Origin of the sequence: Corynebacterium sp. MSK310 (genome assembly GCF_030227355.1) — a bacterium.
GTDB lineage: Bacteria > Actinomycetota > Actinomycetes > Mycobacteriales > Mycobacteriaceae > Corynebacterium > Corynebacterium rhinophilum.
In genome coordinates, this window is the sequence record NZ_JASPFZ010000007.1 from 57,672 (window position 1) to 114,633 (window position 56,962).

The following is a 56,962-nucleotide window of genomic DNA, read 5'->3' on the forward strand; positions in this document are numbered from 1 at the left end:
TACCTTCTTGCCTTCAGTAGCAAGGGCTGCGGCCAAGTTGGCGGCGGAGGTGGTTTTACCTACGCCGCCCTTCTGGTTAGCAATGGTGATAAGGCGCGGATTAGTCATGCCGTCTACTTTAGTTCACGCGCGGGACACGGATAATCGTGGTTCCGTGAACGGTCGTGACCTCGGCCTTTCCGCCGCCGGCCTTCTTAATATCTGCGGCATCGCGCTCCAACTCTTCGTGTACAGAAGAACCTTTCAGCGCAATCATTTCCCCGCCTTTGCGCACTAGGGGAAGCGACCACTTTGCCAGTTTTCCCAGGGGAGCTACTGCGCGGGAGGTCACGACGTCCGCGCCGGCCACTGCCTTTTTAATGGGACCTTCTTCGGCGCGCCCGCGCAGCACGGTGACATTATCTAACCCCAGCTTTTCGGTTACCTCGTTGAGGTAGTTATAGCGCTTCAAAAGCGGCTCAATGAGCGTGATGTGCAGGTCTGGGCGAGCGATGGCCAGCGGAATGCCGGGCAATCCGGCGCCAGAGCCGACATCGATAACCGTGGCGCCTTCCGGAATGACTTGTTCAATAACTGCGCAGTTTAAGATGTGGCGCTCCCATAGGCGCGGTACCTCGCGCGGGCCGATAAAACCACGAGTGGACCCGTCTGTAGCGAGCGAATCGTGGTATTCCTGCGCAAGCGGCAGGCGAGAGCCAAATACTGCAGACGGGTCCATCTCGGACACTATGAGAATCTCCTCAGTAGCTGTTTAGTTGTCGTTCTTCCGCTGTTTCTTCGTGCGGTTGTCTTTCTTACGAGCGCCAGGCTTTGGAGCGGTAGTGCGCTTAGCCTCAATCTTAGCGGCCTCTTCCTCTTCTTCTTCGCGGTCCATCTTGCCGTAGATGATGCGGGTCTGGAAGAAGGTCCACACGGTGTTGGACAGCATGTAGAACAGCAAACCGATGGGCCAGATGAAGCCGGAGAAGATCAGCATTGCGGGCATGACCCACAGCATCATCTTGGACATCATGGCCATCTGCTGCTGCATCATTTCTGCATTCTGACCCTGCGGAGCCGAGGTCTTGCCCTGGGCGCGGCGCTTTTCTTGGCGGTTCAGGCTCATGCGCGCGTTAAAGTGCATCAGCACCACAATGACGGCAATCATCGGCACAATGATGAACGCCGCCTGGGTGGTAGTGGTAACGCCTTCCACCAGGGGCGAGTTCAGGCGCAGGTTCGTAACCAGCGGAACGCCAAAGATCTTGGCATCCAAGAACTGCTGGACGAGCTCCGGTTTAAAGATGTAGTTCGCGGTATTGGCGTTGGCCTCAATGGACATCGGTTCGCCGCTGGGGTGTCCAATGCCGCCGGCTACAGCAACCGTGCGGTCGAACGAGCGCAGCACGTGGAAAAGACCAATGAACATTGGAATCTGCACCAAGACCGGAAGGCAGCCGGCCATCGGGCGAACGCCAGATTCCTTATAGACCTTCTGCATTTCCTGCGCGGCTCGAGCCTGATCGTTGCCGTACTTCGCGCGGATTTCCTGCACCTTGGGCTGGATTTCCTGCATCTTGCGCGAAGAGCGAATCTGGCTCACGGTGGGCTTGACCATGAGCGCCTTCAGCGTCCAGGTCAGCAGCACGATGGCCAAAATCCACGTAATGCCCCAGGCGGGATCCATTACGAGGGATAGCAGCCAGTGCCAGAACCATAAAACGGCCGAAATTGGCCAGTAAATGAAATTAAGCACGAGTGTTTAATCCTCAGTTGTTGTTGGTGACCGGTACCGGGACTGGATCGAATCCGCCCGGATGCCAGGGCCCACATTTGCACACCCTAGCCATTGCCATCGCCGTACCTTTAAACGCGCCGTGTCTGGACAACGCCTCTAAGGCATAAGCACTGCATGTCGGTTCGAACCGACAGGTTGATACCATCTTAAGGCCCGAGACATGTTTTTGGTAGAAACGAACCGCTTTAACCAGCGGTGCGGCCAGTCCGGAGGCTGCAGGAATTTCTTCCCCACGGGTATTTAGATATCCCATTGCTTGCGCAGCGCCTTAGTAATATCTTTTTCTAATTGCTCACTGGTAGCGCTCGCGCTTGCAGGTAGCGCACGAATCACAACATCCACGCCCGCGGGGAGCTTGGGGATGAGCGTCATGCACACATGGCGAAGCCGCCGGGAGGTGCGGTGGCGTACCACTGCATTCCCGACGGCTTTAGAAACAATGAGGCCGAATCGCGGCCCAGTGGCCGCGATCTCGGCCGGATTGCCCATGGTGCCATTGGAATTCGCACTCATAGTATCGCGCGCATGCACGACGACGGTGCGAGTGCCCTGCCGGCGACTGCCCTTCATCGTCCGCCGAAATTGCGGCGGCGATGTGAGCTTGTGTTGGGCTGGCAGCATGACTTATGCGGACAGCTTTGCGCGGCCCTTCTTGCGGCGAGCGGCCACGATTGCACGACCGGAGCGGGTGCTCATGCGAGTACGGAAACCGTGCTTACGTGCACGGCGACGGTTGTTCGGCTGGAACGTGCGCTTACCCTTTGCCACGTCAATTCTCCTTGAAGTTGTACGTGGACATACTGCCGCCACAAAACGGCAGCACATCCACTGATGAATGGATTCCATGAACCTGACGCGTCACTGTTAACCAAACGCTCGGCGAGCTCTGGTAAGCCCTGCCAATGCGAAGTGACGCTGTCCTGTTCACGCGCAACTCTCTGTTGCAATAGACCATGCCAGATTACGTGATTTAAACCGCTGGAAACAAATCGACACTCGGGTACACCCGAAATTACATAAGTGTTTTTTCCTGCAGCTAGAAGGCCAGTTTTGGCGCTCATCCTGCGGCTAATCCAGCGCGTCGCGATGGTCCATAGCCGCTTGCATTTTAAGTATAAATCTTCCGTTAGACACACCCGCCTTCGCGGCGGTAGAACTAAGTAATCGAATTCCACAGCTAGCAAACCGTTGTGGATAACTCTAAATAACCACTTGAGAGTTTTAGTATTTCCGCAGTACAAAGCTATAAAGTGGTCTATCACAAGTTATCCACAGCCATGCACTAAGCTGTGAATAACTATTTCTTCCACACCTGTGGATAACTCTGTGGAGATCGAGGTGACTCGATAAAAACCACTGTGAAAACCGCGGTGGAATCCACCGTGGAATTTGTTATTTACTGTCCACCCGTCCCCGAGAGAATTATTGAAGGTAGCCCGTTGTGACTGAACCACAAGCGAACCTAGAAGCTGTCTGGCGCGCGATCGTCGATGATCTGCTCGCGCAATCCGAGCAACCCAACTCTGAGGTCCCGAGCTTTTCGCATACACAACGCCTTTACCTGCAGTTGGTTCGCCCGATCATGATGGTGGAAGGCTACACGCTTGTCGCAGCGGAAAATGTCAACGCCAAAGAAGTTGTAGAAAATGAGCTCGGCGGATACATCTCCAAGGCCCTTACCCGCCACCTCGGCCGCCCGTGTTCCTTCGCCGTTACCTTAGCTACCCCGCAGGAGCCACAACCACCTGCCAACCCGTCGAATTCGCAACCGGCACCAGGAGGGGCATCGGCAAGCACGCAGGCTCCTTCCTCCCAGCCCAACCCGCAGGCACAATACATGCCGCCGGCGCAGAATGATTCTTCTTCCGCGCAAAATTACGTCTCTCGCCCCCAGCAAACAGATGCGTCGGCAGCCCGCGGAAACCACAACCCCACCGCAGGTCAGACCCCGCCTAATTGGCGGTCCAGCCATGCCCCGGCAAGCCTGGATGAATTGGCGGAGCACTACACCGGCCAGCAGGACTATAACCGCCAGCAACCAGAGTTCGGCGGATCTGCGAATGCCGCGCGCATTCCGCGGGAGGCCCCGGCGCACGATCCCAATCGGGAGACCTCGCTGAACCCGAAGCACACTTTTGAAAGCTTCGTCATCGGTTCATCGAATCGTTTTGCCAATGGCGCGGCGGTGGCGGTGGCGGAAAATCCCGCCCGCGCCTATAACCCATTGTTTATTTGGGGTGGTTCTGGTCTGGGTAAAACGCACCTTTTGCATGCCGCCGGCAACTACGCACAGGTGCTGCACCCAGGGCTGCGTGTGAAATACGTGTCCTCGGAAGAATTTACGAATGATTATATTAATTCCTTGCGCGATGACCGCCAGGAATCCTTCAAGCGGCGCTACCGCAACCTCGATATTTTGATGGTGGATGATATCCAGTTCTTAGAGGGCAAGGAATCCACGCAGGAGGAGTTCTTCCACACCTTCAATGCGCTGCACCAGGCCAATAAACAGATCATTTTGTCCTCGGACCGCCCACCAAAACAGCTCACCACGCTGGAGGATCGCCTGCGCACCCGCTTTGAGGGTGGGTTGATTACGGATATTCAACCGCCCGATCTGGAAACCCGCATTGCCATTTTGATGAAGAAGGCCGCCGCCGATGGCACTGAAGTGGATCGTTCCGTCCTGGAACTCATTGCCTCGCGCTTCGAATCCTCCATCCGCGAGCTTGAGGGCGCGCTCATTCGCGTATCCGCCTACTCGTCCTTAGTCAATGAGCCGATCAACGTGGAAATGGCAGAAATTGCGTTGCGCGATCTTGCGCCGGATTCTGCTGATCGGCAAATTACCGCAGCCTCCATCATGGAAGTCACCGCGGAATACTTCGATATTGATGTTGAAACCCTGCGCGGTGCCGGCAAGAAGCGCGCGGTGGCCCACGCCCGCCAGCTGGCCATGTACCTCTGCCGCGAATTGACCGAGCTTTCGCTGCCCAAGATTGGCGAGCAATTCGGCGGCAAGGACCACACCACGGTGATCTATGCCGATCGCAAGATCCGCAAAGAGATGACGGAAAAGCGCAATACCTACGACGAGATTCAGTCCCTGACCCAGCGCATCAAGAATCGCGGTCGCGGCTAGAGAAAAACACAACCACCCGGTGGCGTCTTCCTTGAATAACAGGAAGGCGCCATTTTTGTAAGCAGGCGGTGCGCTTGCCGATGCCCCCACCTTCCACCACCGCCTACCGGCGCCTACCAGGGGCTATGTGCCGGTAAGAGTCGTATAAACAGCTATCCACAGAGTTATCCACACCTGTGTAATTTCATGGATGTAATTTGTAGATTTTGCTCACAGTTTTAAATTCCACAGGCCCTATCCAGCACAGACGCCCCTGTGATCAGCACTGTGTGCAGATCCGTGGATAACTACTAAAGACTGTGGATAAAACGATGACCCGCATATTTATCCACACTCCGGGCCAGTTGATCACAGCAAGATCACAAGAATTGGCACACCCCGGATCGCCGCGCTGAACTTGTCATTTACCCCGTTGATCACAGATCCCACAGCGCTTATTACTACTACTAAATTATTTCTCTGATCTTGTAAGTAGAAAGGGGATGTGTGAAATTGTGCCCGGTCCCGAGCACGCGGCGCTGGCTCGGACGGGCGGAGGGAAAATTACAAGGTTCACCGGATGCGGTAAGTTGGAAGCCAGCTTTTGAAAGTTACACATTCCTACCCCGCCTAAGAGGAGCTCTTCGCACCATGGATGAAGCCGTGTCATTTCGCGTTGCCAAAGATGACCTTGCCAACGCCGTAGCGTGGGTTGCCCGCAGCCTGCCTTCCAAGGTCACCCAGCCCGTGCTGCGCGCGATGCTCATCACCGCTGATGACAACGGCTTAGAGTTCACCGGCTTTGATTACGAGGTTTCTACCCGGGTGCGCATCGCGGGCATGGTGGATGAGCCCGGCCAAATCGCCGTCGCCGGTAAATTGCTCTCAGATATCGTGGCTACCTTGCCCAATAAGGAAGTGGAGATCTCCCAGGTAGATTCCAAGGCTTTGGTTGCTTGTGGTTCTTCCCGCTTTGAGCTACCTCTCATCCCGCTCGATGATTACCCGCAATTGCCGGTCCTGCCTGAGGTCACCGGAACGATCCAACCGCAGCTATTCGCAGAGGCGATCCAGCAGGTTGCGGCCGCGGCCGGCAAGGATGACACCCTGCCCATGCTTACTGGCGTGCACATGGATATCCACGGCAAGGATATTGAGATGACGGCTACGGACCGTTTCCGTTTGGCCATGCGCACCCTGGAGTGGGAGCCGGCGGCTGAGGACGTTGAGGCTAAGCTTCTGGTCCCGGCAAAGACCCTGCAAGATACCGGGCGCAGCCTGGATCCACATTTGAATATTCCCATTGAGATTGCGGTGGGCTCCGGCGATAATATCGGCGCCGATGGCCTATTTGGCCTGCATGCGGATAACCGCGAAACCACCACGCGCATGCTGGATGCGGATTTCCCAAACGTCCAGCCCTTGCTTCCCAAGTCCCACACGAATATTGCCTCGGTTGAGGTGGCGCCGCTGCAAGAAGCCATTCGCCGCGTTTCCTTGTTGACGGACCGCAATGCGCAGATCCGCATGGAATTTGCCGATGGCCAGGTCACCCTGTCCGCCGGCGCCGATGCCGGTAATGCCACCGAGACGCTGCCGTGCGCATTCCACGGCCGCGATGAATTCTTGATCGCCTTCAACCCGGGCTATTTGAAGGATGGCCTTGCTGTCATCAACACCGATCGCGTGGTCTTCGGGTTCACGGAGCCTTCCCGCCCCGCCATCATGATCCCGGAGCCAGAAGAGCTGCCGGAAGCAGATGAGGATGGCAATTTCCCCACGCCGCAGACCAACTTCACTTACCTCTTAATGCCGGTTCGCCTGCCAGGTTAATGTTTATAAGGGATCTCGATGTTCGGGATTTTCGCTCATGGCCCGAACTAAAACTTGAGCTGGGCCCGGGGATCACTCTGTTCGTGGGCCGCAATGGCTTTGGCAAGACCAATATCGTGGAAGCCGTGGGCTATACCGCTCACCTGTCTTCCCACCGCGTCTCCCATGATTCGCCGCTGGTGCGCCAGGGTGCGCAGAGTGCCCGGGTGTCCCTTACTGCCGTCAACCAGGGGCGTGAATTAACCACCCACTTGCTGGTCAAACCACATGCCGCCAATCAGGCGCAGATTAACCGCACTAGGCTGCGCAGCCCGCGCGAGTTACTCGGCGTGGTGAAAACGGTGCTGTTTTCCCCTGAGGATTTAGCCTTGGTGCGCGGTGAGCCCGCGGGGCGCCGCGCGTATCTCGATAGCATCATCGCCTCGCGGACCCCGCGCCTAGCTGGGGTTAAGGCGGATTATGACAAGGTATTAAAGCAGCGCAATGCGTTGTTGAAGTCGGCATCGGCAAGCTTGCGGCGCGGCTACGGCGATAGCGACGGCGCCTCGGCGCTATCGACGCTGGATACGTGGGATGCCCAGCTCGCGCGCTTAGGTGCACAGGTCATTGTGGCGCGCCTTGCGCTTGTCGATGCCCTCTTGGACCACATTCCCGCCGCCTATGCCGGCCTCGCGCCGGAGTCGCGGCCTGCGCACGTGGAGTATAAATCCACCATTGATACCTCTGACCGCGAGGTGCTGGAGGCCGTCATGCTGACCGAGCTGGCCTCTGCCCGGCAGCGCGAGATCGAGCGCGGCATCTCACTGGTGGGCCCGCACCGTGATGATCTCGTGCTCCACCTGGGGGATCAGCCGGCCAAGGGTTTTGCTAGCCACGGCGAAACCTGGTCCTATGCCATCGCCCTGCGCCTGGCGGAGTTTGAGCTCCTGCGCCAAGAAGGGGGATCAGATCCGGTCCTCATCTTGGATGATGTCTTTGCCGAGCTCGATGCCAAGCGCCGCACCCAGCTGGTTCACCTGGCCGCCACGGCAGAACAGGTGCTTATCACCGCCGCGGTGGATGAGGATTTACCGGATAACCTGGAGCCCATCGTGCGTTACCGGGTAGGAGTGGAAGATACGGACCAGGGGCGCATTTCCACCCTGCACACGGAAGCAACCGCAGGAGAGGATAGCGAGGAAGAAGCATGAGTGAGGAAGAAGGGGAAACCGGCAGGCAACGCACGGATCCCGTCACCCAATACTTCCGGTTGGTGCGCTCTACCTCGAAGAATCCGCCAAAGCTTACGCGCCCAGTGCCGAAGATGCCGGTGCCATCCTTGGCGGATGCCCAGCCGCAGAACTATCGCGGCTACCAGGTGGGCAGGCCTACCGGCGCCGATGGCAGGAGGCCGCGGCGAAAGATTGATGTGCCGAGCCTGGGTGCACAGATTAAAAAGGAGATTTCCCACCGCGGCTGGAAGCATGAATTAGCGCACGGCTGGGTCATGGGAAATTGGGAAAACCTGGTGGGCGAGCGCATCGCTGCCCATACGCAGCCGCAGAAAATCAAGGACAAGATCGTCTACATTTCCTGCGATAACTCCACCTGGGCCACAGAACTGCGCTACCTGCAGCGGGAAATCCTGCGCAAAATTGCGGACCGGCTCGGCCCCGATGTCATTGCTGAGCTGCGCATCCACGGCCCGCGGCAGCAGCGCAATTACGAGGGTCGGCAGTGGGTAAAACCGCAAGGTTCGCAAGATACCTACGGCTGATAAGTGGCTAATAGGAGCAGGTTAGCTCTGCCCTTTAAAAGATAAATAACTACAGAGCGCGCCACATAGCTACCTCTGGCCGGTGTGGGGTGTCATTCAGTAGGGGGTATGCGTGTAGAATAGTGAAAGTTTTAGAATTAGCTATAGCCAAAAGGAGAGCACGAATCCGTGGCTGAAGAACACGCATATGATGCTGGATCAATTACGATCCTGGAAGGTCTAGAGGCCGTCCGCAAGCGCCCCGGTATGTACATCGGTTCCACCGGATCGCGCGGTTTGCACCACCTTATCTGGGAGATTGTTGATAACTCCGTTGATGAGGCCATGGCAGGCTTCGCGGATAAGGTCACCGTCAAGCTTTTGGAAGACGGCGGCGTCGAGGTCATCGATAATGGCCGCGGCATCCCTGTGGAGATGCACGCCTCTGGTGCGCCGACCGTCCAGGTGGTCATGACGCAGCTGCACGCCGGCGGTAAATTCGACTCCGATTCCTATGCCGTTTCCGGCGGCTTGCACGGCGTCGGTATTTCCGTGGTCAACGCCCTGTCTACCCGCGTGGAGGCGGAGATCAAGCGTGAGGGCAAGCACTGGTACCAAAACTTCCAGAACGCCATCCCGGATGACCTTGTGGAAGGCGGCAACGCCCGCGGCACTGGTACCAAGATTCGTTTCTGGGCGGATCCGGAGATCTTTGAAACCACCGAGTTCGACTACGACACCATTGCGCGCCGCCTGCAGGAGATGGCCTTCCTGAACAAGGGCCTGACCATCGAGCTTATTGATGAGCGCGTGACCCAAGAGCAGATCGAGCTCGAGGAAATCGCGGATGCGGAATCCGGTGAGGCGAGTGCGGATGAGACGTCGTTTGATGATGTTCCTGATGCCGGCGATACCTTTAACGAGGAAGACGATTCCAAGAACGTCACCAAGGCCGATAAGAAGCGCCGCAAGAAGATCACCTTCCACTACCCGGAGGGCCTGACGGACTACGTAAAATTCCTCAATAAGTCCAAGAACGCTATTCACCCCACCATCGTGTCCTTCGAGTCAAAAGGCGAGGACCACGAGGTCGAGGTGGCCTTGCAGTGGAACCAGGGCTACAAGCAGTCCGTGCACACCTTTGCCAATACCATCAATACTCACGAGGGCGGCACGCACGAAGAGGGCTTCCGCGCAGCCCTGACCTCCTTGATGAACCGCTATGCCAAGGAGCACAAGCTCATCAAGGACAAGGACGGCAACCTTTCCGGTGATGACTGTCGCGAAGGTTTGGCCGCCGTCATTTCGGTCAAGGTGGGTGATCCGCAGTTCGAGGGCCAGACCAAGACCAAGCTGGGCAACTCCGAGATCAAGGGCTTTGTGCAGCGCTCGGTCAACGAGTACGTCAATGACTGGTTTGATGCCAACCCGGCAGAGGCAAAGGCCATCATCAATAAGGCCGTCTCCTCGGCGCATGCCCGCATGGCAGCGCGTAAGGCGCGCGAGATGGTGCGCCGCAAGTCCGCCACCGATCTGGGCGGACTGCCCGGCAAGCTTGCGGATTGCCGTTCTAAGGATCCGCGGAGTTCGGAGCTTTATATCGTGGAGGGTGACTCCGCGGGCGGTTCCGCGAAGGCCGGCCGTGACTCTATGTTCCAGGCCATCTTGCCCTTGCGCGGCAAGATCCTGAACGTGGAAAAGGCCCGCATGGATAAGGTCTTAAAAAATGCCGAGGTCCAAGCCATCATCACCGCGTTGGGTACCGGCATCCACGAGGAATTCGATATCAAGAAGCTGCGGTACGACAAGATCGTGCTGATGGCCGATGCCGACGTGGACGGCCAGCACATCGCCACGCTGCTGTTGACCCTGCTCTTCCGCTTTATGCCGCAGTTGGTTGAGGATGGCCACGTGTACCTGGCTAACCCGCCGCTCTACAAGCTGAAGTGGTCTAAGGGCACTCCGGGCTACGCCTTCTCTGATGATGAGCGCGATAAGCTGTTGGCAGAAGGCCTGGAGCAAAACCGCAAGATCAACAAGGATGACGGCATCCAGCGCTACAAGGGCTTGGGCGAGATGAACGCCTCCGAGCTCTGGGAGACCACCCTGGATCCCTCCACGCGCCTGTTGCGCCGCGTGGATCTGGAAGACGCGCAGCGCGCCGATGAGCTGTTTTCCATCCTCATGGGAGATGACGTGGCCGCTCGCCGCTCCTTCATTACCCGCCGCGCGAAGGATGTCCGCTTCCTGGATATCTAAACCGCTGGCCTAGTCCTCTGCGTATAGGGGCTGGGGACAAGCCAGAGCCCACCGTGGAATTATCCACGCTGGGCTCTAACTATGGGGAGAGGTATTAGCTGCGGGAAGCGCGCTGATCCGCAAACCCAAAGCTCAAGGACACCAGGCAAACGGCGATGATGACACCGAAACCGGTCATGATGGATACGGGCCAATCTCCGGAGGTGCTTTGGAGCATGGCAAAGACGATGGCGGTAATGACGGCCAGGCCGATGGCGGTGCCGATGCGCTGGCCGGTTTGCAGGACCGCGCCGGAGGAACCGGCGTAGTTGTCTGGGACCTGTGCCAAGGTCAGGGTTTGGTTAGGGGAGACCACGGCACCCTGGCCGAGCCCAATAAATGCCAAGGAAAGGATGAGCCACCATTCGTTCATTCCCCAATGCGTGGTGCCCCAAATAAAGACCACCGTGGTGAAGAGTCCGAAGATGGTAGTCAGCATGCCGATGATGACCACTATGCGCCCATACCGCGAGATTTTGCGGCCAGCGATGGTGGCGGTAATGGAGTTGAGGAGTGCGGACGGAATGCCCACCGAGCCGGCCGCGAGCGCGGAGTAACCCAGGCCATTTTGGAAGTACAACGCCACGAGCACCCAGATGCTGGTAATGCCCATAAACCACAACGTGGCGATGATGGTGCCATTGCGGAAGCTCGAGGTGGCAAAGATATTGAGATCCACCATCGGCGGATGGCCGGTAGCCTTGTGGTGGCGCTCCCACAGCACCCACACACCAATGAGCACGGCACCCGCGAGAAGCAGCCACCACACGGCCGGGGAACCGGTGGAGTCCATGAAGGGGAAGAGGATGCACCATACTGCGGCGCCGAGAATGAGCGCGCCGATGGGATCCAGGGTGGCCAGCGCCTTGAAGATTCCCAGCTTATTGCCCGCGGCATCGCGGACGCGGGAAAATAGCGGGCGTGGGAACCACATGAGGCCTAAGATGATGGCCAGCAGGCCGATAGGCGCATTGACCAGCATGGTCAGCCGCCACCCGTGGTCAGGGCCGCCGATCTTGATGAGGAAGCCACCCAGTACCGGGCCGATAGCCACCGCGATTCCCACGGTGGCGCCAAAGTATCCAAAGGCGCGGCCGCGCTCTTCCCCGCGGAAGTATTGCTGAATCATTCCCACTCCCTGAGGGTTCAGCAATCCGGCGCCAACACCCTGCACAAAACGCGCGATGTTTAGAGAATGCGCATTCGGCGCGAAACCCGCCACGGCGGCGCTGATGGTGTAGACGGCGATGCCGAGCAGGAAGATGCCCCCGCGCCCCACGAGATCGCCGGCGCGCCCTGCGGCGACGAGGACCACGCCGAAGGTAAGCGCATAACCAGACAGCACCCATTGCACATCCGAATCCGTGGCACCAAGCCCAGACTGAATCGACGGCAGCGCCACATTCACGATGGACACGCTAATCAGTGACATGAACACCGTGACCAGCACAATAATAAGAACCCGCCAGCGGGCGGGGTCTTGGCCGGCGGGGTAGTCGGTACGGTTTGCTTCTGATGCCGACGATTTATGATGCGGGGAATAATTCACTTCCACACTTATACTCCGCAGTCCAGAAAACCTTCAACCGCAGGAAAACCGGTGGAAACTATTTATTTACATGTGCTTTTGTACTATGCGGCCGAATGCAGGAACTTCCGGGCTTAAGATCTTGGTGGCCTTGCCGCGCAGGGAATTATAGGGGTTGCGCAGTGCGGCGGAGTTCACCTTTTCTACGTGCTTATCTGCGATATTCATAATTTCATCGCTGACCTCTTCTTGCCGCGGTTCAAGGAAGGCACCAAAATCATCCTTCCCGCTTTCCGCAAAGTCCTGCCACCGCGGATCCAGGGCATCGAGGACATCCGGCAGGATCCGTTCCAGCGCCTTGGGGACGACGTTGGCATCGGCCTTCTTGGCGGCGGCCAATCCGCCTTTAATGGCCATGCCAGAAATGCCGGATTGGGCGGAGGCGATTTTTTCAACGAGAGCCCCGCACTCGGCGATGAACTCGGTGCGGGTGGATCCATGCATCAAGGTAGAAAGGTGAGACATGGTGCGATACTTTACGCGAATTTAGTGGCCATATAGACGCGGGCGCAGTACTGCGCGAAGGTCTGGTTTCCAGCATTTAACGCTGGCACCTTTTCTAAAACCTCCGCCATGGCTTGGGCTGCCTGTTGCTCATCGCCGTGAATGGCTATGCCCTCCAGGCGCGCGGTGCTGGCAGCCGCGGCGGCCACCAAGGCGGAGTAATTGATGATGCGGAGATTAAAGCGGGCGCAAAATTCTTGAGCCACTAGGTATAGCTGTTCGGGGCTCATGACTGGGTCTTCCGCGCCCTGCGGATTTCGGCCTCTAGATCCGCGCGGCCGGGGAGGAGTTCGCGGGCGGTGGCTTGCACGTGGGCATCGGCAAGCGTGCGCGAGGCCGCCGCCACGATGGCACGCACCACCGCCTCGTGCTTGGAGGTGCCTTGCGCGGAGGCCAAGAGGGTAAGGGCGTGATCTTGTTCTGCGGTAAGCCGCAATGTCATTGCCATGCCCCAGTGATACCACAGTGATACCACCGGTGCGGCAAATAAGGCCGATAAAGCCCGGAGAAGGTAGAATTTGGCCTTATGAGTGACAATAACGACGATCTTTTTGATCGGATTTTTCCCATTGACATTAATGAGGAGATGGAGTCGAGCTATATCGACTACGCCATGTCCGTCATTGTGGGCCGCGCGCTGCCTGAGGTGCGCGATGGCCTAAAGCCGGTACACCGCCGCATTCTCTACGCCATGTTCGATTCGGGTTACCGCCCCGAGCGCGGCTATGTGAAGTCCGCGCGCCCGGTCTCTGACACCATGGGCCAATTCCACCCACACGGTGACTCGGCCATCTATGACACCTTGGTGCGCTTGGCGCAGTCCTGGAATATGCGCTACCCGCTTGTCGATGGCCAGGGTAACTTCGGCTCCCGCGGTAACGACGGCCCTGCCGCAATGCGTTATACCGAGTGCAAGCTCACCCCGTTGGCCATGGAAATGGTCCGCGATATCCGCGAAAATACCGTGGACTTCTCGCCCAACTACGATGGCAAGACCAGCGAGCCGGACGTCCTGCCGTCCCGCGTGCCTAACCTTTTGATGAATGGCTCCGGCGGCATTGCCGTGGGCATGGCCACCAATATCCCGCCGCATAACCTCAATGAGTTGGCCTCGGCCATCTACTGGCTGCTGGAGAACCCAGACGCAGACGAGGATGCCGCGCTCGCGGCCTGCATGGAACGCGTGAAGGGCCCGGATTTTCCCACCGCCGGCCTTATCGTTGGCGATCAGGGCATCAAGGATGCATATACCACCGGCCGCGGTTCCATCCGCATGCGCGGTGTGACCTCCATCGAAGAATCCGGCTCCCGGCAGACCATCGTGATCACGGAGCTGCCGTTCCAGGTCAACCCCGATAACCTCATCTCCAATATCGCGGAGTCCGTAGCCAACGGCAAGATCGCCGGCATTTCCAAGATCGAAGATGAGTCCTCTGACCGCGTGGGCATGCGCATTGTTGTGACCCTGAAGCGCGATGCTGTAGCCCGCGTGGTGCTCAATAACCTGTACAAGCACTCCCAGCTGCAGACCTCTTTCGGCGCTAATATGCTTTCCATCGTCGATGGCGTGCCGCGCACCCTGCGCCTGGATCAGATGCTGAGCAATTATGTTGCGCACCAGATTGAGGTCATCGTTCGCCGCACCCAGTACCGCCTGGATGAGGCCGAAAAGCGCGCGCACATCTTGCGCGGCTTGGTCAAGGCGCTGGATATGTTGGATGAGGTCATCGCCCTGATCCGCCGTTCGCCCACCGTTGATGAGGCGCGCGAGGGCTTGAAGGAGCTTCTCGATGTCGACGATATCCAGGCCGATGCCATCCTGGCGATGCAGCTGCGCCGCCTGGCCGCCCTGGAGCGCCAAAAGATCGTCGATGAATTGGCAGAAATCGAAGAAGAGATCGCAGACCTCAAGCACATCCTCGCCCACGAGGAGCGCCAGCGCCAGATCGTCCACGATGAGCTGGAAGCGATCGTCGAAAAGTACGGCGACGAGCGCCGCACCGAGATCCTGCCTGCCTCCGGCGAGGTCACCGATGAAGACCTCATTGCCCGCGAAAACGTCGTGGTCACCATTACCGCCACCGGTTATGCCAAGCGCACCAAGGTTGATACTTATAAGTCACAAAAGCGTGGCGGCAAGGGCGTGCGCGGTGCGGAGCTCAAGCAAGATGACATTGTGAAGAACTTCTTCGTTTGCTCCACGCACGACTGGATCCTGTTCTTTACCAACTTTGGCCGCGTCTACCGCCTGAAGGCCTACGAGCTGCCGGAGAGCGGCCGCGCTGCCCGCGGCCAGCACGTGGCCAACCTGCTGGAATTCCAGCCGGAGGAAAAGATCGCCCAGGTCATTCAGATCCAGTCCTACGAGGATGCGCCATACCTGGTTCTGGCCACCCAGCAGGGCCGCGTGAAGAAGTCGCGCCTGACCGATTACGAGTCCGCTCGCTCCGCAGGCCTTATCGCCATCAATCTCAACGAGGGCGATGCGCTCATCGGCGCCCAGCTCGTTTCTGAGGGCGATGACATCCTGCTGACCTCTGAGCAGGGCCAAGCCATTCGCTTTACTGCCGATGACGACCAGCTGCGCCCCATGGGCCGCGCTACCGCCGGTGTGAAGGGCATGCGCTTCCGCGGCGATGACCAGCTGCTGGCGATGTCCGTCGTCCACGACGGCGAGTTCCTACTCGTTGCTACCTCAGGTGGCTACGGCAAGCGCACCGCCATTGAGGAATACACCCCGCAGGGCCGCGGTGGCTTGGGTGTCATGACCTTCAAGTACACTCCGAAGCGCGGCAAGCTTATTGGTGCCATTTCGATTGATAAAGACGATGAAATCTTCGCCATTACCTCCGCCGGTGGGGTTATTCGCACCGAAGTAAACCAGATTCGTCCTTCCTCGCGCGCCACGATGGGTGTGCGCTTGGTTGACCTTGCCGATGACGTCGAATTGCTTGCCATCGACCGCAATGTCGAAGAAGATGGTGAGGAAGACGCGCAGGCTGTGGCCAAGGGCGAAAAGACCGTCGATGAGGTCCAGCAAGAGCACCACAAGGGTAGCGATGCCTCCAAGGATGAGGAGTAGGACATGGAACGACGAGACGTAACCATCCACCACATTTCGCCCACCTCGGCGTTTCGCGTTGGTCTGGCCCTGTCACTCGTCGGACTCATCGCGTGGTTGCTGGCCGTGTGCCTGCTGTACATCGGCTTGCACCAGGTGGGCATATGGGAGTCAGTCAATAGCCTCGTTGGCGGCGTCGGCGGGGGCTTTGAGGTCACCTTTGGTGTGGTGATCGCAGCCAGCGCGCTGATTGGCGTTATTTTCGCCGTCCTGTTCACCTTGCTCGCACCGCTGATGGCCGTCATCTATAACGCCATCGTGGATGTCCTCGGCGGGCTAAAGGTTAGCTTGGATGATATTTAGACCACTGTGAGTGGGAGACTATGCCGGCAGCTACGGTTGCCGGCATTTTTCTAGTTTTAAGCGCGAAGTAGGGTACTCATTAGGCCAACGAAGAGTGCCTTTGAAAACCTCTTTGAGCTGCCGATTTGTGTTCTTTCCGGGGTAGTATGTAAAGTTACTTCTCGTTCCGCTAAAGGGCCTATAGCTCAGTCGGTTAGAGCGCATCGCTGATAACGATGAGGTCGCTGGTTCGATTCCAGCTAGGCCCACCACGGAACAATGGGGCATTAGCTCAATTGGTAGAGCATCTGCTTTGCAAGCAGAAGGTCAGGAGTTCGATTCTCCTATGCTCCACAGGTGTCATGGGTCGCGACATGCTTGACAGGTCAGTCGCGACATCGTTGGCGAACCGGCATCTCAGTTGTTTTGTTCTGGGGTGCCGGTTTTCTTGTTATCTGGGGTCTAGGGGTGGGTCGCCTTTTTCCAGTAGGGCTTTTGGGTTAAGTAGCAAAAGGGGATGCGGACATTTTTTAGGACTATTCAGAGTAGCAGTTTGCGTCGGCGTTGATTGATGCTTAATCCGCTGAACTCAAGCTTGATTCTTCGTTCGTTGTAGAAGTCGACATATTCATGAATCGCTTTCTCTAGTTCCTCACGATGGCGTCATTTACGTCCATAGAACATCTCATTTTTCATTCGGCCGAACAATCCTTCGCACGCCGAATTGTCGGGTGAGCACCCTTTCTTCGACATTGAACGAGCAAAACCGATGTCTTGGCAGGCTTGGATCCAACTATTACCTCGGTAGTGGCAACCCCGATCGGAATGGATTACTAATCTTGTCGGATCCGCAGGCGCATCATTTTCAATCGCCTGTGCTAAGCAGTCGTCTGCAAGCTGCTGACTAGGATGGCAACTCGTTGTTGCTCCCACGATCTTTCCGTCGAAACAATCCACCAACGCTGAAAAGTAGATTTTCCCGTCATCAGCAGGAAACTCTGAAATATCCGTCAACCACAGCAGCCCAGGCTTATCAGCATGAAAATTCCGTTTCACCAAGTTTGGTGGGGCATCTGAAATCTCCCCGCGATACGACGAATAACGACGCTTTTTCTTAACATAACGCACCGTTAACCCTTCGGCCGTAATGATTCGGCGCACAACTTTCTCGCTGACCTTGATTCCCGATTGCTTCAATTGAATCCAGACGCGACGGTAGCCGTAGCTGAATTCGGAGTCTTTTACGATTTCGGTAATTCTTTCGGTCAGCTCCGCATACTTTGAAGGACCTGACCCCTAGTTGGTGGACACCTGATATCCAGCCTGGTTGGGTTGGGAAGAAAGGTAATCTGCCACTATGTCCAGGTATTCCGAACAGTTCAAACGCGATGCTGTGGCCCTCTATGAGAACAATGAGGACCTCTCGCTGAACGCAGCATCAGCAGAGCTCGGTATCAACCGAGCCTCGCTGCATTCTTGGGTCAAGAAGTACGGCACCGGCAAACGTGCCCGCATAAAAGCCATGCAGGATAAAGCCCAAGCGGCGAATGATTCCGAGCGGATCCGCCAGTGAGACAAAAGAAAACGCACAACTGCGCGAAGAACGTGACATCCTGCGCAAGGCCGCCAAAAATTTTGCTTAAAGCAACTCACGGGCGTTCTGCTTCTCAGTGTGTCTATGACCACAGAACCGAGTACTCGGCTCACACGGATGTGCCATGTGTTAAAGCTGAATCGTTCCTCGTTTTATAAATGGGTCCAAACTCGTAAAAAGCGCAGGATAAGAGATGTATTCTGATGCCGTTATTGGCGCGAGAATCACAACCATCTTTGATGATGAGCTTGGTCTTTATGGTGCTAAACGCATCGCTGCAAGCCTCAACAGTGATACGGTTTTCGGCCCGATAAATTACAAGAAAGTTGCACGAATTATGAAAGCCATGGGACTTAGAGGCTTCACCAAACGCCGCCGATGCATCACTGTCAGGCGTAAGCCTGGCCACCGCGTCATGCCAGATTTACTAGGCCCGCTTATTCACAGCCAACGAGCCGAACCGCGTTTACGTCGGCGATATTTATCTACCTTCCGTGTAAGGGAGGGACAAACATGTATGTGGCCACAGTCATTGACACTTCATTCACGCAAACGTGCAGGTTATGCACTCGCAGACCACATGCGGGTCTTATTGGTCATCGATGCCCTAGCCCACGCACACGGTGTACGCGGCAGTCTTGACAGAGCTATATTCCATTCCGATCACGGCAGTGTGTACACCTCACAAGCCTTTAGGAGCTATTGCTCGTCGTTGGGTGTGCGCCAGTCTATGGGAGCGGTAGGAACGAGTGCGGATAACGCCCTAGCAGAATCGTTTAACGCCACGCTCAAGCGGGAAGTCTTGCGCGATAGGAAAGTTTTTGACAGTCCGATCTCCTGCCGTCAGGAAGTCTTCCGGTGGTGCATGCGCTACAACACGCGCCGGCGGCACTTCTGGTGCAATCTTGTAGCGCCGGATGTCTTTGAAGCCGAGACTTCAGCTACACTGACTAAAGCAGCATAGCTAACCCCCGACGTGTCCACTTTCCGGGGGTCAGGCCCATGCGTTGCGCATTAAAGTCCGTGACGGTGGCAGGGTTGTCAACAAGTCTGCCTATATGGCTATCGGCGTGGATTTAGATGGCATCAAGCACATTTTGGGCCTATGGATTGCTAAAGAAGAAGGCGCATCGTTTTGGGCACATGTATGTGCCAACTTATCTAACCGTGGGGTCAAAGACGTCTTTATTGTCTGCTGTGACGGGCTGAAAGGCCTACCAGAGGCTTCTAGAGGCAACCTGGCCGAATTCCATGGTACAAACCTGTATCGTGCACCTGATTCGCGCCGCGAACCGGTGGGTGGCCTACGGGGATCGCCGCGCTGTATCAGCCGCGTTGAAGAAGGTTTATACGGCTACTGATGAATCCACGGCAGAAGCAGCGTTGAAGGAATTCTTTAGAGTCTGAACTGGGTGTGAAGTACCCTCAGTCGGTCAAGGTCTGGCAGGACGCATGGGATAGATTCGTGCCATTTTTGCAGTTCCCACCAGCAGCCAGAAAGGTCATCTATGACGACGAATTCCATTGAGTCGTTTAACAACCAGCTGCGTAAAGCCACGCGTAACCGGGTCCAATTTACTAATGATGATTCTGCGTTAAAGACGCTGTGGTTGATGATCTGCACTATTGAAGACAAACGAGCCTTAAAGAGGGCGAAACAAGGCAAACGGGCCTCAGCTACAGCCAGCAGGCTCGTGGAAGGAGCACGAGTATCCGGCTGGAAACAAGCCATCAACCAAATGGCCGTGGCCTTTCCCGACCGCTTCGACAAATACCTATAAACCTAACCCCACACACACAACTTGACACGCTCCTATCATATTATATATTTTGCATGTTAACGTCGGAAAGCTATTGAAATTGCCCTTTCTATTTCTGACAGTTTTCTATTTCTGACAATTCTGCAGATTTATGATCTAAAACGGGTACCTTCCGGCGATTTCCAATAGTCACTTCACGTCAACGAGCCAGGAGAAGGTATCATGTTGAAATCTGCTTCCAAGATTATGTCTTTCTTTGCAGTCGGCACCATTTTAATCGGTTCAGCTTCTACTGCTGCCGCTGTCGATATGCCACATAAGGAACCTAATGCTTCAAACAGTACTTGTGCAGCGTCGAATGGCCCATCCAACACGAAGGACACAACCCAGTCTCCAGACAAAGCAGAACTTCTAAAAGAAGCTAAGGGAAATGTCAGCAAGGGAAAAATCCATGCTCATGGTGGCGTCGATCGCCTTGATCTCGACAATACAAAGGTTACGACGGTAAAGAGTGATGACGGAGAAAGCTTTGATCTCGTTACTGTGCCTTATTCGAACGAGGGAGAATATAATTACCTCAGTAACATAACCGTCGCCTACAAGACGGAAGATCACTCCTCTCCAATTGGCCAATCGGAGACGCTTTATACAAAAGGTTCTCACAACAAGTTTAACGTCCAGGTGTTCAAGGATGATCAGCTTGTTAAAGACGAAGGCCTTGACATTGACTATGTTGACGGAGCCACCCTCCAGGCTAATCAAAATGTCCCAATGGCCGATCCTGACGCCCCTGAGCTACAGGGCTGGGGAGAGAAGACCGCATGCATTGGTGCCATTCTTGGTGTTAATGGAGTGGTTGCTGGACTGATCGGTTCGACTTGTGCAACGGCCTGTGGCGTAGAGCCTATCGGCGCGGCGGTATGTGCAGCCTGCGTTGGAGGGATTGCCACCCTCGGCACCGGCGATATCGCCGGTGTCGTCGAATGTTTTAAACTTTAGTTGAGGGGGGCGGAATGAAAGCTGCAATTCTTTTCTTCGGTGCTTTTTCTGCGGCGCTGGTCGTTGTCCTGCTGCCAAGATGCTTTGACGATCCTAGTTCCTTAGAGATTGGCGCCATAGCATTTTTTTCTTTGCTGTCCGTCGGCTTTTTGATGTTGGCGAGAGCCATGAGTGCTGAGCGGTCTGGCAGGAAATGACTGGCTCTCTGCGCCACATAATGCAACTAGCGTTCCACTCACCGCTGCTACCTGTTCTTTTGGTATTTGGCTCCCTTTTTATAGGGATGAAGTTTGAAAGTACTCTGTTGATGGATAGCGGTCGAGAGGGACTTCCTGCTGAAATGATTTCTCTAAAATCTTCGAGCAAAGTTGTGCAACAAGACGACAGGGTTGGACAACTTTGGATAAAAGAATCGGAGGAAGCAATGAAAAAGCGATGCACGGTCAACCACCTGAGAAATGGTTTTTGGATAACCGCACGTCACTGTGTCCAAGGACTCAATGGTCAGAATGCTTCGGGATTCATTAGGCAATATGACGGTCAAAGTGCGAAGGTGGAAGACGTGTATACTAAGGGAGAAACAGAAGATGTTGCATTGATTAAAGTTTCTGACGGAATTACTGCTGATTCATTTGAGCTACCCACAAAGTCCTTAACCTTTAATGATGAAGCGAGCTTGATAGGGTATGGGGGATACCATGATTTCCCCTCCACAGCTGAGGTTCGTGTAGTTGCGTACTATGATAAGTACTCATTTGAAGCAGGCAGCTTTTCCAACATTCTCCAGAGTGTTGCTACTACCGACGCTTGGTCGTGCTCTGGAGACTCCGGCGGCGCGGTATACTCCGGAAACACTATTTATGCTGTTCATACAGCAGGAGGAGCGAATCCCACTTGCCAAGACCGTAGGGGTGGGAAGATGTGGCACTCAGATATCTTCCCGTATGCTGATTGGATTAATTCCCTTATGAAGGAGACGCAGGATAGCAGTGAAAGTTACCGTTAATCTTGGGAGGATTCTCCTTTGGGGACAAAAAGAGCGAAAGATGCCAAGATAGTTAGAGCGCATGTTTCGGACTTATGCAGATTGGGTTTAGATGGATCTAGTTTTCCACCTAAACCCAATCTGCATCTTTTTGCGAACTTAGTTTCACGGCTGTGCTTATTTCCGGCAGGCTGACGGTTCTTAATTCTTGACTTCCAGTGACAAAGGAACTTCCCTAGTACTTCTCGTTGTTGGAAGCATTGAAGAAAAGCCACCTACGGGGGTGTGGGAGTCGTGGCTTTTTGCTTTCCTTCTGTCCGACTATGTGCCGGGGAGGTGCGCTGCGGACACCCAAAAGAGAGTGTCTAATGGTTTGTGTGTGGGTTCGGGATTATAGGTGTTTGGCGAGGCACCTCCTAATGAACCAACACCTTCTCCGAGCCGGACCCAAAAACCGAGCCTGGCACTGTCACTGGTTCAGAGATGCAGAAGGCACAGATGCACCATTCCGACAGACTCGACCCCTTCTCATTTCGAGATCGCCCCCGCTCTCAGCGTTAAGGCCCTAAAATGGATAACTGTTTTGGGATATGAGTCCGGCCACCATCGTTATGTATGGTTGCCTTCTATTTGTGACATTGGCGCTGATTCAATTGTTCCGACACATTTGCTGGGGACTATCCGGTACTTAAAGCAGACTTTTTCGAACTAGGCAAAATTGTTTAGGTTGGCGAAGAGGAAATTGCAAGTGCAAAGGCACAGGCCGTCGGAGGGTTTGAGTTACTATAAAGATTTAATTGAGCGCGCCAAGGAAAGAATCTGGAGCAATAAGGATTTCCCTTTATCGAAATTCTTGTAAAGCTCTGTTAAAAGTTAACCAAGCGGGTTCCGCTGCTTTATTGAAATCTGCTAGGCGTGGGATCTTTTGCCCAATAAAGACTGTGGGCACGTAGTCCCTTATGACGCCACCTGAAGCGCGTTAGATTTTCTCATCTACTCAAACGGAGCAAACCTAGGACATTTCACGAGACAACCTCAGCAACACTTTCTGTCGTTTAAGCTGAAAGGACTTTTCGGTAGTTCCACTTCACCTCTCATGCGAAAATGGCTCCTTCCGTTCTTGTAAAATATACCTCCCCGGGGTATATGGTGGGGAGAGTAACCATCACTGTGTTCCACCGAAGCTAGGACTCCTCATGGTGCAAGGAGGAGAAGAAAGGAACTTCATGAGTACTTCTCACCAACACGGTGAGCATTCCGGTGCTCACCAGGCCGCGGAAGCGGACCATACGCAACACACAGATCATGGCGGTCACGAAGAACACTCCCACGGTGACCATCACGGTCACGGTCACGGTCACGAGCACGGCCACGGACACGGACACGGGGAGCACGCGGCGATGTTCCGCAGCCGCTTCTGGTGGTCGCTGCTGCTATCGGTACCGGTCGTCATCTTCAGCCCTATGGTCGCAGAATTGCTCGGCTACGGCGTACCCGAATTCACTGGTTCATCCTGGATTCCCCCGGTGCTCGGCACCATCATCTTCATTTATGGCGGCACGCCGTTCCTGCAAGGCGGCTGGTCGGAACTGAAATCCCGCCAGCCCGGGATGATGCTGCTTATCGCCATGGCCATTACCGTGGCGTTCGTTGCCTCATGGGTCACCACCTTGGGTATTGGAGGATTCGACCTAGATTTCTGGTGGGAGCTGGCCCTCTTGGTCGTCATTATGCTGCTGGGCCACTGGTTGGAGATGCGTGCACTCGGCGCGGCCTCCTCCGCTTTGGATGCCTTGGCAGAACTTTTGCCTGACGAGGCTGAGAAGATCATCGATGGGCAGACCCACACCGTGCCAGTCTCTGAGCTGGCGGTGGATGACATAGTACTGGTTCGCGCTGGGGCGCGGGCGCCTGCCGATGGCACCATTGTTGAAGGCTCAGCCGAGTTCGATGAATCCATGATCACCGGTGAATCCCGGCCCGTCTTCCGCGATAAAGGTGAGCGCGTGGTCGCCGGTACGGTAGCTACAGACAACACCGTCCGCGTCCAGGTAGAGGCCATCGGTGGGGATACGGCCCTGGGTGGTATTCAAAGCATGGTCGCCGAGGCGCAGGAATCTTCCTCCCGCGCCCAAGCCCTTGCCGATCGCGCCGCAGCGTTGCTCTTCTGGTTCGCGCTGAGCGCAGCCTTCATTACCGCGGTGGTCTGGTCCATTATCGGTAGCCCAAGCGACGCCGTGGTGCGCACCGTCACCGTGCTCGTCATCGCTTGCCCCCACGCCCTCGGTTTGGCTATCCCACTGGTCATTGCGATCTCTACCGAGCAGGCCGCACAGTCTGGAGTACTCATCAAGGAACGTATGGCGTTGGAGCGCATGCGCACTATCGACGCCGTCCTCTTCGATAAGACCGGCACCCTGACCGAAGGTGCGCACGCGGTCACCGGTGTCGCAACCGTTGAGGGCATCAGCGAGGGGCAGCTGCTAGCAGTGGCCGCCGCGGCCGAGGCCGATAGTGAACACCCGTTGGCCCGCGCCATCGTCAAGGCAGCCGAAGACCACGCGGAAGCATCCCAGGAGCAGCTGCACAGCTCCGATTTCAGTGCTGCCGCCGGTCGTGGAATCCAGGCCACCGTCGATGGGGCAGAGGTCCTCGTCGGTGGACCGAATATGCTGCGCGAGCTAGAGCTTGCCACCCCTGGGGTTTTCGATGCGCAGGTTGAGGAGTGGTCCCAACGCGGCGCGGGTGTCCTGCACGTCGTGCGCGATGGTCAGATCATCGGTGCTCTCGCGGTTGAAGATAAGATTCGTCCCGAATCCCGCGCGGCCGTACAGGCCCTCCAAGAGCAGGGCGTCAAGGTTGCGATGATTACTGGCGATGCCACGCAGGTCGCCGAGGCCGTTGGCGAAGAACTGGGTATTGACGAGGTTTTTGCCGAAGTCCTGCCGCAGGACAAGGACTCCAAGGTCACCGAATTACAAGAGCGCGGCCTGGCAGTGGCCATGGTTGGCGATGGCGTCAACGACGCCCCAGCCTTGGCCCGCGCGGAAGTCGGCATCGCCATTGGCGCCGGCACCGATGTCGCCATGGAATCCGCCGAGGTGGTGCTCGCCAGCGATGATCCGCGGTCGGTGCTTTCAATGATGAGCTTGTCGCGCGCTAGCTACCGCAAGATGATCCAAAACCTAATTTGGGCATCTGGCTACAACATCATTGCCGTGCCCTTGGCGGCAGGCGTACTCGCACCCATCGGTGTCGTGCTCTCCCCGGCGGCCGGTGCGGTATTGATGTCGCTATCGACCATCGTGGTGGCATTCAACGCGCAGTTATTACGCCGAATTGAACTGGACCCAGCACGCTTGGCACCCACCAGCCACTAGGTGGAGGAGACCAAGCTCGAATAAGTGGTACGGGGCTCCGGATACTTGGGATTATTTTAGAATTGAAGTCCAGTTGCTAAAATAATCCTCATGACCGAGCGGGACGACTTTTGGCTTGAAGAGGATGAACTAGCAGCATTCATGTCCCTGATGAGCGTGAATGTCCGGCTCACCAATATTCTGGACGCGCAGCTCCGCGATGACGCCAAGCTAAGCTTCTTTGAATATACGGTGCTCTCACGGCTATCAGAGGCCGAGAACCATGAGATGCGCATGCGGGATCTTGCGATTACCGCAAATGGCTCCCTGTCCCGCCTGAGCCAAGTTGTCACCCGCCTGGAGCGCCAGGGCTGGGTCGTGCGGCGTCCTTGCCCCAATGATGGGCGGACGACGATGGCGCACCTTACCGATAGCGGCTGGGACAAGGTAGTAGAAACCGCCCCGGGCCACGCCAAGCAGGCCCGCCGATCCGTTATCGATAATCTGACCCGCGCGCAGATTCATCAGATGACCCAAATTAATGAGCGTATCATCAAAGCCATCGAAGCCGATGAGCGCTATGGCGGCCGCTATTAATCACTTTTTGGGATAGCCGCGGCGGACGGAGACGGTCTTATCAAAGGGAATCCAAAACCGCAGGGCCGCTTCCTGGTTTTTGGAAATACCAATTCGCGGGCCGCGCACCCATTCCGGTGCAGACTCGCGCTCAGAAAGCTGCACTGGCAGGTGGTTATCCTCCAGCGTTGCTCCCAGAGCTTTTCCGAGGTTCCCGGGGCCGCGGGCTAGGTTATGAAAATCGCTGGTGCCGCGTCGTGCAAAGGCGGTATCGATCCCAGATAGCACCTCACCGCCGCGCAGTAGGCACCCTTGGCCCACGCCTTCGGGCGCGCACACGATATTGACATTGCGGTGGATGCCGTAAGAGGCATACACGTACAGCCGGCCGGGTGGGCCGAACATGGCGGCATTGCGCGGGGTTTTCCCACGAAAGGTATGGGCGGCGGCATCGTCCGTGCCCAAATAGGCCTCGACCTCCGTAAGGCGAATGCTCACCCCTGCGTGCGTGATGACGCAGCCAAGGAGTTGCGGGGCTACGACATCAGCAGTGTGGGAAAAGTCAATCATTAACGGGAGTAGTAGCGTTTTCCGTCTACCGGGGTACGCAGCAGTTCATCGAGGCTGACCGGTTCCAAGCCCTTGGCGCGCAGGCCGTCGATAACGCACTCGGCCGCATTGACGGTGGTCGGGTGAATATCGTGCATCAAGACGATGGAGCCTGGGTTAGCATCTTGGACGGCGGCATTGCAGACGTGCTGCGAGTCGCGGATCTTCCAATCCAAGGTATCTACGTTCCATAGGGCCTGCGACAAGCCCTTATCCCTGGCTACCTGGTCAACCGTCTCATTGGTGGCACCGTAGGGCGGGCGCAGCCACTTTGGATCCTGCCCGGTGGCATTGCGGATCGCCGCGTTGCCGGCGTCGATATCTTGGGCAATATCGCCGTAAGCTAACTGGTTGAGCTGGCGATGGGTCTTGGTGTGATTGCCAATGGTGTGACCTTCTGCCTGCATGCGCTGGAGCGCCTCGGGGTATTGGTAGGCGTGATCCGCTAGCACCATGAAGCTGGCGTGAGCGTTTTTTGCCTTAAAGGTATCCAGGAGCTGGTTGGTATAAGGACTTGGGCCATCGTCAAAGGTAAGGGCCACGCAATTCGGGCAATCGACGCCGTTGCCCTGTGGCTGCGGGGCTGGTTGCGGTGCGGCCCCAGCTTGGGGATCCGGTGCGGGTGCAGCCTCATTCTGCGGCTCGTCTTGTGGCGCTACCGAGGAAACAAGATCCTGTGCCTGCGCGCGGGTGCTGTCGATGCGACTTTGAATATCGGTCTGAATCTCAGAAACCGCGGATTGGATATTTGGTTCTGAGGACCCAGCTACTTTCGGGGTGCCTTCGAGGAATTGCGCATTGGCGCAGGCGGGAAGGGCGGCAGTAGCGAGCACGGTGAGTGCGGAGGTAAGAAGACGACGCATACTTTTCCTAGGAACGAGGACAGATGGGCACGATTAGCCAGCCTACTCCACTGCGAAGGTAATTATGGATTAAACGCGTGTGATAAATGTGATAGAAGTAAATCAGTGTGCCGCGGTGTCTTCGGCATTTTTGGAATGAGCGGCTACAGTAGTAGAGTACAAGCCACTGGGGCATTAGCTCAATTGGTAGAGCATCTGCTTTGCAAGCAGAAGGTCAGGAGTTCGATTCTCCTATGCTCCACAGGAAAAGTCCGGATTCTGGTTAAAGAATCCGGACTTTGGTCATGTATAGGGTTATAAAAAGCGCTTGACCATGATGTAATGCTCGGCGTACACACCTACATGCTCGAAGCCCAAGCGTTCATAAAGCCCCTGCGCACGCGGATTATCGGGGTGGACGGCCAGGGAAATACCGGGCGCTTTGAGGGTCTGGGCGAGGGAAATGGCGGCATCGATAAGCGCGGTGGCAATGCCCTGGCCCGCAAAGCGGCTTTCTACCGCGATGGCAAATTCTGGGATGGCCGGTTCCACGAACCCGTAACCGTGATTGTCCTCGGTACCCCAATTGAGCCACACCCCGCCGGCGGGCACGAGGTCCTCCCAAGCGATGAAACCTCCCTGGTTGGGCTCCCAATTTTCCACGTAAAAGGAAAAATCATCGGCAAAACCGGAAGAAAGCTCGCCTCGTTCATCACCGAAGGTATCGGTCAGGAAGTTGAGGCGAGCTATATAAGTGCGATCGGATTCTTGTGTCGCGCGAATTTCCATAATCCCCAGGATATATGAAGAATCCGCCGGGCTAGTTAAGCCAAGTGATAGTTATGCACGTCCGCGCCGTTGAACTCGCGCATTTCACCGGATTCGTCAACGGAGCGGAAGGTAGCGCCGTTATCTATGGCAAAGCGGAGGTTATCCACGCGCGGGGAGGGATCATCGGTTACTGGGCCTGCGGGGAAATAGTACGTTGAACCGTCTTTGAGCTTGACGGTGAGAGACTCAAAGCTCATTGTTTATCTCCTTGTAGAAAGCCTTAATGGGTGAATTCAAGCAGGAGATTTTTGAATAGGCAAAGCAATGAGATCTAGGCAACGCCTAGTGCACCCCCACGGCGGGGGTGCGAGAGGAACTACTGCTCGTCAGATTGCAGGCGGTGCTTGCCCTCACTTTGGTGGTCATCCGTGATCCGGCTGGTGTCTGCCTCCTCTGCGGCGGCCTCTTCTTCCTCGCGGTGCTTGGCCAGCTGTTCATCGATGGAACCCAAGAGCTCTTCATCGCGCACGGCACCCTCTTCAGCGAGGTCCGAATCGTTTTCGGGCTTAGCTTCGCTAGTGGAGGTGTAGACCAAGGTAGATTCTGGGGCTGTGTTTTGGGTGTTACCGCGGTAGTCATCTACGCGCGGTGGGGTCTGAGAAGGCTTGTCATTGGAGCGCAGCCAAGCGTAAATCGCACCGGTTGCCGCGGCGAGCAGGGCAATGATTCCGGCAACAGTCCAGAACTTGGAAGACGTCTTGTTCTTCTTGGTCTGCTTCTTTGCAGCCTTGGTGGCCTTCTTCTTGGCCTGCTTGCGGGCCTTTTTTGCCTTCTTGGTGGCTTCCTTTTTGGCCTCATCGAAACGCTCGACGGCGTCTTCGCGGTAGTTATTGAAGTCCTCTAGTGCGCGCTCGAGGCGGGAGTGCGCGGCCTGGGTAACGGCGCCTGCCTGCTTGCGGGCCTCATCGAAGGCGCTATTGTCTTCCTTTTGCATCTGTTGGGCAGCCTCTTCGAGGGCGGTATAAGTTTCGCGGGACTTTTCTTGCCGGTAATCGCGCAATTGCTTCCACATATTGGAACCGGTCTTGAACGCCATTTTCACTACGGTGGGGTTCATTGGTGCAGGTGCTCCTTAGATGAGATTTATTTGTCTTTTCCATCCAGCATAGTGGTCAGCCTGACACCCCACCACTGTTTTGGCGGGGGATTCAGGGGTGGAAGCACCCATAAAATAGACCGCTTGGTTCAGAATGGAGGATTAATATTCACGTCGATTTTGGCTAACCGCGCTGTTTATGGGCCTGCAAAGGTAATACCATTAGCGTCGCGCTACCCCGCAAACTGAACAGCTTGGTACGTTTTCCTCCAGACAGCAATTGAGATCGGGAAAAGGAGGTGACTATGAGCCCGCGATTTTCGGCGTCAGCACCATTGGATTCCATGAGTGAAGAAGAACTGATGGTGCCGGAGCGTTTGGCCCTATCTTTCGAGGTAATTCCACCGCGCCATGACGCCGATGAAGCCAAAATCGACCGTTTGCTGGAAACCTTGGAAAGCTACCACCCGGATTATATTGCGGTGACAAGTTCCAAACGGTCCGGTTGGCTCGAAGGGACGACGGCCTTTATCGAGCGGATTTCGCGCACCACCTCGATGCGCCCGCTTGCGCACTTGGCCTGTACGGCTGGTTCGCGCACGGAACTAATCGGTTGGACCAACCGCTTGGTCGATGCCGGTGTCCGTGGCCTGCTGGCCCTGCGCGGGGACCTGCCAGAGGAAGGCTTGCCGGAGTACTATCCGCAGCATGCCGATGAATTGATAAGCCTCATCCGGCAATTGGAAAGGCAACAAGCCGCGCGGTTCGCCGCTGGCCGCCTGGCCGTCGGAGTCGCGTGCTATCCCAGCGGGCACGTTGAATCTAAAAACGAAGATGAAGATTTTGACGTCTTGCTCAAAAAGCAACGCCTCGGCGCGGACTTCGCCATTACCCAGCTATTCTTCGATGCCCAGGATTACCTGCGCTTTACCAAAAAGGCCCAACTGGCCGGGGTGCATATTCCCCTTATTCCGGGAATCATGCCCATGACCAGCCTGCGCCGGGTGGAGCGAATGGGAGAGCTGTCCGGGCTCGCCGTGCCCGAAAGGGTGCGGTCGGCGCTCGCGGCAGCGACAACCCCAGAAGAAGAATACGAAACCGGCATGGAACTGACCGCCGAACTAGCCCGCGACATCGTGGCTGGTGGGGCGAGCGGGCTCCATATATATACCCACAACAACCCCGACAATACTCACGACCTACTAACCCGAATCGGAGTAGACAATGACCAACGCTAATTTCCCCAAGGCGACAATTGAGGGCTATCCCCGTATTGGCGCCAACCGCGAGTTGAAGCGCGCGCTCGAGTCCTACTGGGCGGGCCGCATCGATGCGGAGACCTTCGAGTCCGCCGCACACTCGCTGCGCCTGGATACCTACAACCGCCTGCGCGACCTCGGTCTGACCGAGGACTACGCCATCCCGGCAGACGTCGCTTACTACGACCAGGTTCTCGAAACCGCACTGACCGTCGGTGCCGTTGCCGGTGAAACCCTGGATGATGAGTTCACCCTGGCCCGCGGTAATAAGGACACCGCGCCGCTGGAGATGACCAAGTGGTTCGACACCAACTACCACTACATCGTGCCGGAAATTGCTGATGACCACGCTTTTAAGGCACACCCACAGCGCATTATCAAGCTGGTAGAAGAAGCCCGCGAAGCAGGCCACACCGTGCGCCCGTACCTCGTTGGCCCGGTCACCCTGTTGGCCCTGTCCAAGCAGGCCGAGGGTGCTGCCAAGGCCCCGCTTGAGCGCCTAGATGATGCCGTTGCCGCCTACCAAGAGGTCCTGGCGGAGCTGCACAAGGCCGGCGTGGAGTGGATCCAGTTGGCAGAACCTGCCCTCGTTGCAGACCTGACCAACGCTAGCGATGAGGACTTGGCTGCATATACCAAGCAGGCTTACTCCGCCATCCTGGGTGCAGAAGAGCGCCCACAGGTCTACCTGACCACCCCGTACGGCTCTGCGCGCAAGGGCCTCGATGTCATCGCAGAGCTCAAGCCAGAGGCCGTTCAGGTTGACCTTTCTGTCGGCACCCTGGCCCTAGATGAGGGCTACCTCGAGCGCGTGAAGAGCCTGAACACCCACGTCGTTGCCGGCCTTGTCGATGGCCGCAATGTCTGGGCCGCCAACCTGCGCGACCTGCGCTCCAAGTACGAGGACCTGGCCGGCAGCATCGATGAGCTGTCCGTATCCACCTCCGTGTCCTTGCAGCACGTGCCGCACTCCGTCGAGGCAGAATCCAAGCTGCCTGCCGATGTCGCCCCATGGTTCTCCTTCGCCAATGAAAAGGTCAAGGAAGTCGTCGCCCTGGTACAAGGCCCAGAGGCAGCCGAAGAGGCTTACAGCGTCAGCGACCGCGCTGTTCGTACCCGCGCCGAGTCCGAGCGCATCAACAACGCCGCCGTGCAAGAGCGCATCTCCCAGCTGCCGGAAGGCGAGGTCAAGCGCGAGCCGGCCTTCAACGAGCGCAAGGAAGCACAGAAGGAGCTCGGCCTGTCCGAGCTGCCGACCACCACCATCGGTTCCTTCCCGCAGACCAAGGAAATCCGCCAGGCGCGTGCCGCGCACCGCAAGGGCGAGCTTTCTGATGCTGACTACAACTCCGCCCTCAAGGACGAGGTTAAGTCCGTCATCGAACTGCAGGAGCGCCTCGGCCTGGACGTCCTGGTCCACGGCGAGCCAGAGCGCAATGACATGGTGCAGTACTTCGCGGAGCTGCTCGATGGCTTCGTCACCACCGAAAACGGCTGGGTACAGTCCTACGGTTCCCGCTGCACCCGTCCGCCAATCGTTGTGGGTGACATCTCCCGCCCGGCTGCCATGACCACTGAGTGGTCGAAGTTTGCACAGTCGCTTTCGGAAAAGCACGTCAAGGGCATGCTGACCGGCCCGGTCACCATCCTGGCGTGGTCCTTCGTCCGCGATGACGTGCACCAGTCCGTATCCGCGGACCAGCTGGGCGTGGCTTTGGCAGACGAGGTCCGCGACCTGGAGGAAGCCGGCATCGACATCATCCAGATCGACGAGCCGGCCCTGCGCGAGCTGCTGCCCCTGCGCGAGCAGGACCGCAAGGCCTACCTCGACTGGGCAGTGCGTTCCTTCCGCCTGGTAGCCCTCGAAGCCAAGCCCACCACCCAAATCCACACCCACCTGTGCTACTCGGAGTTCGGCCAGATCATCGACGCCGTCGCCGGCCTGGATGCAGACGTCACCTCCATTGAGGCAGCACGCTCCCGCATGGAGCTGCTGGAGGATATCGATGAGACCTTCCACTCTGAGATTGGACCTGGCATCTACGATATCCACTCCCCACGCGTGCCTTCCGTGGAGGAAATGGCAGAGCTTATCCGCGCCGCACTCAAGAACGTTCCGCTGGATCGCCTGTGGGTTAACCCGGACTGCGGTCTGAAGACCCGTGGTTACGAGGAGACCGAAACCTCCCTGCGCAACATGGTGGAAGCCCGCGATGTGGTGCGCAACGCCCTCTAAATAGAACCTGAGAAATTCTAGGTTCTTAAAGAAAACGCTATGCAGCCGGTCTGCATAGCGTTTTCGTGATCTTGTACCCACCCGCGACGCTATGGCCGGAACCGGATTACCGTGGGCGCCATGAAGCACTCAGCATTTCGCAATAGCCAAGAATCCTTCCTGTCTGATTCCCTGGCCGGTTTCATTGCCCAGCATCCCGATGCCACCTGGCACGATGCGGGCTTCATTGGGCGCACCACCCCGCTGCGCACGGCCGATGATAAACCGGCGGTTGCGGTCATCTCCGGTGGCGGATCCGGCCACGAGCCCATGCACGCCGGCTTCATTGGGCAAGGCATGCTCGCCGCAGCCTGCCCGGGCCTGCTCTTTACCTCCCCGAACGCGGTCCAGGTCAGCGAAGCCACGCAGTGGGCCGACCAGGGCAGGGGAGTGCTGCACATTGTGAAGAACTACACCGGTGATGTCATGAACTTCACCGTGGCGCGCAATGCTGCAGAGGCCGTAGATACTCGTTCAGTCTTAGTCGCCGATGATATTGCTACCGAAGGCACCGGCGAGGGCCCTGGCAGGCGCGGTACGGGTGCCACGATCCTGGTGGAAAAGGTGGCCGGTGCCGCGGCGTACCGCGGCGATGACTTGGATAAGGTCACCGAGCTTGCGAAACGGACCGCCGATCAATCCCGCAGCATGTCCGTGGCACTGGGATCCGGCTTTTTGCCCACCACGGGGCGCGATACCTTTGATTTGGACGACGGGCATATGGAAGTCGGCGTGGGCATCCACGGCGAGCCGGGCACGCACACGGAAAAGGTTGATAATGCCCACGGCATCGTCGCCACCGTGCTGGAAAATCTGGGTGCTGCCCTTGATATCAACAGCGGCGATGAGGTGGTGTGCCTAGTCAATGGTTTGGGAGGCACCACGCCTTTGGAGCTGAGCCTGGTCTTCGGCGAGGCTTCCGCGCAGCTAGCGGAGAAGGGAATTACGGTAGTGCGCTCCATGGTGGGCAACTACGTCACCGCGGTCAATATGCACGGCGTATCCATCACGCTGCTCAAGGCGGACGATGAGCTGCTCGAGCTTATCGATGCCCCAACTTCAGCCCCCGCCTGGCCGCATACCTTGGGCAGTGCCAAGCAGGTGGAATCGGCGCGGATTACCTTTGAGGATGAATTGCCCAGCGAAGGCGCAGAAAACCAGTGGTTGAGTGACTTCGTCGGCCGCGTGCAATCCTCCATCGAGGAGTTGACCGAGCTTGACCGCAAGGCCGGCGATGGGGACTTCGGTACCAATATGGAGGCGGCGCTTGAAAGCATTGAACTGCCGCTGCGCGGCTCGGATGATGAGATTTTCACCGGACTGGCCAAGCGCTTCCTTGTCCTGGCGGGCGGAACCTCGGGCGCGGTTTTCGGCAGCTTTTTCAACGACATGGCCCGCGCGGAGACCTTAGCGGAAGGTTTGAGCAGCGCGGCAGAGTTCATTCAAGAACTGGGCGGCGCGCAGCGCGGGGATTGCACCATGCTCGATGCGCTCATTCCGGCCGCGGAGAAGGCGCAAGAAATCGGCGCGGAGCGCCCAGACGAGCAAACGCTCCAGGCCCTATACGAGGCCGCGCGGGAGGGTGTGGAAGAAACCGGAAAGATCGCCGCCAAGAAGGGGCGCGCGTCCTATCTGGGCGATCGCAGCAAGGGAGTCATTGATCCCGGTGCTCTCGTGGTTAGCTGGCTATTTGGGGGACAAGCCTTGTCAGCTGACTAAGGCAAGACACATCGCCCTCTCCCTTTGCGGACCTGTCGAGGTGCATAGCGCGCAGGCCTGCCCTGCGCGCACCGAGTACGTCATTTTCCAGTGAATCGCCCACCATGAGCGTTTCCGCGGGCGTGACATCGAGCCGTTCGCAGGCGGCTAGGTAGGCCTGGCGCTGCGGTTTGGGGTAGCCGAGTTCGACGGTGGGGATAAGGGGGACATCGGCAAGCGCGAGGCCTCCCGCCTCCAGTTTTGCCTGCTGCATCTCGCGCTGGCCATTGGTGAGGATGCCTACCCGGAAGCCGGATGCGAGCGCCCACTCGAGGGTGGGCCGGGCATCGGCAAAGGCGCGCCACTGGCTCTGGTAGGCGGCCAAGTAGCCGTCGTAGGCGGCAAGGGCTGCGGCATCGTCCATGTCCTCGCCCAAAAATTCGCGGCAACGGGCGATGCGCTGGCCTTGGTGGGAGACCTCGCCGCGCTCATAGGCGGTAAACCACTTGCGTTCAATGGCGGCAAAACGCTGGTGCTGCCCAGTATTTAGCCCGCGCTGCCGGCACCATTCATCCACGCCGGCCCGCGCTGCGGCGGTGTGATCCATCAGGGTGTCATCGAGATCGAAGAGCAACGCGCGAATCATAAGGATAACGATAGCGCGATCGCTGAGAGCGTTATGTCTTGCACAGCGGAGAGGAAGTAAATTCTTTACAATGGTTGGCATGACTCAGAAGACCGCAACTGCAACGATGCATACCAACTACGGCGATATTGTTATCGATCTCTTCGGTAACCACGCACCGGTAACCGTTGAAAACTTCATCGGTTTGGCCAAGGGCGAAAAGGACTACTCCACCCAGAACGCAAAGGGCGAGCAGTCCGGCCCGTTCTACGATGGCGCCATCTTCCACCGCATCATCGATAACTTCATGATTCAGGGCGGCGACCCCACCGGCACCGGCCGCGGTGGCCCGGGCTACCAGTTCCAGGACGAGTTCCACCCAGAGCTGCAGTTCGACCGTCCATTCCTGCTGGCCATGGCCAATGCCGGCCCAGGCACCAACGGTTCCCAGTTCTTCATCACCGTGGCGCCGACCCCGCACCTGAATAACCACCACACCATCTTCGGTGAGGTTACGGACCCGGCTTCGCAGGAAGTCGTCTCCAAGATTGGCAAGGTCGACACCGACCGCATGGACCGTCCGCACGAGGACGTTGTCATCGAGTCCATCGATATCGCCTAAGCGTTTTCTTCGCTCCGCGCCCGGCACCACACTCTTTCCTGTGGTGCCGGGTTCGTTTAGTTTTTATCCGAATGCCAACAAAGGGTCAGCTTTCACACCATGGTGAAAAATTATTTGCGAACCGCCCCCGTTACCTCGACCATTGCCGCGATCTGCATCATCGCGTGGTCAATTACCGCGGTACAAGCTCGCACATTGGGCGAGACCTTCTTTCTCTCCACGCTCAGCCAAGACTGGGCCCTGTGGGGGCCGCAGTACGCCGATGCGCCGCTTACGGCGCTGTCCTCGGAATTCATGCACTTGGACGGCGGGCACCTCGCGGTCAACATGGTGGTGCTCCTGCTTATAGGTAGGGAAGTAGAGCGCGCCCTCGATACTCGGCTATACATCGCCGCGTACCTGGTTTCTTGTCTGGGCGCTTCCGCCATGGTGCTGTGGTTTGATTTTGGCACTCCCACGGTAGGGGCCTCCGGGGCGATCTTTGCGCTGATGGGCATGCTGGTGGGCGCCTTCCGGCAACGCGGGATGGATCTGCGCGCGCCCATCGTCCTGTTGTTGGTCAATGTGGGCTATACCTTCGTCGCAGAGGGGGTCTCCCTGTGGGGCCACCTTGGCGGCTTGTGCACCGGCATCATCTTGAGCTTGTTCCTCTTCCATCGAAATAAATCCGTGCGCTGGGCGGGTGTCGCTTTCACCGCTGCGGTCATCATTGTGTTATTGGCCCTGCGAGCTGGGGTTTGGGGATAACTGTGGAATTTGATCACCGGAATGGGTGTGCGAAAGAAATCCACAATAGTTATCCACATTGTGGATAACCACATTCTTGTAATTTACCGAACGCTTTTCCGGAGTTTTCCCTGATCACACAGGTTATAGCGGTATCGGCGGCCGAAGAATCACCTGTGGAAGCCCGTGAAAACACTTATCCACAGGGTGGGGATAAGTCTGTGAAATAAGTATTCCACAGGTTTCTTCCACAGCCTGTGGATAACTTTGTACCCATCGTGTGGGCGAATAGGTAGATTGGTGCCAGTGACCTGCACAAGGAGGACTGTGGATAAACAACCGCACGCTGTGATCGTCGGCGCAGGACCCAATGGGCTCACCGCCGCGGCCCGGCTCGCCACAGCCGGTTGGCGCGTGGATGTGTATGAGCGCGCCAGCCACCCGGGTGGGGCGGCGGCATCGTCGACGGAGATCTTCCCAGGCACCGTCGTCGATCTCGGCGCGGCCGGTCATCCCTTCGGCATCGCGAGCCCGGCCTTCCGCGCGCTCGATCTGGAATCGCACGGCCTGCGCTGGCGCCATGCGCCGTATCCCATGGCCCATCCACTGGAGGGCGCGCAGGCGGGCATTCTTCACAATTCTCTAGAGGAGACCGCCGCGGGGCTCGACACCGATGCCAGGGCGTGGACCCGCCTGCACGGCCACATGGTGCGCAATATCGACGCACACGTGAACAACGCGCTCACCCCGCTGGTGCGCTGGCTCGAACACCCGGTGCGCTTGGCGCAATTCGGCGCGCCGGGCATGCTTCCGGCGAGCGCGCTCGCGCGGGCGGCATTTACTTCCCCGCAGGCCCGCGCCTTATTCGCCGGTAGCGCGGTGCACGCCATTACCTCGCCTACCAGGGCTTTTACCTCCGCTTTCGGCCTGCTCTTTGGCGCGCTCGGCATGACCCGCGGCTGGCCAGTGGTGGAAGGCGGTACGCAGGCGCTTGCCGATGCCCTCGTCTCCCTCCTCCGCTCCCACAACGCCCGCATCTACACCGGCGCCGACATCACGGATGTGCGCAGCCTGCCCCGCGCGGATGCCCTTATCCTCAATCTCACCCCGCGCCAGATCCTTAGGCTGGGCGGGCTCGAACTTTCTGCACGGACCCGACGGTCCCTGCGGCGGTGGCGCTATGGCAGCGCGGTGTACAAGGTGGATTTTCACTTAAGCGAACCCGTGCCGTGGGCCGATCCCCGCGTGGGCCAAGCCGGCACCGTCCACGTGGGTGGCAGCGTGGAGGAGATTGGTGGGGCGGAAAGGGACATCGGCAAGCGCCGCATGCCCGAAAGTCCCCTGGTCATGGTGTGTCAACAGTACGTGGCCGACCCGTCCCGCGGGCTGGTGCTGTGGACCTATGCGCACGTGCCGCACGGCTATGAGGAGCGCTTTCCTGGGGAGGTGACAGGCCTCATCGCGCGGCAGATCGAGCGCTTCGCACCAGGTTTTCGCGACACCATCTTGGGTACCCGCGCGACGAGCGCAGCTGACCTGGAGCGCTGGAACCCCAACCTGGTGGGTGGCGATATCGCCGGTGGTGCGATGACCGGGCTGCAGACCGTGCTGCGCCCGCGCCTCTCCGCGCACCCGCACCGGCTCGCGCCGGGAATATTCATGGCATCGGGCTCCACCGCGCCCGGGGCCGGCGTCCATGGCATGCCCGGCTGGTGGGCCGCTGAAAGTGCGGCTACGCCTTAATGGGAGCCCGGCGTTCGCAGTAGAGGAAAACCGCACCGATCATCCACAGCGTTACCGCTGCAAGATATCCGGGGGTGGTCGTGATCTGCGGCTCGATACTATTGCCTGGGATAAGCCCAGTAACCAGCGGCTCCAGCACGAAACCGAGCACGGCAACGTAATCTAGCCAGCCCAACCTGTGGGAAAATGCCCCCGCCACGCCGAAAAGTGGCCCGGCGATAAGGGCAAAGAGGAACCACGCGCCATTAGCTAAAAAGGCCGTCTGCCAGTCGTAGATACCAAAGGCGGAAAGCAACCCGTAGTGCACCGCCAACATGAGCAGGAGTATGCCGGCTCCTGCGAAAAAGGCCGTGGTCCACCGGTGGGCGCACGCCTTGCCCATGAGGTAGGCAAATAGCGCCCACACCATGCCAGAACCCAGTACCGAGCCAAGGTAATTGCGCATGGACAGGCGCGCGGGGGCGGTGCCTTCGATCAGGGCAGGATCAGAAAACGCGATATGAACGGCGGCATAGGCCACCGAGACGGCTAAGCCGGCCACGAGAACGTACTGGGACCGGTGCCGCAGCGGTGCGGGCGAACGACTGGTCATGGAGTGCTCCTTGAAATGAGGATCCCGCTATGTCCGAGGCGAGGAATGGTGAAAGAGATGAAACGTTTATAACTTCAATAATAATTGCATGCGCGATATCGCGGAAGAGCACTCTTAGTGGTCATCTAGACAGTAGATCGCACCGAATTTATCCCTGCGCTTTTGCAGGGTAGCTGCTTGATGACAAGACCGGAGGGCCCAGTTGAGCAGACTGATTATCAAGGCAATGAGCATGGATATGTCTCAAAATGCACATATAGGGCTAGTCATGAAGCAACAACCACAGTGCTAAGGGCTACGTAACTTAAAGGAGATACGTGGTCAGTTTTCATCTCTATTCTTCCGTAGGTCATTCATTGGTCGGGCGCATAAAGATATCCATCATCGAGAGGTTGGGATCTGACGAGGCAAAGATCCGGTCTGTTATATCACGCGGCGACCAGCTATCAGGGAAATCCTTGAACTCATTTGTGACAGTTCCGAGGGCCAAATCGGGACTATTTTTAACAGCAGTGAGGATGGTGAAAACCTCGTCAGGGGTGGCGTAGAAAGAGTTTATGTCATTAGCGCCGGTGGCATCAGCAATGCTGGCCCAATCATTTACTTCCGCAATATCGCTTAAAATATTAGAAACAATAGTTTCTGGTTTTAAATCCATATTTACGTTCTCCTGACGTGACGCGGTGGTTGGCGTAGGTAGCGCGCTTGCTAGAGAGAAGCCGAGGGTAGAGGTGGCATGGGCAAGCGATACTTCCTAAAGATCAATGTAGTCCAGTGGCTGGTGCGGGTCTATGCCTAAACGAAGTTGAGCATCACAGTTGATAGTCCTCGAAAATCTCACATAAAAAAGCGAACGTGACGTCATTGACATCGGCTTATGGTACCGATAGGTTATAACATAATTCTGCGCTGGGATATCGGCGCGATTGTGGCACGGTGCCTGCCCGGACAAAAGATAAGTGAATGAAATATGCAGACACAGAGGAAGAGCCGCGTAGAAGGCCTGTACATCGATGAAGATGTCGAACTGCGTGCTGGTGCGCTGAACTTTGGCGGGCGCATTGAAGACATCTCGCTTGGTGATGTCCCCGCAGCGCAGGCGGCCTGGCAATCTGGTGACCCAGACGTTTTGCTGTGGGTCCCAGGTTTTGTGGACCTGCACAATCATGGCGGCAATGGCGGAAGCTTTCCTAATGGTGACTATTACCAGTGCCGAGCCGCTGCGCGCTTCCATCGCGCCCATGGCACCACCACGCTGATAGCCAGCATGGTCTCTGGAACGCAGGCGGAACTGTGCGCGCGGGCGGAGCTGCTCGCCACGTTGGCAGAAGAAGGGGATATCGCCGGCATCCACATGGAAGGCCCGTTTATCGCCGCTGCCAAATGCGGCGCGCAGGATCCATCGCGCATCGTGCCGGGGGATCCAGACTTTTTCCGCGCGGTCATCGATGCAGCCCGCGGGCATTTGCGCTCCATTACTTTTGCCCCAGAAACCCCGGCCGCAGCGGAGCTCCTCGCGGTCTGCGCCGAGCACGATATCATCGCCAGCTTGGGCCATACCGAAGCCGATTACGAGACCACGCTGCGGGTCATGGGGCAGGCAAAAGACATGGGCGTTACCGTCACCGGCACCCACCTCTTTAATGCCATGCCGCCCATCCACCACCGCAACCCTGGCACGGTGGCCGCCCTGCTCACCGGCTCGAAGGCCGGCGATGTGGGAGTAGAGCTCATTGCCGATGGCGTGCATCTTGCCGATGGCACCGTCGACATGGCCTATAACCGCCGCGCCTTTGCTGTTACCGATGCGATGGCTGCTGCCGGCATGGCCGATGGCTCCTATGATCTGGGCTCCCTGCCCGTCACCGTGACCGGCGGCGTGGCGCGGGTGGGCAGCGGCGCCATCGCCGGTGGAACTTCCACCTTGGCGCAGCAGTTTGCGCGCTTCGCCGCGCGCCACGGCGCAGGGGAGGCCGTTCGGTTTACCTCCACCACGGCCGCGGACGTGCTGGGGGATAAGGACGTGGGCCGTTTGGCTCCCGGCAAGCGCGCCAACCTCGTGGGCCTGAATGCGCAGTTCGAGCCCGTGCGCGTTATCGCTGATGGTATCGACGTCACCGCCGCGGCAGATACTGATTCACGTTAGGAAATACTGCATGGATATCCTCATCCGTTCCACACCAGCAGAGGTGGCTACTGCCGCCGCCGATATCTTCGTCCGCTATGCCAATGCCGGGGCGACCTTGGGCCTGGCCACGGGTTCTACTCCGATAGCGCTGTATCAAGAACTCACCGCCCGCTGCGAGCGCGGGGAGGTGAGTTTCGTTCGCAGCCGCGCCTTCCTCCTGGATGAATACGTGGGGCTAGCTCGCTCCCATGAGCAGTCGTATTACTCCACCATCCGGCGCGTATTTACTTCCCACGTCGATTTCATTGACGAGTTGGTACAGAGCCCAGAGGGCGATGCCGCGGATCCGGATCGCGCCGCAGCCTCCTATGACCAAGCCATTCGCCATGCCGGCGGCATCGACATACAGCTGCTAGGCATCGGTGGCAATGGGCACATTGGCTTTAATGAGCCCTCCAGCTCCTTGCAATCGCGTACCCGCCTGGAAACGCTGCACCCACGGACCGTGCAGGATAACGCCCGCTTTTTCGAGAACACGGACAGCGTCCCGCGCTACGCGCTGACCCAGGGGCTTGGCACCATCAGCGAGGCCCGCCACTTATTGCTGCTGGCCACCGGGACCGAAAAGTCCACCGCGGTCCGCAACATGGTGGAGGGTCCGTTATCCGCGCACTGTCCGGCCTCAGTCCTCCAGCTGCACCCGCGGGCCACGGTGATTCTCGATGAAGATGCGGCCTCCCAACTGGAGGATCACGAGTACTACCGCTTCGTGGATGAGCACCGTCCGCACTAAATCCCTCTTTACTTCTTTACACCTTTGAAAGGATTCCTCCCGTGAAAGTCAATATTATGGGGCCGCTGCAGCGGCTCGGAAAGGCGCTGATGGGCGCCGTGGCAGTGCTGCCTGTCGCGGCGATCCTCGGCGGCGTTGGCTACTGGATAGCCAGCGTGGCCGGCCAAGATAACGTGGTCGCGCAGCTGCTCATCAGCTCCGGCGGTGCCGTGCTGGATAACCTGGGCTGGATCTTCGCCGTCGCCATCGCCTTTGGCCTGGCCAAGGACTCCAACGGTGCCTCCGCTTTGTCCGGTTTCCTCGCCTATGCCACCTTCATGAAGCTCTTGGGCCCCGATGCCGTCGCCGGTTACCGCGGCATCGAAGATCCCGAAGCGCTTACTGGCGATGACGCCGTGGAATGGGCCGCCGAGGGCTGGAATGCCGTCGGTGACGGCAACGTCCTTTTCGGCATCCTCGCCGGCATCATGGCCGCGATGGTCTATAACCGTTTTCACGGCACCAAACTGCCGGACTTCCTGGCCTTCTTCTCCGGCCGCCGCCTCGTTCCCATCCTCACCGCGCTTTTTGCCATCGTGGTCTCCGCCATCCTCTACTTTGTATGGCCCTTCATCTACCACGCGCTCTTCAACTTCGGTACTTCCATCCAGGGCCTTGGCGCCGCGGGTGCGGGCATCTACGGCGTGGCCAACCGCCTGCTCATCCCGACGGGCCTGCACCACGCGCTGAACTCCGTCTTCTGGTTTGATGTCATTGGCATCAACGACATCGGTAACTTCCAATCCGGCCAGTCCACCATCGATGCCGCCGCTGCGGCCACCTCCGCCGCAGAGTGCCCCGGCATCTGGGAGAACGGACAGTGCACCGTGGACGGCGTCGTTGGACGCTACCAGGCCGGATTCTTCCCAGTCATGATGTTCGGCCTGCCAGGCGCCGCCCTGGCCATGTACCTGCGCGCGGATAAGGGCCGCCGCAAGGTCATCGGCTCCCTCATGGCAGCCGGCGCCCTGGCCTCCTTCTTCACCGGCGTGACCGAGCCGCTGGAATTCTCCTTCATGTTCGTCGCCCCGCTGCTCTACGTGGTGCACGCGCTGCTGACCGGCCTCTCCGTCTTTATCGCCGCCACGATGGAATGGACCGCGGGCTTCGGCTTCTCCGCAGGTTTCGTGGACATGCTGTTGTCCTCGCAAAACCCGCTGGCCAATAAGTGGTACATGCTGCTTATCATGGGCGCTGTTTTCTTCGCCCTCTACTTCGTCCTCTTCTACTACCTCATCGGCTGGTTTAACCTGAAGACCCCAGGCCGCGGCGATGACGAGGGTGCCGCAGAAGATGACGAAGCCGCCACGGGCGATGATAAGACCGCCGCGTCCGCCGCCCGCATCATCGAAGGCCTCGGCGGCAAGGACAATATCGATTCCCTGGATTACTGCACCACCCGCCTGCGCGTGGGCGTGAAGGATCGCGCGCTTGTCGATGACCCCACTATCAAGCGCGCCGGCATCTCCGGCGTCATCCACCCTTCCGAAAAGAACGTGCAGGTCATCGTGGGACCCTCCGTGCAGTTCATGTTTGATGAGGTCAACCACCAGCTGCGCACCGGCTCCGCATCGGTAGCTACGGCCACCGCGAAGCCTAGTGAAGACGCTCGCCCTGTAGAGAAGATCGGCACCGATATTCAGCTCCACGCCCCGTTCGAAGGAACCGTCGTGCCGCTTTCTGAGGTTCCCGATGAGTCCTTTGCCCAAGGCATGGTGGGCGAAGGCTTTGCCGTTATTCCTACCGTGATCGATGCCTTCGATGTCTGTGCCCCAGTAGATGGCACCATCACCATGGTCTTTAAGACCGGCCACGCCTTCGGCATGCGGACCGAAGAAGGCCTCGACCTGCTCATTCACATCGGTATCGATACCGTGGAACTGAAGGGAGAGGGCTTTACCAAGCTCGCGGCCAAGGGCGATGTTGTCCGCGCCGGGACCCCCATCATCGCGGTGGAATCAGAGAAGCTGCGCGAACGCGGCATCAATCTGATTACCCCGGTGGTCTGCCCCACGGCAAAGCAGATCGCTGGAGTAGATATCGAGCACGAGGGCCGCGCTGACCAGAGCGTTGCCGTCGCCCGCGTGCGGCCGGCTGAACATTAAGGTCTAAGCACGAGAAACCCTCGCGGTCACCTTGCGGTGGCGGCGAGGGTTTCTTTTTGGCGGCGGTCTAGCGCCAGCCCATGGTCATGAGCAAACCAACAAGGGCGAGGCCGAAGCCAATCCCGTAGTTCCAACCGCCGAGCTCCGCCATGAAGGGGATGGATTCACCGGCGAGGTAATTGACCACGAGCCACAGCAGGCCGAGGATCATCAGGCCAAGCATGATGGCCACGTACCACTTCGGGGTGCCTTCAGAGTTGATTTTGACTGGGGTGCGGTTCGCCCCGGCAGAGCTCGATACCTGGGTGGCAGAGCTCTGGGTGATCTTTGACTTTGGCATAAGAGACCTTCTCTAGATTTCAGTTCTTATCTCAGTGCTTACTGATGAATTACGATACCAGCAGCGATGGTTACGGCAGTAGCGCCGAGGCTTCGAATTTCCAGATGCGAACCTCCACGTCCTGATCTTTGCGGATGGTATCGCCAGGATTAATGGACGCCCAACCGATCTTATTGCTATCAACCAAGGCGCCGGTAGGAATTGGCTCGCCCACGCGCAGCTGTCCATTCCAGCCCGCCTGGCGCAGTGCATTTTCGGCTTGTCCTTGATTCTTGTGCATGACCTCGGGTGCCTTCATGAGCATCCCATTGGATACCTCAATGGTGACAGTCTGGCCCTTTTCCAGCTGCGCGCCCTGGTTGGAGACGTTCAGCACGGTGCCTTCTGGCTCTAGGGAATCTACTTCGCGGACATTGACATCGAAGTCACTGGCTTCAAGGCGGCTGCGCGCATCCTCTTCGTTCAAGCCGGAAACATCAGGAACGCGCTTCTTTTCGATGCCCTTAGACACCGTCACCCGGACCTTCGAGCCCTTGGACAATTGCGTACCACCCGCGGGGTTCTGCTGGATTACCTCGCCGGCGGGGGCCTCATCATTGCGCTCAGAAATATCCGAGTTCAGCTCCAGGCCGGCCTCTTCCAAGACCTGCGCCGCCTGATCCAGGTTCATGCCGGTGATATCGGGGACATCGATGATTTCCTTGCCGGAAGAAACGGTCAGGGTCACCGAGGCATTCTTCTGCAATTCCGAGCCAGGGGCCGGATTGATGCGAATCGCATTATTGCGGTCGATATCCGGGTTAGCCTCTTCGTTCACGGTGACGAGAAGCCCCAAGTCCTCGAGCTCTTTGACCACTTCATTGCGCGGGCGGTTTTCTACCTCCGGCACGATGACGCTATTGTGCTCCGCTACCTCGGTTTGGTCACGGCCACTCCTATTCTTTTCATCGTCGCTGCTCCAGAAATCCCAGGCAAAATAGCCCAAGATGGCGACCAACAGCGCGACGAGGAGCAGCGCGAGCCATTTCATCCAACCGCCGCCTTCATCCTCTTCGGGTGCTCCGGTAGGACGCGTCGATTCGATCGGTGCCCGGTGGGATGTAGCAGTAGCGGTGGCCGGGGCGGGCATCGCCGTCGTGGCATCGTCCTCGTTGACGTGCATGCGGGCGGCCTCGGTGACTTGGCCCGTGCGCAGACGATCCAAATCGCCGGCCATCTCCCAGGCGGACTGATAGCGGTCTGCGGGGTGCTTGGCCATCGCGGTCAGTACCACTGCATCGATATTGACCCGTTGGGTGGGGGTCAACGAGGGGTCATCGATAAGCTCCGAAGGCGGGGTCGGTTCCTCCTGCACATGCTGGTAAGCCACGGCAAAGGGGGTTTCGCCTTCGAACGGGGTGCGGCCGGTGAGTACCTCGTACATGACGCAGCCCAGCGCATAGACATCAGAACGCGCATCGGCGTTTTTGCCGCGCGCCTGCTCCGGGGAAAGGTACTGGGCGGTACCGATAACGGCAGAAGTTTGGGTCATCGCCGAGGTCGAATCATCCAATGCACGGGCGATGCCAAAGTCCATCACCTTCACCTGGCCAGTATTGGTGAGCATGATATTCGCCGGCTTGATATCGCGGTGAATGATTCCCGCCTCATGGGATGCCTGCAAGGCCTCCGCGACCGGCTTGAGGATCTCCGCCGCTTCTTGGGCGGGCAGCGGGCCATCTTCGCGAATAATATCGCGCAGCGTGGCCCCGTTGACCTTCTCCATGACGATATACGGTATGGTCATGCCGTCCATCTCGGTCTCGCCGGTGTCATAGACCGCGACGATATTGGGATGGTTTAGCTTGCCCGAGTTCTGCGCCTCGCGGTAGAAGCGCTCGCGGAAGTTGATATCGCGAGCCATCTCCGTGCGCAGCATTTTTACCGCTACTTGCCGGCCTAAAGTGGTGTCCTCTGCGGCAAATACCTCGGACATGCCGCCGGAGCCGATGATCTCACCGAGCCGGTACCGGTCATTGACCATGGCTTAGTCACCATCCTGTCTTAATAAATCAGATAAATCCCCAGGGAGTTCATCGGGCTGTGAGTTTACTGTGTTTTTCTGCTCAGGTGTGTTTTCGACCTGCGGCTGCTGGGGCTGACGCTGCTGCGTCGGGGTATTCGGGGCCTGCTGGTTTCGCGTCGGGGCCTGCTGGTTCGGGGTCTGCGGCTGCCGGTGATTATCGCGCGGCGCCTGGTTGCCCTCCCGATCCGTAGGCTCCGTCTCCGTTACCGTCACTTCCTGCGGCGTCTCATTAGTATCTTCTTCCTCCAGGGTTTCTACCTGCGTGGTCGTGGGATCCCGGTATTCGGTAACCACGGAAGTTTCCTGGGTAGACGAAGGATCGCTGTCGCCGCTCTCGCTACTCATGAGGTTCATGATGGCGTAGCCGGCCGCGGCAAGCAGGGCGATGGCCGCGACGATACCCAGGCCTTTAAGGAAAGACTTCCCGCCCTTCGAATCATTGTCCGGGGCTGGTGCTACCTTACGTTGCGGCGCGGCAGCACTCGCCGCCGTCCCCGCCGCCGGATGAATGGTGGTGGGCTGGGCGACATCGGCAAGCATCTCCGTCGATGCCGAGGGCGAAGGCTCTGGAGCCTGCTGGTGGGGCGGAATGGATTTGGGCTGCGGCGGGCGCTTGCCCAGGCGCACATCGGATACCGCGACCGTAAATTCATTGCCATCGGCATAGCGGGTATTGGGATCCTTGCGCAGCGCGATACGAATGAGCTCGCGCGCCGGGGCGCTAATCGTGGTCGACAGCGGTTCAGGCTCTTGGTTGATGTGGGCAAGAGCAATGGATACGGAGGAATCACCCGAAAAGGGGCGCTTGCCGCCGAGCATCTCGTAACCAACGACGCCGAGCGAATAGATATCAGAGGCGGGGGAGACTTCCTTGCCCTGCGCTTGCTCAGGCGAAACGTACTGGGCAGTACCCACCACCATGCCGGTGCGCGTGAGCGGTACCGCGGCGGCGGCCTTGGCGATGCCAAAGTCCGTAATTTTCACCTGCCCATTTTGGGTAATCATCAGGTTGCCGGGCTTAATATCGCGGTGCACCAAGCCCATCCGGTGGATAATGGATAGACCGTGACCCGCTTGCTCAAGCACGTCCAGGGCGAGTTCTTCCTGCAAGGTGTTCTCGCGCGCGAGCAGGTCCGCGAGGGATTCGCCCCGCACGTATTCCAAGGCCATGAAGCAGAATTTGCGGCCATTATCTTCCAGCTCGCGGTAGTCATACGTGGCCACCACGTTATCGGACTGGATAGATTCAGCGGATTCCGCTTCATTGCGGAAGCGGGAGAGGAATTCCTGGTTATCAGAAAATTCCGGCCGCAACACCTTGATGGCTACTTCGCGGTCATTACGAGTGTCATCGGCAAGCCACACCGTGGACATGCCGCCGTGGCCAATGATCCACTGCAGCTCGTAGTCGCTGCCGATGAGTTCCTGGAGATGGTCTTTGTTCTCGGTATTCTTCATTACTGTTCCCCCTGGTATGCGCTCAAGATGGCACGACCAATTGGGCCAGAGACTCGGCCGCCCGTCGCGGATTCGCCCAAGTTACCGCCATTCTTGACGACGACCCCGACGGCAATATCGCGGTCCGGGTCAAAGGCGACGTACCACACGTGCGGAGCCAGGCCTTCGCCGTGCTCGGCGGTACCGGTCTTGGATGCAAAGCCATTGCCGTCGTAGCCCCACGAAGAACGCTCGGAGGCAAACATCAAGTCCCGAATGGTCGATGCGGTCTCTTCCGTGACGGCCTCGCCGGCCTTCTTGGGCTTGGTGGTGCGGATTTCCTTCATCTGGGCATCGGTAATGCGATTGACTAGGTAAGGCTCCATGCGCGTGCCCTTATTGGCCACGGTTCCGGCCATGACTGCCGCCTGCAGCGCACTCATGGTGACATCGCGCTGGCCGATGGCTGATTGCGCCGTCGCCGCACCATCCGGCAGGTCTCCCAAGGTGCCTGCGGAAGAAGAGACACCCAAGTCATATTTCTTGCCGATGCCGAAAGCATCCGCGTACTTGCGCAGCTCATCCGCGCCGATCTGCTCAGACATCTGCACAAATGCGGTATTACACGACAGCGCGAAGGCGGTCTGCAGAGTCACGGAATCCTGGCCATTGCACTTTTCATTGCCGTAGTTGGTCAGCTCCGTGACGGTATCAGGCAAGGTAATCACGTTGGCACCGGTCAGGCTCGACGAGGGATTGTATCCATTATTCAATCCGGCCGCAGTCGTAATGATCTTGAAAATAGATCCCGGCGGCAAGGTATCCGCCGCTGCATGGTTGACCAGTGGCTGACCGGCCTGTTCCTGCAAACCTGCCCAAGCCTCCTCAGCGGACTCGCCCACCAATGAATTTGGGTTAAAGCCCGGGTTGGAAGCCATGGCCAGAACCTTGCCCGTCGACGGCTGGATGGCAACAGCCGATCCTTCGTACCCAGGGCCCGCCAACTGGTCATACGCGGCCTGCTGCAATGCCGGATCGATGGTGACTTCTACATTGGCTCCCTTGGTGGGCTTATTCGCGATGGTATCCAGCCAGTGCTGTTTGAACAGGGAATCGTCCGTGCCATTGAGAATTTCGTTCTGCGAAGATTCCAATTCCGAAGCACCAAATTGGCTGGACAAATAGCCGGTGAGATTGCCAAAAGCGGGCGAATCGATGGGATAAGACCGGGAGTAGGTCTCATCAGGATTTTCCGTGGATTGCGCCAGCACCGTATTGCCGGAATAGATCTGTCCGCGCGGGGTGGTCTGCAATTCTATAAACCCGCGCGAGTTCTTAGCATTATGTGCGTATTTATCATCCGAAAATGCCTGAATGACCGTCAGGTTCACCAACAGAACCGCGGTCAAGATGATGGCAAATAGGGATACTAGGCGGATGGATTTGTTCATCGGTAAGCCTCCTGAACCGACGGGAACATGGAGGTGTCACTCGGAGCGTTGCTCGAGTTCTCCTGCATGGGTCGGCGTGCTGCGTTAGAGATCCGCAGCAAAATCGCCAACAGTACATAGTTAGCCATGAGAGAGGAACCACCGGCGGACATGAAAGGAGTGGTCAAGCCGGTCATCGGCAGCAGGGCGGAAATGCCACCGGTGACGACGAAGACCTGTACCGCCAAAGTAAGAGAAAGGCCTGAAGCGACCAGTTTGCCGTACGTATCGCGGGTACGCAACGCGGTATTGAATCCGCGGGTAACCAACATGCCAAAGAGGACCAGAACGGCAGCTAGACCAATCAGGCCCAATTCCTCACCGATGGCGGCGAGGATAAAGTCTGAGTGCGCCACCGGAACCAATTCGGGGTGTCCTTGGCCCAAGCCGCTGCCGGAAATACCGCCAGAGGACATACCAAAAAGGGACTGGGCCAATTGGTATCCAGTGTTGTCATAGTTAGCCAGCGGGTCCATGAAGTTGGAAAAACGCTGCTGAATCTTTTCGGATACCTGGTAAATGCCAAAGCTGCCGATACCAACGAGGACGAGGCCAATAAAAAGCCAACTGACCCGGCCGGTAGCCATAAATAGCATGCCCAGCACCGTGCTGAAGAGCAGCAGCGCCGGACCAAAGTCATTGGAAATTCCCATGATGATAATGGCGATGGCCCACACAATGAGAATGGGGGCGAGGTCGCGCAAGCGGGGGAGGGAAATCCCTAGGAAGCGATATCCAGCCACAGTAAAGAGGGATCGCTTCTGCGTCAGCAGCATGGCAAAGAATAAGATCAGCATGATCTTGGAGAACTCACCCGGCTGGATGGAAAATGGCCCGAAGTTCAGCCAAATGCGCGCCTCAACGCCATCAGGTTGTGGCCACACCAATGGCAGCGCCAACAGTACGAGGCCAGCCGCACCCAAGATATAGGAATAGCGGGTGAGTGACCGATGGTCCTTGACAACCGCCAGGACCAGCACAAAGAGCACGAGGCCAACGACGGTCCACATGACCTGGCGGACCGCGAGCCCCCGATCATTGACCAAATCCAAGCGGGCCAAAACGATAAGCCCAATGCCATTAAGGATGGCCACGATAGGCAACATGACCTGGTCCGCGTAGGGTGCCAAGAAGCACATTGCCAAGTGCGCAATGGTAAAGACACCAATGAATCCACCGATGAGGTAGATCAAGTCCGTCGTGAGCGCATTATCCTGCGACAGCTCCAAACTGACCAAGGTAATGGCAAAGACGACCGCGGCGAGAATAAGGAGGCCGAGTTCGATTCTCCGGCTAAAAAACTTCTGCATCAGCTACACCTCCCTACAAGTGACCCCAGGTTTGTTTTCCTTGGTGTCTTTATTATCTTTTTGGCTCGGCGCAGTGATACATGGCTTGAGTGCCTTTTCACCCAAGTCATTAATCTGATCCTGAACCTCGCTCAGGTCACCGGCAGAAATATGATTGACCGCGCCGCGCTCAGACTCAGGCAGATCAGAGACCTTCAACGGGGTGAAGTCCCCCTTGCACTTCTGGGCAGAAAACAGCAAGGAGTTCTGGTCATTAATGCACACGTATTGGTGAGTGGAGCTTAAATCCTTGCCAAATAAGGAATAATCCGCGCCTTTGAGGACAGTGATTTCTTGTGCGTCGTTGGTCTCGGCGTAATAGTTATTGGACAAGAAATTCTTTACCCACAGCCCTGCGCCAATAACGAGCGCCAAGATGATGATGAGGGCGATGAGGACCTTCCACCCAATTTTTCGTCGAGGGGGCTCGTCTTCTGCCTCTTCTTCATCGGAGTCCTTAGCCGCATTGTCTTCATCGGCCATGACGGCCGGCGGAATCACCTGGGGTTTACGGGTGAGTTTCGCGGCGCGTGACGCCGAGGAATCCGGGTGCGTGGGCTCTTCTACCGAACCTGCAAGAGCACCAACGCGGAACGGCTCGTGGGTGGCGGGTTTTTCTTCCGTGACCTCGGCGATGACGACGGTGACATTGTCCGGTCCGCCCGAACGAATAGCGAGATCCACGAGGGTGGACCCCGCCTGTTCGATGCTTCCCTGGCCAAGGGCAGTCTCAATCGTGGAAGCGGTAACTGGGTCCGAAAGCCCATCCGAGCACAGCAGGATGCGGTCACCCGCCTTGGCTTCGAACGTGAAGAGCGTCGGCTCCACCGAACGGCCGGTATAGGCCTTCAAGATGAGGGACTTTTGTGGGTGGGAAGAAACATCTTCTGCAGCCAGCTCGCCCTTATCCACCAAGGATTGCACATAGGTATCATCCTTGGTGATTTGCTCGAGCTTGCCATCGCGCAGCAAATAAGCGCGCGAATCACCCACATGGCAGACACCAAAGGTCGTGCCATTGAACAGCATCGTGGACAGCGTCGTGCCCATACCTTCAGTCTCCGGGTGGGCGGTGATGTGCTCGCTGATGGCTTCATTGGCGTCATCGGCAGCAGCTGCAAGGAGTGCCTCCGTGTCCTCCTTACCCGGATCCTGATCTAGGATTTCGAGGTGGTTGACCATGAGTTGGGAGGCGACCTCACCTGCGGCATGTCCGCCCATGCCATCGGCCAAAATCAGCAGGTGGGATCCGGCGTAACCGGAGTCCTCATTATTACCGCGGATAAGCCCGCGGTCCGACTTGGCAAAAAAGTTTAGCTTCAGTGTCATGCGTTCAACCTCACGGTAGTGCGGCCTAGCTTAATCTCGGAGTTCGCGCCGACTACCTCAGGTTGGTCGATGCGCACACCATTGACGAGGGTTCCGTTGCGAGATTCCAAATCCTCCACTACCCACTCGCTGCCGCGGCGAAATAGGCGTGCATGATGGCCGGAAGAGTAATCATCCCCAGTGACAAAATCACAGTCAGCGGCGCGGCCCAAGGTGCATTCCTCGAGCGTGCCCAAATTCATGTGGGATCCCTGCAAAGGGCCTTCCACAATAGAAAGCTGCTTCACCGCAGCGTGACTGCGTGGGGACGCACCCATTTTCGACGGCTGTGGCATAGCACCTGCGGATTTATTGGTATCCCGCCGCATGGCATTCAAGGCCACCAGGACAAATACCCACAAAAGAGCCAATAAGCCGATGCGAAGCGCCAGCATGATGACTGCATCCATGGCGGCCTCCCTTCCTCAGTGTGAATTAGTAACTATGCGAATCAAGGCCCGTAATGCGGACCTCGACGTGGGAATGGCCCATGGTGATCACGTCGCCATCGGCAAGCAGCCAGTTATCAATGGGAGTGTCATTGACCGTGGTGCCATTGGTGGACTGCAAATCCACCAACACGGCATCTTCACCGTTCCACGTGATTTCCGCGTGCTGGCGGGACACGCCCGTATCCGGCAGGCGCAAATCCGCATCATTGCTGCGGCCAATAATATTTGACCCTTCCTGCACGTGGTAGACGCGGGAAGAGCCATCCTGCAACATCAAATTGACTGCGGGGCCCTGCGTTTGCGGCGCGGGTTGGTCATCTTGCGCAATGAAAGCGGTAGTAGCTGCGTCATCCGCATTATTTTCGTGCGGGTTGGTCATCTGGTCCTCCTGACCATCAAAGTCGTGGAAAATCGCCTCGAAACCGGTCTCTTCTGTGGGCTCGTGATCTATAAACGAGGACACACGAAGCTGGCCCGTGCGCAGGCCCGATTCCTCCGCAATCCGCACAATGACGGGACCAGCGAGGGACCATCCGTTATTGCGGATAAAGCGAGATAATTGGTCTGCGCAATCGGCAGGCAAATCGGGGTCTTGCGACAAGTTCTCCAAATCCTTGGAAGAGACACCTACAGTCATGACATTGGGGCTATAGAGCTTGTTATCGTCCCCGTGGCCGAGATTGTCCTGGGCTTCTTGCTTCAAAAGCTCATCAATCTCTGCAGGAACGACCTTGCCGCCGAAGACAAAAGCCATGCCGTTATCAAGGCCGCGTTGCATAGCGGAATCGAGCTTCGCCAGCCTTTCTAAAAACGCCACGAATTTTGCTCCTTTCCGCTATACAGCGATCAGTAGTGATCAGTAGTAGCCATTATAGTTTGTACACCCCTTTCAAACGTAGACGGCGGCGCGAAAGTTCCTAGATTTTCGCCTTTAAATGCGCAAAATAATCCGCTTTTCCTGCTGATTTGTAATTGCACGTGCTTCCTGTGCTATCTTTATCTAGTCGCACTGACAACCACACCCTGCCCGGGTGGCGGAATTGGCAGACGCGCTGGCTTCAGGTGCCAGTGTTCGATAAGGACGTGCGGGTTCAAGTCCCGCCCCGGGCACAATGAGCAGTTGAACAAACTGCGAGACCGGAGGTAACAAACTCGAAAGGGTTCGTGACCTTCGGTTTCTTTGTTTTTCTGAACTTTGGCGGTTGAGGATTGCAAGTGTGGGAATTTACATCCTAACTCCCGCTCTCTTCTGTCGAACTCTTGTTTTCGATGGTGTCAACAAGTCATTTTGCTTGTTATTTTGATCTGACGTTCTGGCTTTAGCTCCCGCTTCGGGGCAATTGGAATCCTCCAACTGAGATGTTTTCCTTGGGCTGTTGGAGGATTTCCTAGTTGTTGAACCCCAATTTAAGAATTAAACGACTGGGCTGACGCGGAACAGGTTTCCATCAGGGTCGGCAACTACGAAGGTGCGGCCGAAGACGTCATCGTCGGGTGGCTGCACAATTTGGACTCCTTTTGATTGGTGCTGTTGCAAAGTTGGGCGGAGAGCAGCGAAGACTCAGTTTCTCATTCCCTGACGGCCGCTGCGTGTGGGCGTTGTTAGGCCGTCTCGAAGACCTGGTTGACGATCACCGCGTCCGGGTTCGGTTGCCCGTAGGCAAACATCGTGCCTTGCCCTTTCCGCAATGAGTGCATCGCCTCCATCCCTTTCAACGTCCGATATGCAGATATCCGGTTCTTAAACGCGCCTTTTGGCCCGAGGATCCGCTTCAGCCGACCATGGTCGCCTTCCAGGATGTTGTTGAGGTATTTCACCTGCCGGTGTTCCACTGTTGGCGGGCAGATTCCCTCTGACTTCAACTCGGCGATTGCCCTGGCTAGGGAGGGTGATTTATCGGCGTTGATCACTCTGGGATACCCGGCTGACGCATTGGATCTGACGGCCTTGGCCAGGAAACACTTCGCTGCGGCCACGTTCCGATTCGAAGAGAGGTAAAACTCCAAGGTCTGGTCACCGGCGGTGATCGCCCGATAGAGGTAGCACCACCTGCCGCCGACCCGGATATAGGTCTCATCCACCCGCCAGGAACTAGCTTGCCAGTCAGGTACCTGCCGGTACCACCGTGTTTGCTTGTCCAGCTCAGGGGCGTATTTCTAGACCCAGCGGTAGATCCTGGTGTGATCAACCGGCACGCCCCGCTCGGTCATCATTTCCTCCAGATCGCGGTAGCTCACCCCGTAGCGGCAGTACCACCCACTGCCCACAGAATAATGTCACGGGGGAAATGACGACCCGAGAAAATACCCATGGCTGTGATTAGTTCACGTCGCCCTTCCTACTGCCCCAACTTTGCAACAGCACCCAAAGCCCTGGAATGAACTCCTGTCACCAGGGTCATTCCAGGGCATATTTCCCTGACTAAGAGAAGCAGTGACACAGAAGGTCTACCTCAGCGTGGGCCCTGTGGGCGTGCAGGTTCCGTGTGTGGCTGGTGTGCTGCGGCATGGTCGGCAGCGATTGATGACCGACTCTGGAGCGGGTGCCTTGTCTGGTCTCGCGGTTCAGGGTGGGTGGACTATTCGGCGGGTTGGATCTCGCTCTCGGTGACCCACTTGTGGTTGGTCATCGTCATCCCGTCGACGGTGAGATCAACCATGTAGACCGTCTCCTCGGTGGAGTAATCGATGGTGGCCTCAGCACCCTTCATGCCGGACATGTGCTCGGCATCCAGGACAACGCTCGCCCCGTCGGGCAGGGGGGCCTGACCCGGATCGACGAGCTCCTCATGGACGACCCAGCGGTGGTCGGTAACCGGGGCCCCACCCTCGGCGGGGGTGTAGCTGACCGAATAGGTCGTGGTGTCAAACGCCCCGGAAATGGTGGCGGTGGCCCCGTCCATGCCGGGCATGTGGTCAGCGGTGAGGATGACCTCGGTGCCCACCGGGTACGTGGGATCCTCGGCCTCTTCAATGCCTGCCGGCGGTGCCCCGCCGTCGGCAGGGTGGTCGTGCCCGCCGTGCTCTTCGTCGGCAGTGGTGGTGTCTTCCTGGTGGGTCTCGTTGGTCTCTGCGGTTGCCGTCGTGGTGCTGGTGGTGTCGGCATCGTCGGAGTTGTCGGTGGCGTCGCTGCAGGCGGTCAGCGCCAGGGTGGAGGTCAGTACCAAGGCGGCGAGGGTAATGCTGCGTTTCATGAGCGTTCCTTTCAAAGGTGGTGTGAGTTAGGGGTCGAGAGACAAGGTCAGTCAGTAACGGTTACGGGGGATATCGACCTACTGTGTTCCTCCTTCCCGTCGGTCGGAGCCAGGTGAGCCGGCTCCAGATCAATGCGGCGCAACAGCTGGGCGTTCAGGGCCACCACGATGGTCGAGGCAGACATCAAGATCGCGCCCACGGCCGGGGACAGCACGAACCCGATCGAGGCGAGCACTCCGGCAGCCAGCGGCACGGCGAGGATGTTGTAGCCAGAGGCCCAGATCAGGTTCTGGATCATCTTGCGGTAGCTGGTCTGGGACAGCTCAATCATCGACAGCACTGCCCGCGGGTCATCACTGGCTAGGACCACCCCGGCAGATTCCATGGCCACATCCGTGCCGGCACCAATGGCGATACCGACGTCCGCGCGGGTCAGAGCGGGGGCGTCATTGACACCGTCACCGACCATGGCCACGCTCACACCCCGGTCCTGCAGCTGCGTGACCTTGGTGTCTTTGTCCTGGGGCAGGACCTCGGCGAAGACCTCATCAATGCCTAGGTCCTGACCAACCGCCTGGGCCACCTGTTGCGCGTCGCCGGTGATCATCGCGACCTTCACCCCGCGTTCCTGCAGGGCTTTCACAGCGGCGCGGGATTCGGGGCGGATCTTGTCCTCGACGGCCACCGCACCGATGATCTGACCGTCGCGGACAATATGGAGCACACCGGCCCCACGCCCGGTCCAGGCACTGGTGGTGTCGGTGAGCTCGGCCGGGGTGGTGAGGTTGAACTCGCGCAGCATGTTCGGCCCGCCCACGAGGATCTCAGCGCCATCGACAGTGGCCCGGACTCCCCGGCCGGAGGCGGCGCTGAAACCAGTTGCACGGATTTGCCGACGGGAGGCCTCGGGATGGGCGGCCGCGGCCGCCACGATGGCGCGGGCCACGGGGTGCTCGCTGTCGGCCTCCGCAGCGGCGGCGAGGGCCAGTAGCTCGCCCTCGGTGACGCCGACAGCTGCCGCGACACCGGTGACCGCGTGCGCACCCTCGGTCAGGGTGCCGGTTTTGTCGAAGAGCACCACGTCGATGGTGCGCATCCGCTCGAGCGCCATCCGGTCCTTGATGAGCACCCCGGATTTCGCGGCCCGCTCGCTGGAGATCGCAATGACCAGCGGAATCGCTAGGCCCAGGGCATGCGGGCAAGCGATGACCAGCACCGTAACCGTGCGCACCACGGCATCGTCCGGGCTGCCGATGATGGTCCACACCACCGCGGTGATCAGAGCGGAGATCAGCGCGAACCAGAACAACAACGCCGCCGCCCGATCCGCCAGGGCCTGGGCCCGGGAGGAGGACTCCTGGGCGTCGGCAACCATGCGTTGGATCCCAGCCAGGGCGGTGTCCCCGCCGGTAGCCTCCACCCGGATGCGGACGGTGTTGTCGGTGGCCACAGTACCGGCGACCACCTTGTCACCGGTGTCGCGGAAGACGGGACGGGATTCGCCGGTGATCATCGCCTCATCGAATTCGGCGGCTCCGTCGAGGATGGTTCCGTCGGCCGGCACCCGGGCACCGGCCCTCACCAGAACGACGTCGTCGACGACCAGCTCGGAGATGGCCACGGTGCGGGTGGTCCCGTCGATGACTTTCTCGGCCTCATCCGGCAGCAGGGCAGCCAGCGCGTCAAGCGCGGAGGACGCGGCCCCGAGAGCGCGCATCTCCAGCCAGTGGCCCAGCAGCATGATGGTCACCAGCAGGGCCAGCTCCCACCAGAAGTCCAGGTCAAAACCACCCAGCTCCAGAGTGGTGACC

53 protein-coding genes, 4 tRNA genes and 4 pseudogenes (2 of these 61 only partly in view) are annotated in these 56,962 nt (G+C 58.0%); 29 read left to right on the plus strand and 32 right to left on the minus strand.

Annotated elements, in window-relative coordinates; all coding sequences use genetic code 11:
- The 6 genes in view from QP891_RS06835 to rpmH are tightly spaced (at most 33 nt apart) and all read right to left on the minus strand, a layout consistent with a single transcriptional unit that may run on beyond the window.
- Positions 1-108 carry the 5' end (the start) of a ParA family protein gene (locus QP891_RS06835; protein WP_023024597.1) on the minus strand. The gene continues 741 nt to the left of window position 1, outside the view, so only the first 108 of its 849 coding nucleotides appear in the window; the start codon lies at positions 106-108; its stop codon lies off the left edge, out of view.
- 10 nt (positions 109-118) lie between these two features.
- The gene (gene rsmG, locus QP891_RS06840) at positions 119-718 is read right to left on the minus strand and encodes a 16S rRNA (guanine(527)-N(7))-methyltransferase RsmG (RefSeq protein ID WP_034659477.1); all 600 of its coding nucleotides are present in this window, start codon (positions 716-718) and stop codon (positions 119-121) included.
- 33 nt (positions 719-751) lie between these two features.
- Positions 752-1,735 carry a membrane protein insertase YidC gene (yidC, locus tag QP891_RS06845; protein ID WP_023024601.1) on the minus strand — a complete coding sequence of 328 codons (984 nt, stop codon included), beginning with the start codon at positions 1,733-1,735 and terminating at the stop codon, positions 752-754.
- Between the two features lie 13 nt (positions 1,736-1,748).
- Positions 1,749-2,030 (minus strand): membrane protein insertion efficiency factor YidD, encoded by a 282-nt coding sequence (yidD, locus tag QP891_RS06850; protein WP_239269565.1) that lies wholly within the window; start codon positions 2,028-2,030, stop codon positions 1,749-1,751.
- Positions 2,018-2,398 carry a ribonuclease P protein component gene (gene rnpA, locus QP891_RS06855; RefSeq protein ID WP_284770785.1) on the minus strand — a complete coding sequence of 127 codons (381 nt, stop codon included), beginning with the start codon at positions 2,396-2,398 and terminating at the stop codon, positions 2,018-2,020. Before rnpA ends, yidD begins: the two co-directional genes overlap by 13 nt.
- A 3-nt stretch (positions 2,399-2,401) precedes the next feature.
- Positions 2,402-2,545 carry a 50S ribosomal protein L34 gene (gene rpmH, locus QP891_RS06860; protein ID WP_005275994.1) on the minus strand — a complete coding sequence of 48 codons (144 nt, stop codon included), beginning with the start codon at positions 2,543-2,545 and terminating at the stop codon, positions 2,402-2,404.
- A gap of 673 nt (positions 2,546-3,218) precedes the next feature.
- On the opposite strand from rpmH, the gene dnaA reads away from it, so the two are divergent.
- From dnaA to gyrB, 5 genes are all read left to right on the plus strand, one after another.
- On the plus strand, positions 3,219-4,919 hold the full coding sequence (dnaA, locus tag QP891_RS06865) for a chromosomal replication initiator protein DnaA (protein ID WP_284770784.1): 1,701 nt from the start codon (positions 3,219-3,221) through the stop codon (positions 4,917-4,919).
- A 630-nt stretch (positions 4,920-5,549) separates the two neighbouring features.
- A complete protein-coding gene (dnaN, locus tag QP891_RS06870) occupies positions 5,550-6,731 on the plus strand; it encodes a DNA polymerase III subunit beta (protein WP_284770783.1) in 1,182 nt (393 codons plus the stop codon).
- Positions 6,731-7,921: a DNA replication/repair protein RecF gene (gene recF, locus QP891_RS06875; protein ID WP_284770782.1), complete on the plus strand. Its 1,191-nt coding sequence runs from the start codon at positions 6,731-6,733 to the stop codon at positions 7,919-7,921. Before dnaN ends, recF begins: the two co-directional genes overlap by 1 nt.
- Positions 7,918-8,487 (plus strand): DciA family protein, encoded by a 570-nt coding sequence (locus QP891_RS06880; protein ID WP_284770781.1) that lies wholly within the window; start codon positions 7,918-7,920, stop codon positions 8,485-8,487. Before recF ends, QP891_RS06880 begins: the two co-directional genes overlap by 4 nt.
- Before the next feature lie 168 nt (positions 8,488-8,655).
- Positions 8,656-10,725, plus strand: a complete 2,070-nt coding sequence (gene gyrB / locus QP891_RS06885; protein ID WP_284770780.1) for a DNA topoisomerase (ATP-hydrolyzing) subunit B — start codon at positions 8,656-8,658, stop codon at positions 10,723-10,725.
- Between the two features lie 94 nt (positions 10,726-10,819).
- Here gyrB and QP891_RS06890 read toward each other — a convergent pair whose 3' ends face one another.
- Genes QP891_RS06890 through QP891_RS06905 form a run of 4 tightly spaced genes read right to left on the minus strand, consistent with a single transcriptional unit; the run spans position 10,820 to position 13,304 of the window.
- Complete coding sequence (locus tag QP891_RS06890) at positions 10,820-12,319, minus strand: MFS transporter (RefSeq protein ID WP_284785358.1); 1,500 nt, start codon at positions 12,317-12,319, stop codon at positions 10,820-10,822.
- Positions 12,320-12,379: 60 nt separating this feature from the next.
- A complete protein-coding gene (locus QP891_RS06895; RefSeq protein ID WP_284770778.1) occupies positions 12,380-12,817 on the minus strand; it encodes a DUF6918 family protein in 438 nt (145 codons plus the stop codon).
- 11 nt (positions 12,818-12,828) lie between these two features.
- Positions 12,829-13,086, minus strand: coding sequence for a hypothetical protein (locus tag QP891_RS06900; RefSeq protein WP_023016410.1), 258 nt, complete (start codon positions 13,084-13,086; stop codon positions 12,829-12,831).
- Entirely contained in the window at positions 13,083-13,304 is a 222-nt protein-coding gene (locus tag QP891_RS06905) for a hypothetical protein (RefSeq protein ID WP_023029849.1), read from the minus strand. The genes QP891_RS06900 and QP891_RS06905 overlap by 4 nt, the downstream gene beginning before the upstream one ends.
- A gap of 78 nt (positions 13,305-13,382) precedes the next feature.
- Between QP891_RS06905 and gyrA the strand changes: the two genes are divergently transcribed.
- From gyrA to QP891_RS06925, 4 genes are all read left to right on the plus strand, one after another.
- On the plus strand, positions 13,383-15,938 hold the full coding sequence (gyrA, locus tag QP891_RS06910; protein WP_005276024.1) for a DNA gyrase subunit A: 2,556 nt from the start codon (positions 13,383-13,385) through the stop codon (positions 15,936-15,938).
- A gap of 3 nt (positions 15,939-15,941) precedes the next feature.
- A complete protein-coding gene (locus QP891_RS06915; RefSeq protein WP_284770777.1) occupies positions 15,942-16,280 on the plus strand; it encodes a DUF3566 domain-containing protein in 339 nt (112 codons plus the stop codon).
- A 174-nt stretch (positions 16,281-16,454) separates the two neighbouring features.
- A tRNA-Ile gene (locus tag QP891_RS06920) sits at positions 16,455-16,531 on the plus strand.
- A 9-nt stretch (positions 16,532-16,540) separates the two neighbouring features.
- A tRNA-Ala gene (locus tag QP891_RS06925) sits at positions 16,541-16,613 on the plus strand.
- A gap of 186 nt (positions 16,614-16,799) precedes the next feature.
- Here the strand turns inward: QP891_RS06925 and QP891_RS11850 are convergent.
- A pseudogene (locus QP891_RS11850) lies at positions 16,800-16,904 on the minus strand (IS3 family transposase); the annotation flags it as partial.
- A gap of 18 nt (positions 16,905-16,922) precedes the next feature.
- Positions 16,923-17,528, minus strand: a complete 606-nt coding sequence (locus QP891_RS06930; protein ID WP_284783770.1) for an IS3 family transposase — start codon at positions 17,526-17,528, stop codon at positions 16,923-16,925.
- A gap of 88 nt (positions 17,529-17,616) precedes the next feature.
- Here QP891_RS06930 and QP891_RS06935 point away from each other — a divergent pair.
- From QP891_RS06935 to QP891_RS06965, 9 genes and pseudogenes are all read left to right on the plus strand, one after another.
- Positions 17,617-18,817, plus strand: a pseudogene (locus QP891_RS06935) (IS3 family transposase).
- Positions 18,818-18,860: 43 nt separating this feature from the next.
- Positions 18,861-19,061: pseudogene (locus QP891_RS11970) on the plus strand (transposase); the annotation flags it as partial.
- A gap of 61 nt (positions 19,062-19,122) precedes the next feature.
- Entirely contained in the window at positions 19,123-19,260 is a 138-nt protein-coding gene (locus tag QP891_RS11975; protein WP_502869499.1) for a hypothetical protein, read from the plus strand.
- A 50-nt stretch (positions 19,261-19,310) separates the two neighbouring features.
- Positions 19,311-19,634, plus strand: coding sequence for a transposase (locus QP891_RS11980; protein WP_502869501.1), 324 nt, complete (start codon positions 19,311-19,313; stop codon positions 19,632-19,634).
- Positions 19,635-19,835: 201 nt separating this feature from the next.
- Positions 19,836-20,612, plus strand: a complete 777-nt coding sequence (locus QP891_RS06945) for a hypothetical protein (protein ID WP_284770832.1) — start codon at positions 19,836-19,838, stop codon at positions 20,610-20,612.
- Positions 20,613-20,626: 14 nt separating this feature from the next.
- Positions 20,627-20,809, plus strand: a complete 183-nt coding sequence (locus QP891_RS06950; protein WP_284770833.1) for a hypothetical protein — start codon at positions 20,627-20,629, stop codon at positions 20,807-20,809.
- The gene (locus QP891_RS06955) at positions 20,806-21,618 is read left to right on the plus strand and encodes a trypsin-like serine protease (RefSeq protein ID WP_284770834.1); all 813 of its coding nucleotides are present in this window, start codon (positions 20,806-20,808) and stop codon (positions 21,616-21,618) included. Before QP891_RS06950 ends, QP891_RS06955 begins: the two co-directional genes overlap by 4 nt.
- Positions 21,619-22,823: 1,205 nt before the next feature.
- Entirely contained in the window at positions 22,824-24,977 is a 2,154-nt protein-coding gene (locus tag QP891_RS06960; RefSeq protein ID WP_284783566.1) for a heavy metal translocating P-type ATPase, read from the plus strand.
- A gap of 90 nt (positions 24,978-25,067) precedes the next feature.
- The gene (locus QP891_RS06965) at positions 25,068-25,553 is read left to right on the plus strand and encodes a MarR family winged helix-turn-helix transcriptional regulator (RefSeq protein WP_005276035.1); all 486 of its coding nucleotides are present in this window, start codon (positions 25,068-25,070) and stop codon (positions 25,551-25,553) included.
- Here the strand turns inward: QP891_RS06965 and QP891_RS06970 are convergent, their stop codons facing one another.
- Positions 25,554-26,102, minus strand: a complete 549-nt coding sequence (locus QP891_RS06970; protein ID WP_284770836.1) for a DNA-3-methyladenine glycosylase — start codon at positions 26,100-26,102, stop codon at positions 25,554-25,556.
- On the minus strand, positions 26,102-27,004 hold the full coding sequence (locus QP891_RS06975; protein ID WP_284770837.1) for a polysaccharide deacetylase family protein: 903 nt from the start codon (positions 27,002-27,004) through the stop codon (positions 26,102-26,104). The genes QP891_RS06970 and QP891_RS06975 overlap by 1 nt, the downstream gene beginning before the upstream one ends.
- Before the next feature lie 168 nt (positions 27,005-27,172).
- Between QP891_RS06975 and QP891_RS06980 the strand changes: the two genes are divergently transcribed.
- Positions 27,173-27,245: transfer RNA gene (locus QP891_RS06980), tRNA-Ala, on the plus strand.
- A gap of 53 nt (positions 27,246-27,298) precedes the next feature.
- Here the strand turns inward: QP891_RS06980 and QP891_RS06985 are convergent.
- The 3 genes from QP891_RS06985 to QP891_RS06995 form a co-directional block, all read right to left on the minus strand.
- Positions 27,299-27,772: a GNAT family N-acetyltransferase gene (locus QP891_RS06985; RefSeq protein WP_005276043.1), complete on the minus strand. Its 474-nt coding sequence runs from the start codon at positions 27,770-27,772 to the stop codon at positions 27,299-27,301.
- Between the two features lie 35 nt (positions 27,773-27,807).
- Positions 27,808-28,011, minus strand: coding sequence for a hypothetical protein (locus QP891_RS06990; protein ID WP_005276046.1), 204 nt, complete (start codon positions 28,009-28,011; stop codon positions 27,808-27,810).
- Between the two features lie 119 nt (positions 28,012-28,130).
- Positions 28,131-28,871: a hypothetical protein gene (locus tag QP891_RS06995; protein ID WP_284770838.1), complete on the minus strand. Its 741-nt coding sequence runs from the start codon at positions 28,869-28,871 to the stop codon at positions 28,131-28,133.
- Positions 28,872-29,155: 284 nt separating this feature from the next.
- Here QP891_RS06995 and QP891_RS07000 point away from each other — a divergent pair, with 284 nt between their 5' ends.
- From QP891_RS07000 to QP891_RS07010, 3 genes are all read left to right on the plus strand, one after another.
- Complete coding sequence (locus QP891_RS07000; protein ID WP_023028040.1) at positions 29,156-30,088, plus strand: methylenetetrahydrofolate reductase; 933 nt, start codon at positions 29,156-29,158, stop codon at positions 30,086-30,088.
- The gene (gene metE, locus QP891_RS07005) at positions 30,075-32,345 is read left to right on the plus strand and encodes a 5-methyltetrahydropteroyltriglutamate--homocysteine S-methyltransferase (protein WP_284770839.1); all 2,271 of its coding nucleotides are present in this window, start codon (positions 30,075-30,077) and stop codon (positions 32,343-32,345) included. The genes QP891_RS07000 and metE overlap by 14 nt, the downstream gene beginning before the upstream one ends.
- A gap of 120 nt (positions 32,346-32,465) precedes the next feature.
- Entirely contained in the window at positions 32,466-34,103 is a 1,638-nt protein-coding gene (locus QP891_RS07010) for a dihydroxyacetone kinase family protein (protein ID WP_284770840.1), read from the plus strand.
- On the opposite strand, the gene QP891_RS07015 is transcribed toward QP891_RS07010, so the two are convergent.
- Entirely contained in the window at positions 34,063-34,728 is a 666-nt protein-coding gene (locus QP891_RS07015) for an HAD family hydrolase (RefSeq protein WP_284770841.1), read from the minus strand. The genes QP891_RS07010 and QP891_RS07015 overlap by 41 nt on opposite strands.
- 70 nt (positions 34,729-34,798) lie before the next feature.
- On the opposite strand from QP891_RS07015, the gene QP891_RS07020 reads away from it, so the two are divergent.
- From QP891_RS07020 to QP891_RS07030, 3 genes are all read left to right on the plus strand, one after another.
- On the plus strand, positions 34,799-35,329 hold the full coding sequence (locus QP891_RS07020; protein ID WP_284770842.1) for a peptidylprolyl isomerase: 531 nt from the start codon (positions 34,799-34,801) through the stop codon (positions 35,327-35,329).
- Between the two features lie 99 nt (positions 35,330-35,428).
- Positions 35,429-36,076 carry a rhomboid family intramembrane serine protease gene (locus QP891_RS07025; RefSeq protein WP_284770843.1) on the plus strand — a complete coding sequence of 216 codons (648 nt, stop codon included), beginning with the start codon at positions 35,429-35,431 and terminating at the stop codon, positions 36,074-36,076.
- A gap of 306 nt (positions 36,077-36,382) precedes the next feature.
- Positions 36,383-37,798: a phytoene desaturase family protein gene (locus QP891_RS07030; protein WP_284770844.1), complete on the plus strand. Its 1,416-nt coding sequence runs from the start codon at positions 36,383-36,385 to the stop codon at positions 37,796-37,798.
- Here QP891_RS07030 and QP891_RS07035 read toward each other — a convergent pair.
- Together QP891_RS07035 and QP891_RS07040 are read right to left on the minus strand one after the other, a co-directional pair.
- Positions 37,788-38,390, minus strand: a complete 603-nt coding sequence (locus QP891_RS07035) for a hypothetical protein (RefSeq protein ID WP_284770845.1) — start codon at positions 38,388-38,390, stop codon at positions 37,788-37,790. The two genes, QP891_RS07030 and QP891_RS07035, sit on opposite strands and share 11 nt — an antisense overlap.
- A gap of 349 nt (positions 38,391-38,739) precedes the next feature.
- A complete protein-coding gene (locus QP891_RS07040) occupies positions 38,740-39,048 on the minus strand; it encodes a hypothetical protein (RefSeq protein ID WP_005276065.1) in 309 nt (102 codons plus the stop codon).
- A 312-nt stretch (positions 39,049-39,360) separates the two neighbouring features.
- Between QP891_RS07040 and QP891_RS07045 the strand changes: the two genes are divergently transcribed.
- The 3 genes from QP891_RS07045 to nagE are packed head-to-tail and all read left to right on the plus strand — an operon-like array spanning position 39,361 to position 43,455.
- Positions 39,361-40,536, plus strand: a complete 1,176-nt coding sequence (locus QP891_RS07045; protein ID WP_284770846.1) for an N-acetylglucosamine-6-phosphate deacetylase — start codon at positions 39,361-39,363, stop codon at positions 40,534-40,536.
- A gap of 10 nt (positions 40,537-40,546) precedes the next feature.
- Positions 40,547-41,311, plus strand: coding sequence for a glucosamine-6-phosphate deaminase (gene nagB / locus QP891_RS07050; RefSeq protein ID WP_284770847.1), 765 nt, complete (start codon positions 40,547-40,549; stop codon positions 41,309-41,311).
- A 56-nt stretch (positions 41,312-41,367) separates the two neighbouring features.
- Positions 41,368-43,455, plus strand: a complete 2,088-nt coding sequence (nagE, locus tag QP891_RS07055) for an N-acetylglucosamine-specific PTS transporter subunit IIBC (protein WP_284770881.1) — start codon at positions 41,368-41,370, stop codon at positions 43,453-43,455.
- 67 nt (positions 43,456-43,522) lie between these two features.
- On the opposite strand, the gene crgA is transcribed toward nagE, so the two are convergent.
- The 8 genes from crgA to QP891_RS07095 all read right to left on the minus strand — a co-directional run bounded on the left by crgA (position 43,523) and on the right by QP891_RS07095 (position 52,773).
- The gene (gene crgA / locus QP891_RS07060; RefSeq protein WP_284770848.1) at positions 43,523-43,795 is read right to left on the minus strand and encodes a cell division protein CrgA; all 273 of its coding nucleotides are present in this window, start codon (positions 43,793-43,795) and stop codon (positions 43,523-43,525) included.
- 70 nt (positions 43,796-43,865) lie between these two features.
- Complete coding sequence (gene pknB / locus QP891_RS07065; protein WP_284770849.1) at positions 43,866-45,818, minus strand: Stk1 family PASTA domain-containing Ser/Thr kinase; 1,953 nt, start codon at positions 45,816-45,818, stop codon at positions 43,866-43,868.
- A gap of 3 nt (positions 45,819-45,821) precedes the next feature.
- The gene (locus tag QP891_RS07070; protein WP_284770850.1) at positions 45,822-47,318 is read right to left on the minus strand and encodes a serine/threonine-protein kinase; all 1,497 of its coding nucleotides are present in this window, start codon (positions 47,316-47,318) and stop codon (positions 45,822-45,824) included.
- Positions 47,318-48,748, minus strand: a complete 1,431-nt coding sequence (locus QP891_RS07075; protein ID WP_284770851.1) for a penicillin-binding transpeptidase domain-containing protein — start codon at positions 48,746-48,748, stop codon at positions 47,318-47,320. Before QP891_RS07075 ends, QP891_RS07070 begins: the two co-directional genes overlap by 1 nt.
- Complete coding sequence (locus tag QP891_RS07080) at positions 48,745-50,097, minus strand: FtsW/RodA/SpoVE family cell cycle protein (protein ID WP_284817009.1); 1,353 nt, start codon at positions 50,095-50,097, stop codon at positions 48,745-48,747. The genes QP891_RS07075 and QP891_RS07080 overlap by 4 nt, the downstream gene beginning before the upstream one ends.
- 3 nt (positions 50,098-50,100) lie before the next feature.
- Positions 50,101-51,465 (minus strand): PP2C family protein-serine/threonine phosphatase, encoded by a 1,365-nt coding sequence (locus QP891_RS07085; RefSeq protein ID WP_284770853.1) that lies wholly within the window; start codon positions 51,463-51,465, stop codon positions 50,101-50,103.
- Positions 51,462-51,914 carry an FHA domain-containing protein FhaB/FipA gene (locus QP891_RS07090; RefSeq protein ID WP_005276102.1) on the minus strand — a complete coding sequence of 151 codons (453 nt, stop codon included), beginning with the start codon at positions 51,912-51,914 and terminating at the stop codon, positions 51,462-51,464. Before QP891_RS07090 ends, QP891_RS07085 begins: the two co-directional genes overlap by 4 nt.
- Positions 51,915-51,939: 25 nt before the next feature.
- Positions 51,940-52,773 carry an FHA domain-containing protein gene (locus tag QP891_RS07095; protein WP_284770854.1) on the minus strand — a complete coding sequence of 278 codons (834 nt, stop codon included), beginning with the start codon at positions 52,771-52,773 and terminating at the stop codon, positions 51,940-51,942.
- A 208-nt stretch (positions 52,774-52,981) separates the two neighbouring features.
- Here QP891_RS07095 and QP891_RS07100 point away from each other — a divergent pair.
- Positions 52,982-53,066 (plus strand) — tRNA-Leu (locus QP891_RS07100).
- A gap of 304 nt (positions 53,067-53,370) precedes the next feature.
- Here QP891_RS07100 and QP891_RS07105 read toward each other — a convergent pair.
- From QP891_RS07105 to QP891_RS07120, 4 genes and pseudogenes are all read right to left on the minus strand, one after another.
- On the minus strand, positions 53,371-53,493 hold the full coding sequence (locus QP891_RS07105) for a VOC family protein (RefSeq protein WP_005276107.1): 123 nt from the start codon (positions 53,491-53,493) through the stop codon (positions 53,371-53,373).
- A 65-nt stretch (positions 53,494-53,558) separates the two neighbouring features.
- A pseudogene (locus QP891_RS07110) lies at positions 53,559-54,268 on the minus strand (IS6 family transposase).
- A 267-nt stretch (positions 54,269-54,535) separates the two neighbouring features.
- Positions 54,536-55,150, minus strand: a complete 615-nt coding sequence (locus QP891_RS07115) for a YdhK family protein (RefSeq protein ID WP_005276111.1) — start codon at positions 55,148-55,150, stop codon at positions 54,536-54,538.
- 47 nt (positions 55,151-55,197) lie between these two features.
- A protein-coding gene (locus QP891_RS07120) for a copper-translocating P-type ATPase (RefSeq protein ID WP_284770855.1) crosses the window boundary here: on the minus strand, positions 55,198-56,962 show its 3' portion. The gene runs 458 nt beyond the window's last position; the window shows 1,765 of its 2,223 coding nt (coding positions 459-2,223); the start codon falls outside the window, past its right edge — the gene reads right to left on this strand; its stop codon occupies positions 55,198-55,200.

Excerpts from the sequence above, each read along its gene's own strand:
- QP891_RS07015 (WP_284770841.1), bottom strand. The coding sequence starts at position 34,728 with ATGATTCGCGCGTTGCTCTTCGATCTCGATGACACCCTGATGGATCAC.
- QP891_RS07020 (WP_284770842.1), top strand. The coding sequence starts at position 34,799 with ATGGTTGGCATGACTCAGAAGACCGCAACTGCAACGATGCATACCAAC.
- QP891_RS06975 (WP_284770837.1), bottom strand. The coding sequence starts at position 27,004 with ATGCGTCGTCTTCTTACCTCCGCACTCACCGTGCTCGCTACTGCCGCC.
- QP891_RS07010 (WP_284770840.1), top strand. The coding sequence starts at position 32,466 with ATGAAGCACTCAGCATTTCGCAATAGCCAAGAATCCTTCCTGTCTGAT.
- QP891_RS06970 (WP_284770836.1), bottom strand. The coding sequence starts at position 26,102 with ATGATTGACTTTTCCCACACTGCTGATGTCGTAGCCCCGCAACTCCTT.
- recF (WP_284770782.1), top strand. The coding sequence starts at position 6,731 with ATGTTTATAAGGGATCTCGATGTTCGGGATTTTCGCTCATGGCCCGAA.
- QP891_RS07075 (WP_284770851.1), bottom strand. The coding sequence starts at position 48,748 with ATGAACAAATCCATCCGCCTAGTATCCCTATTTGCCATCATCTTGACC.
- QP891_RS06905 (WP_023029849.1), bottom strand. The coding sequence starts at position 13,304 with ATGGCAATGACATTGCGGCTTACCGCAGAACAAGATCACGCCCTTACC.
- QP891_RS07090 (WP_005276102.1), bottom strand. The coding sequence starts at position 51,914 with ATGGATGCAGTCATCATGCTGGCGCTTCGCATCGGCTTATTGGCTCTT.
- QP891_RS07070 (WP_284770850.1), bottom strand. The coding sequence starts at position 47,318 with ATGAAGAATACCGAGAACAAAGACCATCTCCAGGAACTCATCGGCAGC.
- QP891_RS07085 (WP_284770853.1), bottom strand. The coding sequence starts at position 51,465 with ATGACACTGAAGCTAAACTTTTTTGCCAAGTCGGACCGCGGGCTTATC.
- QP891_RS07115 (WP_005276111.1), bottom strand. The coding sequence starts at position 55,150 with ATGAAACGCAGCATTACCCTCGCCGCCTTGGTACTGACCTCCACCCTG.
- pknB (WP_284770849.1), bottom strand. The coding sequence starts at position 45,818 with ATGGTCAATGACCGGTACCGGCTCGGTGAGATCATCGGCTCCGGCGGC.
- QP891_RS06915 (WP_284770777.1), top strand. The coding sequence starts at position 15,942 with ATGGAACGACGAGACGTAACCATCCACCACATTTCGCCCACCTCGGCG.
- rnpA (WP_284770785.1), bottom strand. The coding sequence starts at position 2,398 with ATGCTGCCAGCCCAACACAAGCTCACATCGCCGCCGCAATTTCGGCGG.
- QP891_RS06960 (WP_284783566.1), top strand. The coding sequence starts at position 22,824 with ATGAGTACTTCTCACCAACACGGTGAGCATTCCGGTGCTCACCAGGCC.
- QP891_RS06880 (WP_284770781.1), top strand. The coding sequence starts at position 7,918 with ATGAGTGAGGAAGAAGGGGAAACCGGCAGGCAACGCACGGATCCCGTC.
- crgA (WP_284770848.1), bottom strand. The coding sequence starts at position 43,795 with ATGCCAAAGTCAAAGATCACCCAGAGCTCTGCCACCCAGGTATCGAGC.
- nagE (WP_284770881.1), top strand. The coding sequence starts at position 41,368 with ATGGGGCCGCTGCAGCGGCTCGGAAAGGCGCTGATGGGCGCCGTGGCA.
- QP891_RS07040 (WP_005276065.1), bottom strand. The coding sequence starts at position 39,048 with ATGGATTTAAAACCAGAAACTATTGTTTCTAATATTTTAAGCGATATT.
- QP891_RS06965 (WP_005276035.1), top strand. The coding sequence starts at position 25,068 with ATGACCGAGCGGGACGACTTTTGGCTTGAAGAGGATGAACTAGCAGCA.
- QP891_RS06990 (WP_005276046.1), bottom strand. The coding sequence starts at position 28,011 with ATGAGCTTTGAGTCTCTCACCGTCAAGCTCAAAGACGGTTCAACGTAC.
- QP891_RS07045 (WP_284770846.1), top strand. The coding sequence starts at position 39,361 with ATGCAGACACAGAGGAAGAGCCGCGTAGAAGGCCTGTACATCGATGAA.
- QP891_RS07025 (WP_284770843.1), top strand. The coding sequence starts at position 35,429 with ATGGTGAAAAATTATTTGCGAACCGCCCCCGTTACCTCGACCATTGCC.
- QP891_RS07000 (WP_023028040.1), top strand. The coding sequence starts at position 29,156 with ATGAGCCCGCGATTTTCGGCGTCAGCACCATTGGATTCCATGAGTGAA.
- QP891_RS06950 (WP_284770833.1), top strand. The coding sequence starts at position 20,627 with ATGAAAGCTGCAATTCTTTTCTTCGGTGCTTTTTCTGCGGCGCTGGTC.
- gyrA (WP_005276024.1), top strand. The coding sequence starts at position 13,383 with ATGAGTGACAATAACGACGATCTTTTTGATCGGATTTTTCCCATTGAC.
- QP891_RS07035 (WP_284770845.1), bottom strand. The coding sequence starts at position 38,390 with ATGACCAGTCGTTCGCCCGCACCGCTGCGGCACCGGTCCCAGTACGTT.
- dnaN (WP_284770783.1), top strand. The coding sequence starts at position 5,550 with ATGGATGAAGCCGTGTCATTTCGCGTTGCCAAAGATGACCTTGCCAAC.
- QP891_RS06900 (WP_023016410.1), bottom strand. The coding sequence starts at position 13,086 with ATGAGCCCCGAACAGCTATACCTAGTGGCTCAAGAATTTTGCGCCCGC.
- QP891_RS06995 (WP_284770838.1), bottom strand. The coding sequence starts at position 28,871 with ATGAACCCCACCGTAGTGAAAATGGCGTTCAAGACCGGTTCCAATATG.
- rsmG (WP_034659477.1), bottom strand. The coding sequence starts at position 718 with ATGGACCCGTCTGCAGTATTTGGCTCTCGCCTGCCGCTTGCGCAGGAA.
- QP891_RS06945 (WP_284770832.1), top strand. The coding sequence starts at position 19,836 with ATGTTGAAATCTGCTTCCAAGATTATGTCTTTCTTTGCAGTCGGCACC.
- yidD (WP_239269565.1), bottom strand. The coding sequence starts at position 2,030 with ATGGGATATCTAAATACCCGTGGGGAAGAAATTCCTGCAGCCTCCGGA.
- QP891_RS07080 (WP_284817009.1), bottom strand. The coding sequence starts at position 50,097 with ATGCAGAAGTTTTTTAGCCGGAGAATCGAACTCGGCCTCCTTATTCTC.
- QP891_RS06955 (WP_284770834.1), top strand. The coding sequence starts at position 20,806 with ATGACTGGCTCTCTGCGCCACATAATGCAACTAGCGTTCCACTCACCG.
- QP891_RS06895 (WP_284770778.1), bottom strand. The coding sequence starts at position 12,817 with ATGTCTCACCTTTCTACCTTGATGCATGGATCCACCCGCACCGAGTTC.
- nagB (WP_284770847.1), top strand. The coding sequence starts at position 40,547 with ATGGATATCCTCATCCGTTCCACACCAGCAGAGGTGGCTACTGCCGCC.
- metE (WP_284770839.1), top strand. The coding sequence starts at position 30,075 with ATGACCAACGCTAATTTCCCCAAGGCGACAATTGAGGGCTATCCCCGT.
- QP891_RS06985 (WP_005276043.1), bottom strand. The coding sequence starts at position 27,772 with ATGGAAATTCGCGCGACACAAGAATCCGATCGCACTTATATAGCTCGC.